52 protein-coding genes (2 of these 52 running past the window's edge) are annotated in these 57671 nt (G+C 52.4%); 22 read left to right on the forward strand and 30 right to left on the reverse strand.

The window, feature by feature from the left end:
• Together OGV94_RS11255 and OGV94_RS11260 are read left to right on the forward strand one after the other, a co-directional pair.
• Nucleotides 1-1540, forward strand: the 3' portion of a protein-coding gene (locus tag OGV94_RS11255; RefSeq protein WP_172863021.1) for a virulence factor SrfB. It extends 1442 nt beyond the left edge of the window; only the last 1540 of its 2982 coding nucleotides appear in the window; the start codon falls outside the window, past its left edge; the stop codon is at nt 1538-1540.
• Nucleotides 1537-3696, forward strand: a complete 2160-nt coding sequence (locus OGV94_RS11260) for a virulence factor SrfC family protein (RefSeq protein ID WP_047411131.1) — start codon at nt 1537-1539, stop codon at nt 3694-3696. Before OGV94_RS11255 ends, OGV94_RS11260 begins: the two co-directional genes overlap by 4 nt.
• 19 nt (nt 3697-3715) lie before the next feature.
• Here the strand turns inward: OGV94_RS11260 and OGV94_RS11265 are convergent, their stop codons facing one another.
• Nucleotides 3716-3889: a GhoT/OrtT family toxin gene (locus tag OGV94_RS11265; protein WP_016153148.1), complete on the reverse strand. Its 174-nt coding sequence runs from the start codon at nt 3887-3889 to the stop codon at nt 3716-3718.
• Nucleotides 3890-4081: 192 nt separating this feature from the next.
• Between OGV94_RS11265 and yncL the strand changes: the two genes are divergently transcribed.
• Nucleotides 4082-4177, forward strand: coding sequence for a stress response membrane protein YncL (gene yncL, locus OGV94_RS11270; protein ID WP_071524268.1), 96 nt, complete (start codon nt 4082-4084; stop codon nt 4175-4177).
• Nucleotides 4178-4296: 119 nt separating this feature from the next.
• Here the strand turns inward: yncL and OGV94_RS11275 are convergent, their stop codons facing one another.
• A complete protein-coding gene (locus OGV94_RS11275) occupies nt 4297-5076 on the reverse strand; it encodes an AraC family transcriptional regulator (RefSeq protein WP_286523350.1) in 780 nt (259 codons plus the stop codon).
• A gap of 98 nt (nt 5077-5174) precedes the next feature.
• Between OGV94_RS11275 and OGV94_RS11280 the strand changes: the two genes are divergently transcribed.
• On the forward strand, nt 5175-6299 hold the full coding sequence (locus OGV94_RS11280) for a multidrug effflux MFS transporter (RefSeq protein WP_286523352.1): 1125 nt from the start codon (nt 5175-5177) through the stop codon (nt 6297-6299).
• 195 nt (nt 6300-6494) lie between these two features.
• Here OGV94_RS11280 and patD read toward each other — a convergent pair whose 3' ends face one another.
• From patD to OGV94_RS11320, 8 genes are all read right to left on the reverse strand, one after another.
• Nucleotides 6495-7922: an aminobutyraldehyde dehydrogenase gene (gene patD / locus OGV94_RS11285; protein WP_043016261.1), complete on the reverse strand. Its 1428-nt coding sequence runs from the start codon at nt 7920-7922 to the stop codon at nt 6495-6497.
• Between the two features lie 21 nt (nt 7923-7943).
• Nucleotides 7944-8750, reverse strand: a complete 807-nt coding sequence (locus tag OGV94_RS11290; RefSeq protein ID WP_043016260.1) for an ABC transporter permease — start codon at nt 8748-8750, stop codon at nt 7944-7946.
• Nucleotides 8740-9684 (reverse strand): ABC transporter permease, encoded by a 945-nt coding sequence (locus OGV94_RS11295; protein ID WP_172863020.1) that lies wholly within the window; start codon nt 9682-9684, stop codon nt 8740-8742. Before OGV94_RS11295 ends, OGV94_RS11290 begins: the two co-directional genes overlap by 11 nt.
• Nucleotides 9685-10701 (reverse strand): ABC transporter ATP-binding protein, encoded by a 1017-nt coding sequence (locus OGV94_RS11300; protein WP_003833135.1) that lies wholly within the window; start codon nt 10699-10701, stop codon nt 9685-9687.
• Between the two features lie 16 nt (nt 10702-10717).
• On the reverse strand, nt 10718-11863 hold the full coding sequence (gene ydcS, locus OGV94_RS11305) for a putative ABC transporter substrate-binding protein YdcS (protein ID WP_043016257.1): 1146 nt from the start codon (nt 11861-11863) through the stop codon (nt 10718-10720).
• 329 nt (nt 11864-12192) lie between these two features.
• Nucleotides 12193-13602, reverse strand: coding sequence for an aminotransferase-like domain-containing protein (locus tag OGV94_RS11310; protein ID WP_075146200.1), 1410 nt, complete (start codon nt 13600-13602; stop codon nt 12193-12195).
• A gap of 92 nt (nt 13603-13694) precedes the next feature.
• A complete protein-coding gene (locus tag OGV94_RS11315; protein ID WP_123915356.1) occupies nt 13695-14111 on the reverse strand; it encodes a type II toxin-antitoxin system HicB family antitoxin in 417 nt (138 codons plus the stop codon).
• Between the two features lie 46 nt (nt 14112-14157).
• Complete coding sequence (locus OGV94_RS11320) at nt 14158-14334, reverse strand: type II toxin-antitoxin system HicA family toxin (protein WP_043016254.1); 177 nt, start codon at nt 14332-14334, stop codon at nt 14158-14160.
• Nucleotides 14335-14597: 263 nt separating this feature from the next.
• Here OGV94_RS11320 and OGV94_RS11325 point away from each other — a divergent pair, with 263 nt between their 5' ends.
• From OGV94_RS11325 to OGV94_RS11340, 4 genes are all read left to right on the forward strand, one after another.
• On the forward strand, nt 14598-16001 hold the full coding sequence (locus tag OGV94_RS11325; protein WP_199994722.1) for a cytochrome ubiquinol oxidase subunit I: 1404 nt from the start codon (nt 14598-14600) through the stop codon (nt 15999-16001).
• Entirely contained in the window at nt 16001-17011 is a 1011-nt protein-coding gene (cydB, locus tag OGV94_RS11330) for a cytochrome d ubiquinol oxidase subunit II (protein ID WP_043016252.1), read from the forward strand. The genes OGV94_RS11325 and cydB overlap by 1 nt, the downstream gene beginning before the upstream one ends.
• The gene (locus tag OGV94_RS11335) at nt 17011-17136 is read left to right on the forward strand and encodes a DUF2474 domain-containing protein (protein WP_003020230.1); all 126 of its coding nucleotides are present in this window, start codon (nt 17011-17013) and stop codon (nt 17134-17136) included. The genes cydB and OGV94_RS11335 overlap by 1 nt, the downstream gene beginning before the upstream one ends.
• A gap of 189 nt (nt 17137-17325) precedes the next feature.
• A complete protein-coding gene (locus OGV94_RS11340) occupies nt 17326-17556 on the forward strand; it encodes a DUF2554 family protein (RefSeq protein WP_043016251.1) in 231 nt (76 codons plus the stop codon).
• Here the strand turns inward: OGV94_RS11340 and OGV94_RS11345 are convergent.
• Entirely contained in the window at nt 17544-19520 is a 1977-nt protein-coding gene (locus OGV94_RS11345) for a peptidase U32 family protein (protein WP_286523357.1), read from the reverse strand. The two genes, OGV94_RS11340 and OGV94_RS11345, sit on opposite strands and share 13 nt — an antisense overlap.
• A gap of 79 nt (nt 19521-19599) precedes the next feature.
• On the reverse strand, nt 19600-20136 hold the full coding sequence (locus OGV94_RS11350) for a helix-turn-helix domain-containing protein (RefSeq protein WP_286523359.1): 537 nt from the start codon (nt 20134-20136) through the stop codon (nt 19600-19602).
• A 105-nt stretch (nt 20137-20241) separates the two neighbouring features.
• Here OGV94_RS11350 and OGV94_RS11355 point away from each other — a divergent pair, with 105 nt between their 5' ends.
• Nucleotides 20242-21408 carry a benzoate/H(+) symporter BenE family transporter gene (locus OGV94_RS11355; RefSeq protein ID WP_286523361.1) on the forward strand — a complete coding sequence of 389 codons (1167 nt, stop codon included), beginning with the start codon at nt 20242-20244 and terminating at the stop codon, nt 21406-21408.
• On the opposite strand, the gene OGV94_RS11360 is transcribed toward OGV94_RS11355, so the two are convergent.
• On the reverse strand, nt 21391-22260 hold the full coding sequence (locus OGV94_RS11360; protein ID WP_043016247.1) for a helix-turn-helix domain-containing protein: 870 nt from the start codon (nt 22258-22260) through the stop codon (nt 21391-21393). The two genes, OGV94_RS11355 and OGV94_RS11360, sit on opposite strands and share 18 nt — an antisense overlap.
• A gap of 183 nt (nt 22261-22443) precedes the next feature.
• Between OGV94_RS11360 and OGV94_RS11365 the strand changes: the two genes are divergently transcribed.
• Nucleotides 22444-23352, forward strand: coding sequence for a DMT family transporter (locus OGV94_RS11365; RefSeq protein ID WP_043016246.1), 909 nt, complete (start codon nt 22444-22446; stop codon nt 23350-23352).
• 40 nt (nt 23353-23392) lie between these two features.
• Here the strand turns inward: OGV94_RS11365 and OGV94_RS11370 are convergent, their stop codons facing one another.
• The 3 genes from OGV94_RS11370 to tehA form a co-directional block, all read right to left on the reverse strand.
• Complete coding sequence (locus OGV94_RS11370; protein WP_043016245.1) at nt 23393-24064, reverse strand: DUF3313 domain-containing protein; 672 nt, start codon at nt 24062-24064, stop codon at nt 23393-23395.
• Nucleotides 24065-24219: 155 nt separating this feature from the next.
• Nucleotides 24220-24816, reverse strand: coding sequence for a tellurite resistance methyltransferase TehB (gene tehB, locus OGV94_RS11375; protein WP_043016244.1), 597 nt, complete (start codon nt 24814-24816; stop codon nt 24220-24222).
• Entirely contained in the window at nt 24816-25817 is a 1002-nt protein-coding gene (gene tehA, locus OGV94_RS11380) for a dicarboxylate transporter/tellurite-resistance protein TehA (RefSeq protein WP_043016243.1), read from the reverse strand. Before tehA ends, tehB begins: the two co-directional genes overlap by 1 nt.
• A gap of 113 nt (nt 25818-25930) precedes the next feature.
• Here tehA and ydcK point away from each other — a divergent pair, with 113 nt between their 5' ends.
• Nucleotides 25931-26911, forward strand: a complete 981-nt coding sequence (gene ydcK, locus OGV94_RS11385) for a YdcK family protein (protein WP_181633749.1) — start codon at nt 25931-25933, stop codon at nt 26909-26911.
• Here ydcK and rimL read toward each other — a convergent pair.
• From rimL to OGV94_RS11410, 5 genes are all read right to left on the reverse strand, one after another.
• Nucleotides 26903-27448, reverse strand: a complete 546-nt coding sequence (gene rimL / locus OGV94_RS11390) for a 50S ribosomal protein L7/L12-serine acetyltransferase (protein ID WP_181633750.1) — start codon at nt 27446-27448, stop codon at nt 26903-26905. The two genes, ydcK and rimL, sit on opposite strands and share 9 nt — an antisense overlap.
• Before the next feature lie 91 nt (nt 27449-27539).
• On the reverse strand, nt 27540-27764 hold the full coding sequence (locus tag OGV94_RS11395) for an HP1242/YdcH family protein (protein ID WP_043016240.1): 225 nt from the start codon (nt 27762-27764) through the stop codon (nt 27540-27542).
• Between the two features lie 167 nt (nt 27765-27931).
• Nucleotides 27932-29587 (reverse strand): glucan biosynthesis protein D, encoded by a 1656-nt coding sequence (locus OGV94_RS11400; RefSeq protein ID WP_047411098.1) that lies wholly within the window; start codon nt 29585-29587, stop codon nt 27932-27934.
• Between the two features lie 193 nt (nt 29588-29780).
• On the reverse strand, nt 29781-31124 hold the full coding sequence (gene hglS / locus OGV94_RS11405) for a 2-oxoadipate dioxygenase/decarboxylase HglS (protein ID WP_043016238.1): 1344 nt from the start codon (nt 31122-31124) through the stop codon (nt 29781-29783).
• A gap of 120 nt (nt 31125-31244) precedes the next feature.
• Nucleotides 31245-32147, reverse strand: a complete 903-nt coding sequence (locus tag OGV94_RS11410) for a manganese-dependent inorganic pyrophosphatase (protein ID WP_043016237.1) — start codon at nt 32145-32147, stop codon at nt 31245-31247.
• Nucleotides 32148-32377: 230 nt separating this feature from the next.
• Here OGV94_RS11410 and pcaQ point away from each other — a divergent pair, with 230 nt between their 5' ends.
• Nucleotides 32378-33301 carry a pca operon transcription factor PcaQ gene (pcaQ, locus tag OGV94_RS11415; protein ID WP_043017902.1) on the forward strand — a complete coding sequence of 308 codons (924 nt, stop codon included), beginning with the start codon at nt 32378-32380 and terminating at the stop codon, nt 33299-33301.
• 40 nt (nt 33302-33341) lie between these two features.
• On the opposite strand, the gene OGV94_RS11420 is transcribed toward pcaQ, so the two are convergent.
• From OGV94_RS11420 to OGV94_RS11430, 3 genes are all read right to left on the reverse strand, one after another.
• Nucleotides 33342-35030 carry a methyl-accepting chemotaxis protein gene (locus tag OGV94_RS11420; RefSeq protein ID WP_043016236.1) on the reverse strand — a complete coding sequence of 563 codons (1689 nt, stop codon included), beginning with the start codon at nt 35028-35030 and terminating at the stop codon, nt 33342-33344.
• Between the two features lie 169 nt (nt 35031-35199).
• The gene (locus tag OGV94_RS11425; RefSeq protein ID WP_286523365.1) at nt 35200-36318 is read right to left on the reverse strand and encodes an S-(hydroxymethyl)glutathione dehydrogenase/class III alcohol dehydrogenase; all 1119 of its coding nucleotides are present in this window, start codon (nt 36316-36318) and stop codon (nt 35200-35202) included.
• Between the two features lie 32 nt (nt 36319-36350).
• On the reverse strand, nt 36351-36626 hold the full coding sequence (locus tag OGV94_RS11430; RefSeq protein WP_003833178.1) for a metal/formaldehyde-sensitive transcriptional repressor: 276 nt from the start codon (nt 36624-36626) through the stop codon (nt 36351-36353).
• A 354-nt stretch (nt 36627-36980) separates the two neighbouring features.
• Here OGV94_RS11430 and fdnG point away from each other — a divergent pair, with 354 nt between their 5' ends.
• The 3 genes from fdnG to fdnI are packed head-to-tail and all read left to right on the forward strand — an operon-like array spanning nt 36981 to nt 41577.
• Nucleotides 36981-40031, forward strand: a complete 3051-nt coding sequence (gene fdnG / locus OGV94_RS11435) for a formate dehydrogenase-N subunit alpha (RefSeq protein WP_072033335.1) — start codon at nt 36981-36983, stop codon at nt 40029-40031.
• Nucleotides 40032-40043: 12 nt separating this feature from the next.
• Nucleotides 40044-40931 (forward strand): formate dehydrogenase subunit beta, encoded by an 888-nt coding sequence (gene fdxH, locus OGV94_RS11440; protein WP_043016234.1) that lies wholly within the window; start codon nt 40044-40046, stop codon nt 40929-40931.
• Nucleotides 40924-41577, forward strand: a complete 654-nt coding sequence (gene fdnI, locus OGV94_RS11445; protein WP_043016233.1) for a formate dehydrogenase-N subunit gamma — start codon at nt 40924-40926, stop codon at nt 41575-41577. The genes fdxH and fdnI overlap by 8 nt, the downstream gene beginning before the upstream one ends.
• Nucleotides 41578-41676: 99 nt before the next feature.
• Here fdnI and OGV94_RS11450 read toward each other — a convergent pair whose 3' ends face one another.
• The 3 genes from OGV94_RS11450 to cybB form a co-directional block, all read right to left on the reverse strand.
• Complete coding sequence (locus tag OGV94_RS11450; protein WP_100194355.1) at nt 41677-42945, reverse strand: Y-family DNA polymerase; 1269 nt, start codon at nt 42943-42945, stop codon at nt 41677-41679.
• Nucleotides 42946-42947: 2 nt separating this feature from the next.
• Complete coding sequence (locus OGV94_RS11455) at nt 42948-43367, reverse strand: translesion error-prone DNA polymerase V autoproteolytic subunit (protein ID WP_043016231.1); 420 nt, start codon at nt 43365-43367, stop codon at nt 42948-42950.
• 235 nt (nt 43368-43602) lie between these two features.
• Nucleotides 43603-44133 (reverse strand): cytochrome b561, encoded by a 531-nt coding sequence (cybB, locus tag OGV94_RS11460; protein ID WP_003020322.1) that lies wholly within the window; start codon nt 44131-44133, stop codon nt 43603-43605.
• Nucleotides 44134-44322: 189 nt separating this feature from the next.
• On the opposite strand from cybB, the gene gap reads away from it, so the two are divergent.
• The 7 genes from gap (at nt 44323) to OGV94_RS11495 (ending at nt 51914) form a co-directional block, all read left to right on the forward strand.
• Nucleotides 44323-45324 carry a type I glyceraldehyde-3-phosphate dehydrogenase gene (gene gap, locus OGV94_RS11465; RefSeq protein ID WP_043016230.1) on the forward strand — a complete coding sequence of 334 codons (1002 nt, stop codon included), beginning with the start codon at nt 44323-44325 and terminating at the stop codon, nt 45322-45324.
• Between the two features lie 303 nt (nt 45325-45627).
• Nucleotides 45628-46320 carry a DUF1120 domain-containing protein gene (locus tag OGV94_RS11470; RefSeq protein ID WP_043016229.1) on the forward strand — a complete coding sequence of 231 codons (693 nt, stop codon included), beginning with the start codon at nt 45628-45630 and terminating at the stop codon, nt 46318-46320.
• A gap of 73 nt (nt 46321-46393) precedes the next feature.
• On the forward strand, nt 46394-47071 hold the full coding sequence (locus OGV94_RS11475) for a DUF1120 domain-containing protein (RefSeq protein ID WP_043016228.1): 678 nt from the start codon (nt 46394-46396) through the stop codon (nt 47069-47071).
• 102 nt (nt 47072-47173) lie between these two features.
• Nucleotides 47174-47878, forward strand: coding sequence for a fimbria/pilus chaperone family protein (locus OGV94_RS11480; RefSeq protein ID WP_075146212.1), 705 nt, complete (start codon nt 47174-47176; stop codon nt 47876-47878).
• Nucleotides 47879-47935: 57 nt separating this feature from the next.
• Nucleotides 47936-50308, forward strand: coding sequence for a fimbrial biogenesis usher protein (locus OGV94_RS11485; protein WP_250134128.1), 2373 nt, complete (start codon nt 47936-47938; stop codon nt 50306-50308).
• Nucleotides 50308-50892, forward strand: a complete 585-nt coding sequence (locus OGV94_RS11490; RefSeq protein WP_193145534.1) for a DUF1120 domain-containing protein — start codon at nt 50308-50310, stop codon at nt 50890-50892. Before OGV94_RS11485 ends, OGV94_RS11490 begins: the two co-directional genes overlap by 1 nt.
• Before the next feature lie 98 nt (nt 50893-50990).
• A complete protein-coding gene (locus tag OGV94_RS11495) occupies nt 50991-51914 on the forward strand; it encodes an alpha/beta hydrolase (RefSeq protein ID WP_080625228.1) in 924 nt (307 codons plus the stop codon).
• Nucleotides 51915-51955: 41 nt separating this feature from the next.
• Here OGV94_RS11495 and aldA read toward each other — a convergent pair whose 3' ends face one another.
• The 3 genes from aldA to hrpA all read right to left on the reverse strand — a co-directional run.
• The gene (aldA, locus tag OGV94_RS11500) at nt 51956-53395 is read right to left on the reverse strand and encodes an aldehyde dehydrogenase (RefSeq protein ID WP_043016223.1); all 1440 of its coding nucleotides are present in this window, start codon (nt 53393-53395) and stop codon (nt 51956-51958) included.
• 200 nt (nt 53396-53595) lie between these two features.
• Nucleotides 53596-54393 (reverse strand): YdcF family protein, encoded by a 798-nt coding sequence (locus tag OGV94_RS11505; RefSeq protein WP_170928007.1) that lies wholly within the window; start codon nt 54391-54393, stop codon nt 53596-53598.
• A gap of 80 nt (nt 54394-54473) precedes the next feature.
• Nucleotides 54474-57671: the 3' portion of an ATP-dependent RNA helicase HrpA gene (hrpA, locus tag OGV94_RS11510; RefSeq protein ID WP_080625229.1), read on the reverse strand. The gene runs 705 nt beyond the window's last position; the window shows 3198 of its 3903 coding nt (coding positions 706-3903); the start codon falls outside the window, past its right edge — the gene reads right to left on this strand; it ends in the stop codon at nt 54474-54476.

Genomic DNA, 57671 nt, shown 5'->3' on the forward strand with positions numbered 1-57671 from the left:
GAAAGCGATGGGCTGGCATCCGCAGGATGAAGATTTTACGACCCGTAAGCAGCAGGAAAAGAGCGTGGTTCCCGTACCGGAGATCCAGATGGAATGGGATGAGGCCAGCTGTGGGCAACTGGTGTGGCTGTATAACGAAGCTATCTCTCACTACGATGGTCACACCGAATCATTCTTTAACGCCCTGGCCCGCCCGGACCGTTTGCCGGAGCCCGGTGAGACTAAAGGCCGAGCGTTGCGCGTGGCATCGATCGACATCGGCGGCGGGACAACGGATATGGCCGTCGTCCATTATCAGCTTGATGACGGCGTTGGCGCGAACGTCAAAATTACCCCGCATCTGCTGTTCCGTGAAGGTTTTAAGGTCGCGGGCGACGACATGCTGCTGGACGTGATTCAGCGCTGCGTGTTGCCCGCGCTGCAAACCCGCTTACAACAGGCTGGCGTGACCGATGCCGCCGCATTGCTGGCCACGCTATTTGGCGATTCCGGGCGTATCGACACCCAGGCGATTCTGCGTCAACAAACGGCATTACAGCTCTTTATGCCGCTCGGTCATGCGGTGCTCTCAGCCTGGGAACAAAGCGATATTAACGATCCGGTAGCCGGGCTGCATGCCACCTTTGGCGAACTCCTGAGCCAGCAACCCACGCGCAACGTAATGAATTACATTCAGCAAGCTATCGATCATGCGTTGCCAGCAGGATCGCCAGCGTTTGATGTCCTGAGTGTACCGCTACAGGTGCAGTTCAGACAGTTACAAGAGGCGTTACTGGCGGGGCAATTTACCCTGACCTCCCCGCTACACGCGGTCTGTGAGGCCATTTCACACTATCGCTGCGATATTTTATTAGTAACAGGCAGACCCGCCTGTTTACCGGGCGTACAGGCGTTGATCCGCCATCTGCAGCCCGTTCCGGTTAATCGTATGATCTGGATGGATAACTACCGCGTACATGAGTGGTATCCGTTTAGCCAACAGGGGCGGATTGGTAACCCCAAATCCACCGCGGCAGTCGGTGCTATGTTGTGCAGCCTGGCGCTGGATTTGCGCTTGCCGCGCTTTAACTTTAAAGCTGCCGACATCGGCGCTTACTCGACCGTACGTTATCTCGGCGTGCTGGATAATACGGTCAATACCCTGCGCGATGAGAACATCTGGTATCACGATATCGATCTGGATAAACCCGGCGCGAAGTTGGATGCCCGCCTGCATTTCCCATTACGTGGCAACGTGACGTTAGGTTTCCGCCAACTGGCAAACAGCCGCTGGCCTGCCACGCCGCTGTATACGCTCAGCATAAATTCTGCCGAACTGGCAAAAACCATCGCCGGAGATGGCGTGTTGAATGTACGGCTGCAGCTACGAGGCGGTAGCAAAGAAAACGGCCCGGAATTCTTCGTGCTGAGCGATGCCTGGTTACAGGATGGCACCCCCGTTGCCGCCAATGCCTTAACGTTAAAACTGAATACGCTGGCAGACCGTCGCCATAGCGGTAGCCATTACTGGATTGATAGCGGGAGCGTGTACCTGAAATGAGTAAGATGTTAAACACCGCGCAGGCCGCCATCACATGGGTCGCTGATACCCGTCAACGTTCGGCGCGTCTTGATGATGAAGCAGATGCCCTGCTGGCGCAGCTCACCCTCGCCGCCGTGAATGAAGCTGCGTTGAAGACGACCTTTTCATCGCAAGGATGCGTTGGGTTATACGGGCATTCGCAATCGGCAAAAGCACACCTGCTCGCGGCGTTGTGCAGCAATGCCAATGGCAAAGTGAATATCGTTACCCCGGATCGCAGTTTTGATTATTTTTCGCATATTAATCCTGGCCATGCGCCAACCAATATGGCGATCCGCTTTACGCGTGATGAAAATCCGCTCGATAGTGAATGGCCGTTGCGTCTGCGATTACTCAGTGAAGCCGAACTGGTACAGCTTTTTATTACCCAGTTTTGCGCCCTCCCGGACAACCGCCAGGTTGAGAAATCGATTATTGAGGCGCGCCTGGAAAAATGGCAGACGCTGCGTCAGCGTCATCCGGTACCGGGAATTACCGCGCACGATGTTGCGGCAATTGGCCGTTTCTGGCGCTCCAGCGTGCCAGCCAACCAGCAGCAAATCGACGATGCGCTTTGGCATCAGTTTGCCACACTGCTGCCGGCACTGGATCTGACGACCCGGGCAAACGCCTGGGCGTTACTGTGGGGAGAACAACCAGAGCTCACGCAGCAGTGGCTGGCGCTGGCGCATACGCTGCAACAAACCGGGAACGCGCAGGAACTGGCGGCTCCGTTGAGCCTGCTGGTTGACCATTTTGGTTTACCTGCCGAGAGTTTCCTGACTCAGGTGGCATTGACTGGCAATGAGGCGCAGAGCGATGTGGTGGTTCATCCCATTGAAAACCATCAGTTGCTCAATGCGGTCAGTCTCTCCCAGGCGTCACTGGCGCTGCTGACGCGCGAACTGGTCCTGACGGTTGAAGACGCCGTACTGGAGAATGTCGATCTGCTCGATATCCCCCTCGCCCCGGATGCGCATTCCCATCCGCTGTGGCAGGCCAAATTAGGCTGGATGCTGGAATATTATCGCCAGCATTTGCAACCGGATGTGCTCTTAATCTGTAATGCGGTATCGACCCGTTCGCAGACGCCTGCTATCACCCGCAAGCTACTGGGCTGGGTTAACGATACTCAGCCTGTCCATGATGCCGCATTGCCGGGCGTGGTTTGGGCCATTACCCCGCAGGATGCACGCTTTAGCACCCAGCAAAATCTTGATGAGTCCGTGCAGCAATTAATGGGCAAACCCGGACTACATTGGGGCACGCTGCAGGCGCTGGATAAACATAGCTTACAACGCCTTGTCGAATGGCTGACTCAGGCAACTTCGCCACAGCAGCGTCAGGCCAGATTGACCTCCCTGCGTGAGCAGCACCAGCAGCGCGTACGCGAAACCCTGATCGGCTGGATTAATCCCGTTGAGACCGAATCTGGAGGCAATGAGTGGGTGATCCGCCAGCTACAAGCTCAGGCGGCAAAGCATGGTGAACTCCTGGATGGTTTGCTCCCGCCGATGCGTCTCTTTGAGTCGCTGCTGCGGGTTCAGCAGCCACGCGAGGAACAGGTAAGCGGGTTATTTAATGAGGAGATTGACCTGTTTGCCGAGGTGCGTGACACACCGCTCTCACCGGATAGCAAAGAGAGCGGTTATCAGGCGCACAAAATGTGGGTTAATCACGTGCGCCAGTGGTGTCGCGATGAGAATAATGCCCGTCGTTTACGTCTCGAACCGCGTACGCTAAGGCAGGTCGCCGATATCCTCGTCACCGCCAGCTATCGCCTGGAGATGCCGCAACGCTTACAGCGCATTATGCAGCGAGAAAACGTCTGCGCCGCGCAGCTTCACGCCGATATTGGTGATTTTATTACCTGGCTTGGATTTGCCAATGTCGCCGAAGAACAGCGCCCTGCCAGCAGGATCCAAAAAGGATCGGCTATTTTTAGCGCGCCGAAACAACAGCCGATGTTACGCCTGACGAAGCTGGATGAACAACCTTCGCACGGCGCAAGCCGGTACGTTTACGACTGGCTGGTCGCGTTGTATACCCGCGCCAATGAAAACGTGGGATATCAGCATCCGCAGGATGTCAGCGAAGCCGATAAAAAACGATTAGATGCCCTGTTTTCCTCCTGAAACGGCGTTAACGCCGTCATCAGAAGAGAGAAAACATTAACGCGACGGGAAAACTCATCGGCCAGGTCGCCCCGACTAATACCGCGCTGAGAAAACGAATTCGCTTTTTATCGCGGGAAAGAAACCAGGTGATGATTGCCGTGATAGCGGCCATCACCGCGTAAAAAACCAACATTTTTTGGTACAGAGACATGTAAGGCGTCCGGGCCGAAAGGTAAAATCGCGCGCAATATGCTCTTTTTCATGACCCACATCAAGTTTTATTAATTATTTTAAGGGAAACAGCGGGAAAACAAGCCGTTTTCATTATGTTCAGAATCCGTACTATTGCGGATAGTTATAACCCGTACTATACCCATAGGGGTTATAACGAAAGGTGGCACAAATGAATGTTTCCAGTAAAACTGTGGTGCTGATAAATATATTTGCTGCTGTAGGACTTTTCAGTCTGATTTCCGCAAGGTTCGGCTGGTTTGCTTGATGTGATTCTTGTTGATTAATTGCAGCGTCCGCTGGCAGAGGGGGTCTTCTCTCTGCCATTAGTGCACGATCTTCCCACTCTCCCGCCGCCGGGTAAATTATCCTTAGTATGTAATGTCCCTAATCCTTCTGCGGCATTATATTGCCCGAATAACGGCTCGGCGTTGTGCCGGTATGTTGATGGAAGAACGCGATAAAAGCGCTGTCGCTGACAAACTCCAGATATTGCGCCACCTGGCTAATAGGGCATCCATCCGCCAGCATCTCCATGGCTTTTAGCAACCTGAATTGCTGCCGCCAGTTCTGATAATTCATCCCGGTATCCCGGGTAAATATTCGACCGATTGTTCTCTCACATGCCCCAACCCGTCGGGACAATTGATTCAGTCGCGGTGGGAGTTCGCCCATACGTAATCCCTCTAGCCACACGTTCAACCGCGGATCTGAGGGAAACTGCAACGTCCAGTTTTCACTGCGGGCGGCGCGTATTTCCTCACAAAAAACGGTGATGAGGCTGGCCTGCTGCGCGGCTGGCATATCCCATGGCCAGAAAGCCATACGTTCTATCACTTCAAAAAAGAGAGGGTTAACCTCGACTATCTGCAGCGGTAACTCAGATAATGGCAATGCGGTTGAAAAGTACAAAGAACGATAAGCCATCCCCCCTCGCATTATGGCGCGATGTACCGTCCCGGCCGGGATCCAAACCGCACGCCGTGGCGGTAACAGACACAGAGACTGCTCCAGCTCGATCGTAATGCTCCCCGCAGCCGAAAAAAGTAGCTGATGACGAAGGTGGCTGTGCCGTCCTGAATCATGTAGCCCCATATCGGCGGCTATACCGATTACCGGTTTGTCAAAGCTATCCGCATCGAAAGCATCATCAGGCGCAATTTTCATTATCTGTCCGATATTTGATATTTAATGTCCTGATAATGGTAATGAGACACACCCCTTTCAGCAATAATGCCCGCCTGTTTTGTTTCTCTGGATATTGTATGAATACGCTTCGCCGCCCGCCGCTGTGGCTTCTTACGCTACTGATTATGTTCCCGCAACTGGTGGAAACCATCTACAGCCCGGCACTGCCAGGTATCGCCACTGCTTTTCACATCAGCAGTGAGCGTGCGGCTCAAACACTCTCCGTTTACTTTGCTGCCTTCGCCGTCGGTGTGGCGATGTGGGGTTGGCTGAGCGACTGCATCGGGCGACGTTGGGCTATGCTGGCAGGACTTATTTGTTATGGAACAGGCTGTGCCTTAGCCATTTTTGCCGCCGACTTCAGCGTTTTACTGCTGGCACGGATGGTCTCCGCCATCGGAGCGGCTGCCGGGTCAGTGGTGGTACAGACCATGCTAAGGGACAGTTATGAATCACCCGCGCTATCCCGCGTCTTTTCTGTGATGGGCGCCGCACTGGCATTGAGTCCGGTTTTCGGCCTGCTAAGCGGAGGTTGGCTGGTAAGCCTGTACGGTCATACTGGTGTATTTGTTGCCCTTATGCTGCTGGCGCTGCTACTGCTAATACTGACAGCGACCATACTGCCAGAAACCCGGCCCGAGCATACGCTCAACCCGAGGCTTATCGCACTGCTCTCCCGCATGAGGCGGGACAGCGATCTTTGGAAAAATGCCATCCTGGTCGCGTTGTTAAATACCATGCTGTTTAGCTATTACAGCCTGGCACCGTTTCTTTTCGGGCAATTAGGATGGAGTTCCCGAGCCTTTGGCTGGACGGGGTTGTTGCTTGCGTTTGCTTCACTGTCGGGTAGCCTGCTGAACCGGAGGTTGCTAACGGCAGGTCTTACACCGGAACAACTGGTACGTTATGCCTGTGCGCTGGCAGCGTTGTCAGGTCTCGTCGCGTGGTGGCTACAGCACTGCGCGTGGATCCTGTTGCCGGTGTTCGGCGTGGTGTTAGCCTATGGGATCGCGATTCCTAATGTGCTGAGTCAGGCGCTGCGTCACTACCGTGAACAAGCCGGTGCTGCCGGTGCGTTGTTCGGGTTGAGCTATTACCTGTTACTGGGAATGATGCTGGGGTTGGCAGGCATGGTGCAACAGTTGGGGCTGGTTCTGAGCGTCTGTGCGCTACTCGCCTGGCTTTGCAGCTTACGCCGCTGATACCCGGACGGTAAACCAGAAAGCACAAAGCCCCGACATTAAGCTGGGGCTTTGTTGTTTCAATTAGCCTGACCTCGCGGATATTTCCAACTTACCGCCGTCCGATGGCGACGAGGCCAGTGGCGCGAATAGTATAGACACACGTTTGCCAGTATTTAGCTATCCGTGCCCCCTTTACCGTTCGCGCTTAAGAAATTACTCATGCTTGATCATGACATGGCGAACAATCGTGTAATCCTCCAGTCCATAAACCGACATATCCTTGCCATAACCAGACTGTTTTTGCCCACCGTGCGGCATCTCGCTAACCAGCGTGAAGTGAGTATTGACCCAGGTGCAACCATACTGCAGGCGAGCGCTAAATCGATGCGCGCGTCCCACATCCCGGGTCCAGACGGAAGAGGCCAGGCCGTATTTCGAATCATTCGCCCACGCCAGTACCTGATCCTCATCCTCAAATACGGTTACGCTGACCACCGGGCCGAAAACTTCCCGCTGCACGATGGCATCATCCTGCTTTGCCCCGGCCAGCAGCGTCGGAGCAAAGTAGTAGCCTGCGCCATCCACTTTTTTACCACCGGTGATGACTTTGATATGCCCCAGCGCTTTGGCTTCATCGACCGCTTTCGTCACGCGATCGAGATGCGCCTGCGAGCTTACCGGTCCCAGCTCGGTCGATTCGTCATTCGGTGCGCCGATTTTCAGGCTGGCTACCGCAGCGCCAAGTTTCTCGACCAGCGCGTCATAAATGCCTTTCTGGGCATAGATTCGACAAGCCGCGGTACAATCTTGTCCAGCGTTGTAATAGCCAAAAGTTCGCACGCCGCTCACCACAGCATCCAGATCGGCATCATCAAAAATGATGACCGGAGCTTTGCCGCCCAGTTCCATATGCGTGCGCTTAATCGAAGGCGCGGTATGCTGGATAATGTGTTCACCGGTCGCAATGGAGCCTGTCAGAGAAACCATCCGGACTTTTTCATGACCGGTCAGCGGATCGCCTACCGTTTTGCCACGGCCAAACAGCACGTTGATAACGCCAGCCGGATAAATATCTTTGGCAAAATCAGCCAGCTTAAGCGCCGTCAGCGGGGTAATTTCTGACGGTTTAATCACCACACAGTTACCCGCCGCCAGTGCCGGCGCCAGCTTCCACGCCGCCATCATCAGCGGATAGTTCCACGGTGCAATAGAGGCCACCACGCCCAGCGGATCACGACGAATCATCGACGTATGCCCTTCCAGATACTCTCCGGCCGCCTGTCCTTGCAGGGTACGAGCCGCCCCGGCAAAGAAGCGGAAAACATCGACAATTGCCGGAATTTCATCGTTGAGGACGCAGTGCAACGGCTTACCACAGTTGAGTGATTCCAGCTCTGCGAAGGTTTGCGCGTTATCGGCGATTGCGTCAGCCAGTTTCAGCAGCAGTTCTGAACGCACTTTTGGCGTGGTTTGCCCCCAGGCGGCAAACGCGCTGTCGGCTGCGCGTACCGCGGCATCAACCTGCGCGGCTGACGCTTCGGCAATCTCCAGAATGAGTTCACCAGTGGCAGGGTTATAGACTGGCTGCTTTTCACCTTCACCGTTGACCAGCTCGCCATTAATCAGTAATTGATGTTGCATAGCAATTTCCCATATCGTCGTTTATTTACCGTTTCCAGCGAGAGTGTCGCCTTCACGCGTTAGCCACCAGGCCCCTAAAATTGGCAGTGTCGTCACCAGCATTACCAGCAATGCCACAACGTTGGTGACAGGCACATCTCGTGGTCGACCCAACTGATTGAGCAGCCACAAAGGAAGTGTTCTTTCATGTCCGGCGGTGAACGTTGTCACGATGATTTCATCAAACGACAAGGCAAACGCCAGCATCCCCCCCGCCAGCAGCGCCGATGCCAGGTTTGGCAGCACGACATAACGAAAGGTTTGCCAGCCATTGGCGCCAAGATCCATAGACGCTTCAACCAGACTCCATGAGGTACGGCGAAAACGCGCCACGACGTTGTTAAATACCACCACCACGCAAAACGTCGCATGGCCCACGACGATCGTAAGAAAACCGGGTTCCAGGTTGATGGTTTTAAACGCCGTCAACAGCGCCAGGCCGGTAATAATCCCCGGCAGCGCGATCGGCAACAGCAGCAACAGCGATATTGCGCTTTTACCAAAAAAGTCCCTGCGCCACAGTGCTGCAGCGGCCAGCGTCCCCAGAACGAGGGCGATAGCTGTCGACAACGCAGCGATTTTAAGTGACAACGTCACCGATTCCAGAATATCGCCACGCTGCGCTGCAACGCTAAACCACTTCAGCGTTAACCCCTGCGGTGGAAAACTAAAAGCAGCCTCCTCAGTATTAAAAGCATAGGTGGCGATGATGAGGATGGGAAAGTGCAGGAAAATAACCCCACCCCATGCCGCCAGTTTGAGTAACCAGGGTGCGCGTTCAGAGTGCATCAAAAGCTCCCAGACGCTTCACGAACGCCAGATACAGTGCGATTAATACAATCGGCACCAGAGTAAATGCCGCCGCCATCGGCATATTGCCAATCGCCCCTTGCTGCGAATACACCATGTTGCCGATGAAATAGCCCGGCGGCCCCACCAGTTGCGGCACGATAAAATCGCCCAACGTCAGAGAGAAGGTAAAAATCGAGCCTGCCGCAATACCGGGTATCGCCAGTGGGAGGACCACATAGCGGAAAGTTTGACGCGGACGTGCGCCTAAATCAGCGGAGGCCTGTAATAGCGACGGCGGGAGTCTCTCCAGCGCGGCTTGTACCGGCAGGATCATAAACGGCAGCCAGATGTAGACGAACACCAGAAAGCGCCCTAACCCTGAAGTCGACAGCGTATTGCCGCCTACGGCAGGCAGCGTCAGAAACGAGAGCAGCAGCGGCTCCAGCCCCAGATGGGTTAAAAACCATTGCGCCACGCCGTCTTTAGCCAACAGTAACGTCCATGCGTAGGCTTTAACGATGTAGCTGGCCCACATCGGCAACATCACCGCAATGTAAAAAAAGGCTTTCATTTTTCCGCTGGTATAGCGCGCCATATACCACGCCATCGGAAACGCCAGAATCGCGCTGGCAATGGTGACCGCCACCGCCATCGTCAGGGTACGCAAAATGATGTCGTAGTTGGCCGGATTAAACAGCGCCCGCAAATTCGCCAGCGTCAGGTTCGGCGTGACCGACATGGTGAAATCGTCGAAGGTATAAAAACCCTGCCACAACAGCGTCAGCAATGAGCCGAAGTAGACAATGCCAAACCACATCAGCGGTCCGAGGAGCAGCAAAAACAGTCCCAGCCCCGGATTACGCCAGAATAAACCTGAAATCCGGTTCAGACCTGTCGACTGTGGAGGCGAATGTAAGACATTCATAGCCATTCACCTCTCCTCAACCAGCGGTACCATCACGTCGCGTGACCACGACGCCATCACCTGCTGACCTGGCGACAACGTTGAGGGCAGCATTTCGCCCGTCAGATTCGCCTGGCTAACCAGCAACTTTTCACCACCGGCCAGTTTCAGTTCAAATCGTGTCGCCGCGCCCTGGTACTGCACCGCCTGGATAACTCCCGTAGCCTGGACTTCTCCCCCGGCATCATTCAAACGAATATGTTCCGGGCGCAGGGAGAACATCCCCTGTAACCCGCAAACGTTCGCTGACATCGTGGCATCAAAGACATTGGACGTCCCGACGAAACTTGCCACAAACGGTGTCCGCGGACGCATGTACAGTTCGCGCGGAGAATCCACCTGTTCGATGCGACCGTTATTAAACACCGCCACACGATCGGACATCGACAGGGCTTCCCCCTGATCGTGAGTGACAAAAATGAAGGTGATACCAAGAGATTGCTGTAATTTTTTCAGCTCCAACTGCATCTGTTCACGCAGCTTGAGATCCAATGCTCCGAGCGGTTCATCCAACAGCAGGACGCGCGGCTCATTGACCAGCGCCCGGGCAATCGCCACGCGCTGCCGCTGACCACCGGAAAGTTGCGACGGTTTGCGTTCATAAACAAAACCGAGCGCAACTTTATCCAGCGCCTCTCGCGCTTTGGCGTGACGCTGTTTTTTATCAATGCCTTTGACCATCAGCCCGTAGGCGACGTTGTCGAGAATCGACATATGCGGGAACAACGCGTAATCCTGAAATACCGTATTGACGTCCCGTTCCCAGGGCGGCAATTCGCTGGCCTGCTTACCAAAAATGGTAATTGCGCCGCCTGACAGCTGCTCAAACCCTGCAATCAGGCGCAGACAGGTGGTCTTGCCGGAGCCGGATGGCCCCAGCATAGAGAAAAACTCACCGTCATTAATCGCAATACTTACGCCATCAACTGCACGAACATCCCCGTACAGACGCGAGACGTTATGAAACTCCACTGCGTACGTCATAAAACCCCCAGCGGAATTAACGACCGCCCATAATGGCGATGTAATCCTGCGTCCAGCGACTGTAAGGAACGAATTTGCCACCTTCTGCGATCGGCGTTTTCCAGAAGGCAATTTTGTCAAAGTAACTATAGCCGTTGGTTTCACAGCCCTTTTCACCCAGCAACGGGCTGGCTTTACAGCCTTCAGGCACTACTGGCAGAGAACCAAACCAGGCCGCAACGTCGCCTTGAACTTTCGGGGTTAATGACCAGTTCATCCATTTGTAAGCACATACCGGGTGTTTCGCTTCGCTGTGCAGCATGGTGGTATCAGCCCATCCGGTAACCCCTTCTTTTGGGAAAACCGTGGCAATAGGCTGGCCTTCCCCTTTCAGAGCGTTAGCCTGATAAGGCCATGCGCTTGACGCCACCACACCTTCGTTTTTAAAGTCGCTCATTTGCACGGTGGTATCATGCCAATAGCGATGGATTAGCGCGTGCTGATCGCTCAGAACTTTGATAACCGCCTGATACTGCTGTTCGGTGAGCTGATAGGGATCGGTAATGCCCAGCTGCGGCTGAGTTGCTTTAACGAATAACGCGGCATCGGCAATATAGATCGGCCCATCGTAGGCCTGAACGCGCCCTTTATTGCTTTTCCCGTCCGCAAGTTTTTGTTCAACAAAAACCACGCTCCAGCTATCTGGCGGCGTTGGGAAGATTTTGGTGTTATACATCAGCAGGTTTGGTCCCCACTGGTATGGCGTGCCGTAAACTTTTCCGCCAACGTTGAACCACTCGCCTTTTACCACGCGTGGATCGATGCTTTTCCAGTTTGGGATCAGCGCGGTATTAATCGGCTGAACGCGTTTACCCATAATCAGACGCAATGAGGCGTCACCGGAAGCGGTAACCAGGTCGTAGCCGCCTTTTGCCATCAGGCTGACCATCTCATCAGATGTGGCCGCCGTTTTGACATTGACCGCGCAGCCAGTATCTTTCTCAAACTGCGAGACCCAATCATATTGTTTATCGGTCTGTCCACGTTCGATGTAGCCCGGCCAGGCAATAATATCCAGACGGCCTTCCGGTTTATCTAATGATGTCGGGGGTTCGGCTGCCTGTGCAGTCATCAGCGTCATACTGAGTGCGCACAGGCTACTGAGGGCAAACTGCTTGCTCATAACGTCTTACTCCTGTCTAAAAAATATTGAGCGGCAGCCTTGCCGTAAATATATGTCCTTTCCTAAAAATAGTCGGGGTGTGGTAAGCGTTCCTGTTGGCGCAAGGAAATTTAATCAGGTTGTGAGCTAACGCTCATTACGCTACTGACGCTGACCGGGGATTTTTATCTTCTGGAGAATAGACAAGGAGTTAGATGCGATGGCGGCAATAGTAATAACTATTGATTTTTTGTATGGTAGCGCCCGATATAAATAACATCAGGGCGAGGTATCCTCTATTTCTGAAATATGAACGCGCCATTCTTTTATATTAAATAGCGCGTTATGTTTTATTTCATCATCTCGCGAATTAATTTTCCCAACTGTTTTACAGCCTGTTCCTCACGTTCCCCCCAGTGCCATGCGGTATTAAAACGGAAGAAACGAGTCCAGCTCCCCGAGGTCGAGAACATTTTTCCCGGCGCAATGCTGATATGGTGCGCCAGCGCCTGGGTACTGAGCACGCCTGCATCAAGCGGCTCTGGCAGTTCCAGCCACAGGAAATAGCCGCTGTCGTTGTGGTGAATTTTGACTTCCGCTGGAAGATGACGCAGCAGCGTTTGCCAGGCTTGCTGTTTGCGCTCCGCCAGCTGTCGGCGTAAGCGACGCAGATGTGCGTCATAGCGTCGGGTAGACAGGTAATCCACCAGTGCAAGCTGCATGGGGGAACTGGTGGATAAGGTGCTCATTAGCTGGAGTCGCTGAATACGCCGGGCATGCTTCCCGGCCGCTACCCAGCCAACGCGAAATCCGGGTACCAGGCACTTCGAGAAAGACGAACAATGCAAAACGCTGTCGGCGCGATCCCAGGCTTTGGCGGGCAGTGGTTTTTCACGGCCAAAATACAGCTCGCTGTAGACATCATCCTCTATCAGCATTACATGGTATTTCTCCAGCAATGCGACCAGATGCGCCTTCTTCTCTGGGCTGAGCGTAAAACCAAGCGGATTTTGGCTATTGGTCATCAGCCAGCAAGCTTTGACCGGATACTCCTGCAACGCCTGCTCCAGCGCGGTAAGATCGATCCCCTCTTTTACGTCGGTGGCGATCGAAAGCGCCTTCAGGCGTAATCGTTCAAGGGCCTGCAACGCCCCGTAAAAACAGGGGTTTTCGACAATCACCCAGTCCCCCGGTTCAGTAACTGCCTGCAGGCTCAGGTTGAGGGCTTCCAGCGCACCGGTAGTGATGACTATTTCATCAGGTGAAATGGTCATCCCCTGTTGAGCATAGCGACGGGCAATGGCATGGCGCAGTTCAGCATTTCCCGGCGGCAGGTTTTCGATCACGCTCATGGCGGTGGCGGTTTTACTCACCTGCGCCAGCGAGCGGTTCAACTGCTGGAGGGGAAACAGACGCGGATCGGGGAATGCAGAGGCAAATGGCATCACTGACGCATCCCGGCTGGCCTGCAACATATCAAAAATATAGGTGTTGATATCCACAGCTTCATCGCGCATGACCTGCGCCTGCGGCGCGGCCAGTTCACGTTCAGGGCGCGCAGCAACGTAGTAACCCGACTGTGGTCGGGCGATAATTCGCCCCTGACTCTCCAGCAGCTGGTAGGCGTGTCCGACGGTCATAAAACTCATGCCGCTGCTGACCACCTGTTCACGCAATGATGGCAAGCGATCGCCGGGCTGCCATACGCCAGACGCAATTTGATCGCGAATTTGCTCAGCCAGTCGCTGGTATTTTTTCATTTTTTGTCCTGATTACCGGTGTCGGTGACAACCACTGTATATATCAGTTTACATAATCAAGGTATTTTATATAACTGTTATAGTTAACAGTTTTACAACATCGCTAATGACAGCTCTTTGCCTAAGGCGCGGGCAGCTATCTGCACAGCATCAATTTTTGTCGCGTGCTTTAAATCGAATAAGCGAGTGATTTCCTGCTTAGGCCTGCCGATCCTGTTTGCCAGTTCCTGTTGGGTAATATTCGATTCAAGGAAGGCATTTAACAACAGAACTTTAGACGCAACGCTCAGTGGTATTTCCACATAGTCAGCGCCAGCGACAACCGCCGAAGGCAAAGGAATCGGTTCGTTATCGTCGAAATAGAATTCAAAAGCGGTGACCAATGCGGCTTGCGCAGCCTGCAAAGCATCATGACGGGTTTCTCCCTGAGTTAATGCTTCAGGAATATCCGGAAAAGACACCACAAACCCACCTTCCACGGCGGGTACTAGATTAACGGGATAACGCATGATTTTCTCAAAATTTCTCATATAATCAGCCTTATATTGATGATGATTACTGTAAGCCTGGCTGCTTTTGGATCGCTTTTCGCAGAGCCTCTTTTATCTCATCACCAGGATGCCTGGGCATAACGCTACGCCTTCCCTGATACCTCAACTTCAGATGATTTGAGCCGTTTGTAACTTCAACTCCCTGAGATTCAAGCCAGCGTCTGAACTCACTTTGCTTCACTGCGCCTCCCTGTCGTCTATTATACACACAAAGTAAACATTTATGATTACTCTTTAATTACCTTGCTAGTAATATCGCAAAATTACTAGCGTGGGGAGGACGCTATTCAATAACGGGAACCCAGCTTCCAGATTTCTTATCAGCCGGGCCAATCTATAACAGCGCGACAACTGTTATGGTTAAAAAGAACTGTTCTGTTTCTGCCTTCGAGTGGTTCGCAGCCTTAGAATTGCGCTAAATCAATTTTTCCTGCGGAGTTAAGCATGTTCGGTCTTGACGCGTTTCACCTGGCAAGGATCCAGTTCGCGTTTACGGTATCCTTTCACATCATCTTTCCGGCCATTACCATTGGCCTCGCCAGTTATCTGGCGGTGCTCGAAGGGTTATGGCTAAAAACGAAAAATCCCGTCTGGCGCTCGCTATACCATTTCTGGTCGAAAATATTCGCCGTAAACTTTGGGATGGGCGTAGTTTCCGGGCTGGTGATGGCCTATCAGTTCGGCACCAACTGGAGCGGTTTTTCCGAGTTCGCCGGTAGCATCACCGGGCCGCTTCTGACCTATGAAGTGCTCACCGCCTTCTTCCTTGAAGCAGGTTTCCTCGGGGTAATGCTGTTTGGCTGGAACCGGGTTGGCCCGGGGCTTCACTTCTTCGCGACCTGTATGGTTGCGCTGGGTACTATTATTTCTACCTTCTGGATCCTCGCCTCCAACAGTTGGATGCAAACGCCGCAGGGTTACGAAATAGTTAACGGCCAGGTCGTTCCCGTCGACTGGTTCGCCGTTATTTTCAATCCTTCATTCCCTTATCGTTTGCTGCATATGTCCGTTGCCGCTTTCCTGAGCAGCGCGCTGTTTGTCGCAGCGTCGGGCGCATGGCATTTATTGCGCGGGAATAACACTCCGGCTATTCGCGCCATGTTCTCAATGGCGCTATGGATGACGTTAATCGTCGCCCCGCTGCAGGCTTTGATTGGCGATATGCACGGTTTGAATACCCTGAAGCATCAGCCTGCAAAAATTGCCGCGATTGAAGGACACTGGGAAAATCGCCCCGGTGAACCGACTCCTCTACTGCTGTTCGGATGGCCGGATATGGAGCAGGAGCGCACCCGCTATGGGCTGGAAATCCCGGCGCTGGGCAGTCTGATTCTGACCCATAGTCTGGATAAGCAGGTTCCGGCCCTTAAAGAGTTTCCTAAAGAAGACAGGCCCAACTCTACCATGGTGTTCTGGTCGTTTCGCATAATGGCCGGACTGGGCATGCTGATGATCCTGTTGGGCGCATTTGCTCTGTGGCTGCGCTATAAGCAACGTTTATACACCTCGCGCCCTTTCCTGCGCTTTGCCTTGTGGATGGGTCCCTCCGGTCTGATTGCCATCCTTGCTGGCTGGGTGACTACTGAAGTTGGCCGTCAGCCGTGGGTGGTTTACGGGTTGCAACGTACGGAGGATGCGGTTTCCGCCCATGGCGATTTACATATGAGCATCAGCCTGCTGTCCTTCTTTGTGGTGTACAGCTCGGTGTTTGGCGTGGGTTACAGCTACATGATCCGCCTGATCCGCAAAGGGCCGCAGGAAGATGACCCGACCGTTCCGCCCACCGGCACGCCTGCCCGGCCGCTTTCTGCTGCCGTCCTCGACTCTCAACCGGAGGCACACCGCTAATGGGTATCGATTTATCAGTTATCTGGTTTGTAATTATCGTGTTCGCCACGTTGATGTATATCGTGATGGACGGTTTTGATCTTGGGATCGGTATCTTATTCCCGGCGATTCAGGACTCTGATGACCGTGATGTGATGGTCAACAGCGTCGCCCCGGTATGGGACGGCAATGAAACCTGGCTGGTGCTGGGCGGAGCTGGATTATTCGGCGCTTTCCCCCTGGCCTATGCGGTGATTGTCGATGCGCTGACGATCCCGCTGACACTGATGCTAATCGGCCTGATTTTTCGCGGCGTCGCCTTCGAGTTTCGTTTTAAAGCCACGCCGGCGCATCGACCATTCTGGGATAAAGCTTTTCTCGGCGGTTCAATCCTCGCGACATTCACCCAGGGTGTCGTGGTGGGTGCCGTACTCAATGGATTTTCCGTCACCGGACGCAGCTACAGCGGCGGTCCTTTCGACTGGCTGACCCCGTTTACGCTGTTCTGCGGCGTTGGCCTGGTTGTAGCCTACGCTCTGCTGGGAGCGACGTGGCTGGTGATGAAAAGCGAAAATCCGTTGCAGGAAAAAATGCGCCGTGTGGCAAAAAAACTGCTGCTGGCGATGCTGGTTGTCATTGCCATTATCAGCCTGTGGACGCCGCTGGCGCACAGTGCGATTGCCGAGCGTTGGTTTAGCCTGCCCAACCTGTGGTTCCTGATGCCGGTTCCGCTGCTGGTTGCGCTTATCAGCATCTGGCTGTGGCGTTCACTGGGGCAGCATCACTGCCATACGCTGCCTTTTGCATTGACGCTGGGGTTGATTTTTCTTGGGTTCAGCGGGCTGGGGATCAGTATCTGGCCACATATCATTCCGCCGTCCATTACGCTCTGGCAGGCGGCGGCTCCGGCGCAAAGTCAGGGCTTTATGTTGGTTGGCGCACTGCTGATTATCCCGATAATCCTGGTGTACACCTTCTGGAGTTACTACGTTTTTCGCGGCAAAGTTCAACATGGTGAGGGGTATCATTGATGCAACAAACAATCTGGAAACGCCTGATGTGGCTGGTGATCCTCTGGGGCGGCAGCGTGCTGGCTCTCGCCGCCGTTGGTATGTTCTTTCGTCTCCTGATGACGGCCGCCGGATTTAAGTCCTGAATCTCTCCCTGATAACAACCGGGCAGCGTCGCGCTACCCGGTTGTGACAAATCCCAACGTTGGCTAAACAAAAATGTAAAAAACATCGAAATGACAAAACAGAGATTGTCATTATGCCGATTAAAATATTGAATAGTCACCAGGCGAAATTATCGCCAATTCCGCAGCTAACGTACCAGAGGGTGCATGATGTTTAAGAAAGGGTTAACGGTGTTATTGCTGGCCAGCGCGCTTTTTTCCGGTCAGCTTTTCGCTACTAATCAGGGACATGAGTATCTTCAGGTGCAGGATGCCGATCACTTACTACGACACACCGCCGACAGCGATGAACTGCGAGTGACAGCGGAAGAATCCGCCGCCGATCTTCGCGAACACCATTACTGGCAAAAATCACGCAAGCCCGATACTCATCTGAGCTGACCTTTAGTTTTACGCTTTGGCAACGTTTTCAGCAGTTCTTCGGGGCTGACGGAAGCCACCACGCTGCCCGGCAATGGCATCTTCAGAATGTGATGTTTCATCTTGCCGATCACGTGCATTTCGCATGGTCGGCAATCAAATTTCAGCGTCAGGACCTCATCGCCGTTAACCAGTTGCATTGGCGTAGCTTTCCAGCTTTTGATATTCCCTTTCGCCTGTTTCGGACACAGGTTAAACGCAAAACGCAAGCAATGTTTAGTGATCATCACCGGCACATCGCCCTTTTCTTCATGTGCTTCATAAGCGGCATCAATCAGTTGAACGCCATAACGGTGATAAAACTCACGCGCTTTATGGTTATAGACGTTAGCCAGGAAGCTCAGATGCGTTTGCGGATAAACCGGCGGCGGCTGTACAACCGGTTTACAGCGGCCACGCTGATAGTTTTGCAAACGTGCAGCATCCAGCATGTCGACCGCTTCACGTCGCAACTGATTCAGTTGACCGTTCGGCACAAACAGCGCTCCCGGCAGATTCACCTGAATGCTGCGGGCGTAATAAAGCGTTTGTCCAAGCTTTGCCAGACCATCCTGCAGGTTGCTCAACGCTTTTTCCGCATTGTTCGCTTCCTCGAACTGGCCATCCAGCGTATGGGTGATACTCACCCCCTCCTCACTGGTGAGCGTCAGAATCAACTGCTCCTGCCAGCCACCCAACTCAATATCGACCGCGACGCGCCTCTCGCTGGAGGTTTTGGTCAATGCCTGCTGCCAGTTATGATCGAGGTTGCGGTTCAGCGGGTGATTGGCACGTACTTTGTGCAGATCGACGGGCATTTCATTCGGCCATACCCGATAACGATTGTGCCCCGTTTTTTCTACGGTGTTGGCGCGAAATCCGACCACTTCGCGTTTGATTAACACATTCAGGCCATCCCCGTTAGCCAGCGGTTCTGTCACCTCAACATCGAGATGATCTTTTGCCACCTTCAGGACTTCGCCGACCGGCAAACCGATAAACTTTGGTGAGTCGAATGCGCCGATATCACCTTTACGAGCATTCACAAAGTAATCGGTACTGCCGCGATGGAAGGTTTTTTCCGTGGATGGCGTAAAGAAATGTTCGGTGCGCCCGGCTGAAGAACGGGCCAGATCGCCCCGCTCTTCAATGATTGCGTCCAGCATCTGACGATAATGCGCGGTAATATTCTTCACATAGCTCATGTCTTTGTAGCGCCCTTCAATTTTGAAGGAACGCACACCAGCATCAATCAATGCGCCGAGGTTGGCGGTCTGATCGTTATCTTTCATCGACAGCAGGTGTTTTTCATAGGAGACCACGCGCCCCTGATCGTCTTTCAGGGTATACGGCAAGCGACAAGCCTGAGAGCAGTCGCCGCGGTTAGCACTGCGTCCGGTTTGCGCATGTGAAATATAACACTGGCCTGAATAAGCGACGCACAGCGCCCCGTGAATGAAAAATTCAATAGTCGCATCCGTAGCCTGATGGATGGCCTTGATCTGCTCAAGGTTCAGTTCGCGCGCCAGGACAATCTGGGTGAATCCGACATCAGCAAGAAACTTCGCCTTCTCGACGCTGCGAATATCACATTGAGTGCTGGCATGCAGCTCAATGGGCGGAATATCCAGCTCCAGGATTCCCATGTCCTGCACAATCAGGGCATCAACGCCGGTTTGATACAGATCGGTAATTAACCGCTGCGCGGGCTCCAGCTCATCATCATGCAAGATCGTATTTAGCGTCACAAAGATTTTCGCCCCGTAACGATGAGCGAAAGGCACCAGTTCGGCGATATCTTTCAGGCTGTTACTGGCGTTATGGCGCGCGCCAAAACCCGGTCCGCCAATGTACACAGCGTCTGCGCCGTGTAATATGGCTTCACGCGCAATGGCGGTATCCCGGGCCGGGCTTAACAATTCAAGGTGATGAGGCTGCTGGCGCATACAGTTGTTATCATCCACAAGCGATAAAAATGGCGGCTATTGTAGTCACAAGCGCGGCTTTTCGGAATAGTTTTCCCGATTAACTACGCGGGTAATGGATCAGCGAATGAAAGTGCGCTGTTTGTTCGTGACCGTTACGGTAGCTATGCGCCCTGTCTCCGGCAAAACGCACCCCCTCGCCGGGTTTAATGGTGCGCCACTGTCCCTCAATACACATATCCAGCAGCCCATTTATCACCACCACGTGTTCTATCACGCCGGTTTCATGCGGAGTCGATTCACTGAGCGCGCCGGGTGCCAGCAGTATCGAAAAATGATCGAAGCACAACTGCGGATCCCACGGAAACAGCGGTGTGACGACCATCGCCTGCTGCTGGGGATCAAATATTGGCGCACTGTCTGACTCCGGTGGTGAAATGAAGGTCGAAAACGGGACGTTCAGTCCGGTGGCAATTTTCCACAATGTCGCCACCGTTGGGCTGGATTCGTTGCGCTCAATTTGCCCCAGCATGGCTTTCGACACGCCGGTTTCCTCCGCCAGACGCGACAGACTCCATTCCCGCTGGTGACGAAGCGTTCTGAGCGTTGTGGCCAGATAGTGGGTTAAGTTATCCATTTTTCTCCTTCCTAACTCTCCCTTCTCAGGGCTACAGCTTAACACTTGTGCGCTATAACGCACAGTGCTACAGTGATTGACCGTTATAACGCACACGGAGTCACTATGCGTGCATTTTCCATCCCTCTGCCCACCGTACTATCGGGCTTCGTGGCTGTCCTGGTCGGCTACGCCAGCTCGGCTGCCATTATCTGGCAAGCGGCTCTGGCCGCAGGTGCGACGACTGAACAAATCGCGGGCTGGATGACCGCGCTGGGAATAGCAATGGGTATCAGTACGCTGGCGCTGACGTTATGGTATCGCGCCCCTGTGCTCACAGCCTGGTCAACGCCCGGCGCTGCGCTGCTGGTGACGGGCCTGCAAGGCGTCACAATTCAGGATGCCATCGGCGTTTTTATCGTAGCTAATGCGTTGATTGTGTTGTGCGGCGTAACCGGGCTGTTTGCCCGTCTGATGAAAATAATCCCCCATTCACTGGCATCAGCCATGCTGGCTGGGATCCTGCTGCGTTTTGGTCTGCAGGCGTTTAATAGCCTCAACAGTGAGCTTATTTTGTGCGGTAGTATGCTGGTGGCGTGGCTGTTATTTAAAGTCACAGCCCCACGGTATGCAACGATCGCCGCGATGCTGGCGGGTATTGCTATCGCGCTGATGAAAGGTGACGTTGTCACTAGCGGAGTGGATCTGTCGCCGATGATGCCAGCGTTTATTGCCCCCCACTTTTCTTTGGCCCACAGTATCAGCATTGCACTACCGCTGTTTCTGGTCACTATGGCTTCGCAAAATGCTCCAGGTATTGCCACTATGAATGCGTCGGGTTATTCGTTACCCGTTTCACCACTCATTGTCTTTACCGGCCTGCTGGCCCTGTTGTTTTCACCGTTTGGCGTCTATTCCATTTGCATTGCCGCTATCACCGCCGCAATTTGCCAAAGCCCCGAAGCGCATCCTGATGCTAAACGGCGCTGGCTCGCCGCCGCCGCTGCTGGTGTTTTCTATCTTCTGGCTGGGGTGTTTGGCGGTTCGGTCACAGGAATGATGGCGGCCCTGCCGGTAAGTTGGATCCAGATGCTGGCCGGTCTTGCTTTGCTCGGGACGATTAGCGGTAGTTTATATCAGGCATTGCATAATGAAGCAGAGCGCGATGCAGCTATTGTTACGTTTCTGGTCACGGCCAGCGGCCTGACGTTACTGGGTGTTGGCTCTGCATTCTGGGGATTAGTGGTCGGCGGTATCTGCTACGCAGTGTTGACGTTATTTCGCCGCACGTAACTGCGTTGGCGTTTTACCCGTTACCTGTTTAAACCGATTACTAAAATGGCTCGCAGAACTGAATCCGCAGGCCATCGCAATGTCCGACAAACTGCGTGAAGAGTAACAGACCAGATGCTGCGCCAGCGCCATACGGCGTTGCATCACGTACTGATGCGGTGCCGTTTTCATCGACTGGCGAAACATTCTGGCAAAGTGGAATTCACTAAGCGCCGCCTCGCTTGCGAGGTCGCTCAGGGTTATTGGGTACGCCAGATGCGCGTCAATATAGGCCAGCACGTTGCGTAAGGTGGCCGGCGCCAGTCCTCCAGTGACGGTAGGCAGTCGCCATTGAACATTACTGTAATGCTGGATCAGATGCGTTAACAGCAGCGAAGAGGCAGCGCTGAGCGTGAGATGATTGGCCGGTTGCTGCCAGTCGTTACCAAGCAAAAACTGACGGTAAACCGCCGTAATCCCCGGGTCACTGCCAAATGTATGCTCGTCCAGCGTAAAGCTATAGGGGCTTTTGTCCCAGACTTTTTCACCCACCTCGCGCAGATGAGCGTCGGTACAATACAGGTGAACAAAGGAGAGATCGTCGCGGATATCCCAACTTGACTCGCTTTCTTTCGGCATCAGGCAAAAACGGTCAGGTCCCCCGCCATTCTTCCAGCCTCCCGCCGTTTTGTGGTAACTCTCGTAGCCATCCGCGATGTATAAACTGAGCGTATGGTGATCGCAATACTGAGTGATGGTATCACGCTTATTTGACCAGGCCGCCAGTTGGATCCCTGAATGTAACGCAACCGATTCATGCAGCACGGCATTATGTTTGCGTAAGTTTTCAAAGGCATCGTAGGGCTGAGGCATACCATCACATTCAAAATAAGTTAGCAGGCTTTCAGTCTATAACAGCCACATATTGTTAACAGCTGCCTTTTCGCTTTTACGCTAAAAAAGCGCAAGATTTTGCAAGTCCGCCGCAAGCCGATGAAAGCCTCCTGCCACCAGACATGACACAGTGTGAGCCTGACGACAAAAAGAGAGAGTTGTATGAACGCACTGTTGTACTGCCTGGTGGTGGTCATTTGGGGAACGACATGGATTGCGATTTATTTGCAGCAAGGCCCGGTTTCTGCGCCGGTTTCTATTTTTTGGCGCTTTGCCGTTGCCAGTTCGGTGATGATAGTTATCCTGCTGGTTAGCGGTAAATTACGCAAACTGTCTGGCCGCGATCATCTGTTTTGCCTGTTACAGGGCGGATGCGTTTTTTGCTTCAATTTCTGGTGCTTTTATACCGCTGCAGCGTGGATTAATACCGGCCTGGAGTCGGTGATTTTCTCAATGGCAGTCCTGTTCAATGCGATCAATAGCTTCATCTTTTTTGGGCAAAAACCACCGCTGCGCTTTTATATTGCAGCCGGTCTGGGACTGACGGGCATTGTTACCCTATTCTGGCAAGATTTGATCAACAGCGGGTTCAACCATTCACTGCTGCTGGGCATCGGTTTAAGCGCTTTGGGAACCTTCGGCTTCTCATTGGGTAATATGATCAGCCTGCGTCACCAGAAAAAAGGGCTGGAAGTGTTAACAACCAACAGTTGGGCCATGCTGTACGGTACGCTGCTGATCGCCGCCATTGCGCTGGTGCGCGGTGACAACTTCACGCCGCAGTGGACATTCAGCTATCTTAGCGCGCTGTTGTATCTGGCTATTTTTGGCTCAGTGATTGCCTTCGGCGCGTATTTCACACTGGTAGGTCGCATTGGCCCCAGTAAGGCGGCATACAGTACGTTGCTTTTCCCGTTGGTCGCGCTGACGCTATCAACATTGTATGAAGGATACGTCTGGCAGGTTAATGCGATTGCCGGACTCGTATTGATATTACTGGGGAACATGGTGATGTTTGCCCGACCAGAAGCGCTGATGGGTAAACTATTATATCGACGCCGGACGGCATAAAAAAACGCACCATCCAGGGATGGTGCGTTCTTCATTATTATTATGGTTTTTTATTCACGTCAAACATGGTGGCATCAGTCGCCATGTCATCAACAACTTTCTTCAACGTCTCGAACGCCATCGGCGTGCTTTCGTTGTTCAGGTCTTTGCCTTCACCCTTACGTACAACTTTAATCACTGGTTTATTGGTCGCCGCATCAATCAACTCACCCTCGAAATAGAGGTTGGTATCCATGGTACGGTGACCCGTCGCCATTTGCGTTCCTGCAACGAGCAGGGCAACCGGAACCACTTCATAGAACTGCAGCCCTTCTTTGCTGGTCGCAACACCGGTAATCGCTCCGCGGAAAATCAGGCTACGTGGTCCAGGGGTAGCCACCAGCGGTTTACGCTTGCTGATAGCGGATTTCAACTGTGTATTGGTATAGGTCAGCAGTTGATCAAGAACCTGCTGCCCTACCTGCGTAGTAGGCTTAGGAACCGGATAATACGTTACCGGGTTATAAACAATGTTGTCATATTTGGATTCGTTGTAGCTCGGATCAACCCAACGGAGTACCGTTTGTCCCGATGCTGATTTTGTTTCCTTCAGATCAGAGTAATTTTTTAAAAACCCAGAATATTTTTCCGGCTCGGTTACTTTTGACGCACAGCCGGATAATGCCAACAAGCCAGTAAGCACTGCAACTTTAAATAAAGTTTGAGTACGCATGAAACGATCCCTTTAGTTTTCGCAATGATGCCTAAAAAGGATAGCAAAACAGTTTCATTTTAGATGTACTAAAAATGGTAAGCACCGCACAATTTTATCTCTGCGCTCAGCACAAAAAATGCTGAACGCAGAAAGAGTTAACCCAGACGGGAGACTCAGGCAGTTTTACGTGCCAGCATTGTGGCAAAGCGCAGTTTAATTCGATTACCGTTTTCATCCGTACGATGAAGTTCGCCCACGTCTTCGTTATATTTCAGCAGATCCCACCCGTTGTAATAGTTGCGTAATTCTCCGGCTTTAAATGCGAACGGAAAACCAACGGTGCACGGGAAATCATCGGTATCCATCGCCGCAACGATTAAGTTATATCCACCCGGTTTCGTGCAACGTTGCATATTTTCAATAAGGCCAGGGATAGTTTTGGCTTCAAGGAACATCAGCACAACGGTAGACAGAATAAAATCATATTCGCCATCAAAGCGTAATGCGTTGAGGTCCGCAACATTCGCCTGCAGATTAGTCAGCCCTTCAGCGGCTTTGATCCTTTCAAGATTAGCGATGCTCATGGGGTTTTTATCCCATGCTGTCACGTCATAACCGTTTGCCGCAAGGTACAGGCTGTTACGACCGTTACCGCAGCCCAGATCCAACGTTTTGCCCGGTTTTACAATTTTTGCCGCTTCAACGACATCGGAATGTGTACGGGTTAAATCGTATTTCTCAGTAAAGTAGTTTTCGTCGCAAAGGGTCATTATTTATCCTCAGATTTCAGTAATGCAGTACGCTCCGTGCGGATGAGCAGTTTTCCCTGCATCAGCAATGCAAACGTACGTACCAGTAATAATGCAATGATAAAATTGGTAAAAATAAACAGTGGGATCGACAGCGTATGAAAAAATCCCGAATCGCTTCCGTGCCCCAGGTGCAGCCCTGTTGTCGCCAAAGCCGACACGCCAAACGAGAAGCTCCAGAAAGACGCATTAAATGGCTGTGACAAATACCACGGCATAAGGCGTAGCATGAACAGAAGTTGCAGCAAACCATAGCCGAACAGCATTTTAGCTAACGTATCGCCCTCGCCGCCGTTGACGCTAAGCCAGGCGCTGCAGGCGACCAGCGCAGGCGCCAGTTGAATGCCAAGTGAGGTTCGTAAAACCGCAGGCAGCTCGCCGCAGCTACGTAAACGTTGCAGAATCACTGGCTCCAGGCTGAGCCAGGAAAATACCCCTGCGCCCAAAAACACCAATCCTGCATCATTGAAACCAAGCGCTCCACAGGCCATTGCGCTGATAAAGTTATTGGCGACGGTTGGCAGATACAGACCCGGCGTGGTGGCTTCCTCTGGATGCGCACCGCGCCATAACCCTGCCGTTTGCCAGGCCGCGTATGCCAGCTGTATCACCACCCCAATGCTGAACAATCCAATTGCCAGCGGTCGATACCATGGGACAAAACCAATCGCTACCAACATCGTGGTGGCCGGAAACAGACTGACAAAGCTACTCATCACCGGGTGACGAATTTCCGCCAATACGCTATGTGGAAAACGCAGTAAACGGCTCAGAAAGGCCAGCGTCAGCAGCCCCCAAATGACCATGGCGAGAATCACTAAACCGTCGCCAATCCGGTGGCTCACTGGCCACACCTGACTGGCATAACGCCACGCGAATCCCATCCCGATGATGCCCAGTACCATGCCAAAATAACCGGCCGGAAGATTGAGGACCCGCTCACTCTGTTTGCTCTTACTCATTTTGTTTATTTTTTAAAGTATATTTGAAATGCATTTTATGGAATTTCCGCTGATTTAGCCAGTGCGGAAAACTTTGCTACGTTTAACTAAGGTGCGCCACACGGAAATGAGCTATGACCAAATATCGTCTGGGCGATGAGCCTCGTTCCTTTAGTTACCAGGATAATGGCAATAAAAAAAGCGTATTACTACGCCAAATCATTGCGCTCACTGATTTTAGTGATGTCCAGGCCGGTACACCGGGCGGCTGGATTGATGACGAATGCGTATTGTCGCAAAGCGGCGACTGCTGGATTTACGATGAAAACGCGCTCGCGTTTGCCGGGGCGACGATTACAGGAAACGCCCGCATTACCCAGTCAAGCGTAGTCAGAGATGGCGCGCAGATTAGCGATGCCGTGTGGATTGACCGGGCTGAAATCAGCCATAACGCGCAAATACGTGACAACGTCACCATTCAGGATTCGGTGGTTCGCGGTGAGTGCCTTCTCTTCGGTGATGCGCGCGTTATGTGTGGCTCTGAAATCATCGCCGCCAGGGGGCTAACCCGTGAACGCGACCAGCTTCTGCAAATTTACGAACGGGCCACCGTCAGTCATTCTCGGGTGGTTCATCAGGCGCAGATCTATGGCGATGCGCAAATCAACTATGCGTTTATCGAACATCGGGCGGAAGTTTTTGAGTTCGCCCAAGTGGAAGGTAATGAAGAGAACAATGTCTGGATTTGCGATTGTGCCAAAGTCTACGGCCATGCGCGCGTCGTCGCCGGAACCGGAGAAGACGCTATTCCTACCCTGCGCTACAGCTCACAGGTGGCGGAGCACGCGGTGGTTGAAGGTAACTGCGTGCTGAAACACCATGTGCTGGTCGGCGGTCACGCGCATTTACGCGGTGGGCCGCTCCAGCTTGATGGTCATATCCTGATTGAAGGTCACGCCTGCGTGCAGGGCGAAGTGCTGATCGAGCATCATATTGAAATAACCGACCAGGCGCACATTGAAGCGTTTGATGGCGATGCTATTCATCTGCGCGGGCCGAAGGTGATCAACGGTGAGCAGCGCATTACGCGCACGCCTATCGCAGGCTTATTCTGAGGGAGCATCAATGATACGAGCGTAGAGATTCACATCATGGTAATCGCCATTGAGGAACTCCGCTTGACGTAAACATCCTTCCAGTTGGAAGCCATTGCGCAATGCCACCTGGTTGCTCTCAACGTTCTCCACACGACATTTAATCACAAAGCGGCGGATCTCCTGACGCTGTGCAAAATGATGAATCAATGCCTGTAACGCCAGGGTCATGATGCCTTTTCCCTGCTGCTCCTTATCCAGCCAGTAGCCAATATAAGCCGCTTTGTTCAGCGGTTCTATCTGGTTAAACGAGATGACGCCCACCACAGTTTGTTGCGCAAAAATAAGGAACATTTTGGCGTAACCGCGCTGGTGCAGCATCATATTGCCCTGCACGTTCTTGCGGGTGTCTTCCTCAGAGGCAACAAACTGCGGCCAGTTTAGCGACTGCTGGAGCCAGGTTTTATTTTTAAGCACCAACTGATGCAGAGGTGTGACGTGTTGCTCTTCTACGGCACGCAGTTCTAACGTGTCATTGATGGTAATCACTTCTGACATTTTCATTCCGTTATGCTGGTTAATCTCATTAAATAAAAACAGGAAGGGCTTCCCTTTTGGAAGCCCTTTTACACAGCAAGTGCCGTTTTGCTTAGCTCTCGCTGACACTCTCTTTTTGCAATATTTTGAGCAGATCTTCCTTCAGGTGGAGTTTCTGTTTCTTAAGGCGAACAATGTCCAAACTATACCCCCGACCATCCGAACCTTCCAGTCTGGAGATCTCATGATCAAGGCTGTTGTGTTTTTCGAATAAGGACAGAAAGCGAGGGTTCTCGGTTTTCAGTCGGGAAATAAGGTCTCTGTATTCTGGAAACATACTTTCTCCCTGTTAGTGGACAATAATGTGTATAAGAAATACACACCCACAGAGTACCCATTTGGCATACAGAAAAATGCGAACAGGATCGAGTAAATAGTGTACAGAGTCGTTATGAGGAGGATTGCAGGTACGGCTCCCCATCTGGAGAGCCGTAAAGGAAGTGATTAACGCATCTCGCGGTCGTCAACGTACTGACGTTTATCCGGCGCTGGCGGGAAGTACTGATACAGCCAGGTTTCGCTGATGGCGTCGCCCTGACAACGCAGGAACATACGCATATCTACCGGATCGGTTGAGTCAGAGGTCGGATACCAGTCAAACTGAATGCGATAACCGTCGATAGGTTCCACGTAGAGGATCTCAATCTGTTTCGCTTCACCGCTGGAGAGCGTAATTACCGGTTCAATACCCTTCGGCGCAGCCGCTTTCAGGTCGCCGCCGACGAAATCAACGGCAAAACGACGCGCCCATTTTTCCGGGTAGTGCTCGCCCGGCGCCCATCCTTCCGGGAAACCGCCCATGCCAGTCCGGGTCGCCATCACGCGAGCCAACGGCGAACGCACCGGCGGCTGAGCGCTCCAGTACAGGCGATATTTGAATTCCAGCTCATCGCCGGCTTTGATCTTCTTATCCGGCTGCCAGAAGCAGACGACGTTATCCAGCGTTTCACCGGTCGTTGGGATCTCCATCAGGCCGATGGTCCCTTTGCCCCACTGGTTACGCGGTTCGACCCACAGGCTTGGACGTTTGTTATACCAGCCCATAATGTCCTGGTAATGGGAGAAGTCGCGATCGAGCTGCAGCAAGCCAAACCCTTTCGGGTTGTTATCGGTATAGGCGTTGAACTGCAGTTTTTGCGGGTTATTCAGCGGGCGGCAGATCCACTCGCCATTGCCCCGCCACATCGCCAGACGATCGGAGTCATGAATTTGCGGGTGAATAGTGTCGCACATCCGACGTTCATTATTGCCGCAGCTGAACATGCTGGTCATCGGCGCAATGCCGAGCTGCTTGATGTCTTTACGCGCGTAAATATGGTTTTGTACATCCATGATCACCTGCGTTTTCTCGCAGTGGATCACAAACTTGAATGCGCCCGTTACGCTAGGGCTGTCGAGAAGCGCATACACGGTAAAGGAGGTTGCGCCCGGTTTAACCGTTTCGAACCAGAAAGAGGTGAAATCAGGAAACTCTTCTTTGCTGTCGGTGTAGGTATCTACCGCCAGACCGCGGGCCGATAAACCGTACTGGTAGGTGTCATCCACGGCGCGGAAATAACTGGCGCCCAGGAAAGAAACGACATCGCGGCGAGCCAGTTCTGGCGCTTTAAACACGCGGAATCCGGCGAATCCGAGGTCAGTCTGCCCTTCCAGCTGTTTGGTATCCACACCCGCATCGTTGTATTTAAACAGTTCCGGACGGAAGTGAATTTCACGCGCCATATGCGTACTGCCATCAACCGAGAACATGCGTACACGGCGACGGAAGCCCATTCCCACATGGAAGAACTGTGCATCAAGCTGACGATTTTCAACGTTGTTCCACAGAGACTGCTCTGCGTCATATTGAATGCTGTTGTAGGCCTGCGGCGTCAGTTTCGCCAGCGTGTCCGGTAACGCGCGCGGTGCGCCGCCCCAGGGCTTCTGTGCTAAGTCATGGGCCATCGATTGCAGAACGGAAAAATCAAAACGTACGGTTTTTCCGTCTGCAATGTCAGACTCTGCCGCAAAGGCGGCGCGGGAAAAGAGTGATGCAATACCACTGGTTCCGCACACGGCGGCCATTGCCATTGAACCTTTAATAAATCGTCTGCGATTCATGCCTGAAAGTGAGTCCTTCTGGTCGTGTAAATGGTCCCGCGCCGGTCAAAATCAGCGGCAAGAGAGTGCACATTTCTGACCGCTCACTCTAGACAAAATTCATTAATAATCCAATTGTTGGTCGCCGATTATCTGTACAAAATCGAAAATATTTTATGTCGATGGGAACAGACCGAATCCCATGTAAATTCCATTAAAGTAAACCACACCGACGTTTACTTCGATCTTGCGCCTCCTGATACAGCGCGAACTCATCATAAACCGCGCACCCCAATGCCTGTTCAAACGCGTCGCGGCTGGAATTCCCGTGGCTGCGAGCCTGAGTTTCATTCCCCAGATTAGACTGGAAAATTCCCGCGGCGCTCACCGGTAAAAAATCTTCGTAGGTGATGGGTTGCGCAACCAGCCAGCCCCGTTCAATGAGCGGCTGCGGGTCGTCATCCGGGCGAATCGCCTGCCGATGCGCTTCGCCTGATGGCGTCAGACGATAGCGGAACCAGGCGAGTCCCTGCTGGCGCAGCAGGAATTCGCTGTCCGGGAAGGCTTTGAACACCTCCTGAAGATGTAGCTGGTGTGTCAGGTTGTCTTTTCCCGTTCCCGCGTTATTCAGCAACTCGTCGTACAACGCTCTGCCTTTCGGCGTCAGGGCCACGCCGCGCTGTTCGATCTCGCCAAAACGCGCCGTGTGAGTGCCGCGCATTTCTCCGGCAAACAACACCGGTTCTTCCAGCGCTTTGAAACTGGTCTGACGTAATAAAATCGGCACCTCGCGGCGCGGCGGCCCTTCAATCAATATTTTCGGCTCAATGCCGCATTCCGGCATCATTGACTGTACCCGGTCAATATCCAGCGTACGCGGCGTCAGGTGGTTGATATGACAACCGGGGAAACACACCACATCGGCAATCAGCCGGTGTTCGTTGTGTAATGCGTGATAGGTCGCTTCATCGACCGTGGCATGCTGATGCCAGCGAAAAGTTTCCAGCGCCTCATGCACAAACTCCTGCGCCTGCTCAGGCGTAAAACTGCCCTGCGCATCAAACTCATCCAACAGTGCATGACAACGCCGGGTGAAAATGTCTCGTTTTGCGAGGATCTCCGCGGCCTTCTGCCGCAGCGCGGCGTTTTCGATTAATTCGAGTCGTAATAACGAGGTGAATACCCGAAACGGGTTGCGCGAAAGCGACGCATCGTCGATGGGACGAAAAGCGGTGGAATGTACAGGCACGCCGGCCTGGGAGAGATCGTAATAACTCACCGGATACATGCCCATAATGGCAAACATCCGGCGCAGCGTAGAAAGTTCTTGCGCAGTACCCACCCGAATAGCGCCGTGGCGCTCAACGTTGAGTCGGGCCAGCTCATCTGCATTAGCCAGTTTTTCATGCAGCGTGGGATTATTTTCCAATACCGCCAGATTCACATCAGCGACAAGTTCCAGCAACGTGCCATATTGCGGGACTTCCTGCTGGTACATTGCTGACATTGCCTGCGAAAATTGTTCCCGAATCTCATCTGCCGTGATGGTGTTCGCCATAATGTCATGTCTCCAGTGAATATTACCTGGAGTGTAGAAAACACCGCTGACTCCGGTGGGAAGAATTTACAAAGTGTGACCCCGCGTAAACTTCCCACCTATACAGACGGCGAACAAAACCTACTGGCGTGGTTTTAAATGACTTTCCAGCCAGGGCAGCATCTGTTTTTTACGGCTGAGCATACCTTCAACTTTGCAGGGCTGCGGGATGTCTGCGAGCTCAGAACCGGCGAACCACAGGCTGGTGTCGCCCAGATTAATATCGGTGAGCATCAGTACCACCAGCGCAGCATTCTTTTCCTCTGCATAGCGCGCCATTTCCAGACGAAGATCGGCCAGCACGGCATCCACCTGTTGCAGCGCATACAGTTCAAGCTGCGCCACACAGACCGAATGTCCATGGATGGTGAAAGTTTTAATGTCTTTGTGCAGAAGTTCGCGGGCGCTCATCCCATCCACGCTGGTTTTGGCAGACAGCAGGTCGCGACTAAAAGCGTCAAGGTCCACACCGGTTTTTTGGGCCAGCTCATCCACGGCCAGGCGATCGTCGGAGGTGGTCGTTGGCGAACGAAGCGTGACAGTGTCACTAAGCGCGGCGCCCAGCAGTAAAACGGCCTCAGCGGCAGACAGCTGGTTACGCTCATCTTCCGTCATCAGTTGCCATAACAGCGTCGCGCTGCTGCCGACGGGCTTCACCCACACTTCTGGCGGCAGGCGAGTCACTAATCCACCGAGTCGGTGATGATCGATAATTCCCACCACGTTACTTTCTGCCAGCGATTCCGGCCCCTGGGCCGGCTCGGTAAAATCGACCAGCCAGACATCACTATCGGTCAGTTCGAACGTCAGCCGTTCAGGCATTTCCAGCCCCGCATGCTCAAAAATAAATTGCGTTTCGCGGTTCGGTTCGCCCAGACGCCATGCCGTCGCCTGTTGGCCACGTAAAGTAAGCCAACGCGCCGTCATGGCAGCAGTACAAATGGCATCGCTGTCGGGGTTAAGGTGCCCTATTACATGTATCATTAATCAGTGCCTTGTGAAGAGAATGGTTCAAAAGCAAACAATAACTACAGTATATCGACCTGGCCCATTCCCTTCCATGATCCCATCCCCCAGCAATGCTGTACAAAACATAAGCAAAATAAATTAGTTGTAAGTAAAACATGATAAATGTTAATAATATTTTGCTATCAGGTTATCAAAAACGAACAACTTCACTTGTCACCGATACGGCTCTGTTTTTAACATCGCTTATGGAAAAAAATGTTCTGTTCAATCAGCGCATTCGCTTGCGCCACCTTCATACTTTTGTCGCCGTTGCACAGCAGGGAACGTTGGGGCGCGCGGCTGAGACCCTTAACCTGAGCCAACCGGCCCTCTCCAAAACGCTAAATGAACTGGAGCAACTGACCGGTACCCGGCTCTTTGAGCGTGGCCGCCTCGGCGCACAGTTAACGCTGCCCGGAGAGCAGTTTCTTACCCACGCAGTAAGAGTGCTGGATGCGCTTAACACCGCCGGGCAAGCGTTAAACCAGCGTGAAGAGTCGCAGACTGATGTCGTACGGGTTGGCGCCTTACCCACCGCAGCACTGGGCATTCTGCCGGCGGTCATTGGTCCGTTTCATAAGCAGCAAATGGAAACCACGCTGCAGGTTGCCACCATGAGTAATCCCATGATCCTGGCGGGTTTAAAGTCAGGGGAAATTGACCTCGGCATTGGCCGTATGGCCGATCCGGAATTGATGGTCGGTCTGAACTACGAATTATTGTTTCTGGAATCGCTCAAACTGGTTGTCCGCCCTAACCACCCGTTGTTGCAAGAAACCATTACGCTGAGCCGGGTCATGGAGTGGCCGGTGGTGGTTTCACCAAAAGGAACCGCGCCTCGCCAGCACGCAGAGGCATTGTTGCAAAGTCAGGGCTGTAAAATGCCGCCTGGCTGTATTGAAACGCTGTCAGCATCGCTCTCCCGCCAACTGACGGTTGATTACGACTATGTATGGTTTGTCCCTTCAGGCGCGGTTAGAGAAGATTTACGCCAGGCGACGCTGGTGTCATTACCGATTCCCACCCACGGTGCGGGTGAACCCATCGGGATTCTTACCCGGGTCGATGTGCAACTCTCTCAGGCCGCGCAGATCCTTATCGCCGCAATACGTAAAACCGTACCGTTTTGATGCCAAAAATAAAGGGACCATCTGGTCCCTTTATTTATTGTTAAAACGTTTCCCAGTTATCGCCGCTGGCCGTTGCCGCCTGCGGACGAGAATGATCTGCAGTAGTGGTCACCGGAGCGCGTTTAATTGCGCTTGTCCCGGTTAACCGGAATGTGCCAACGGCTTGTGTTAAGCGTGCCGCCTGCTCTTCAAGAGAGGCTGCCGCAGCCGATGCTTCTTCAACCAGCGAGGCATTTTGCTGCGTAACCTTATCCATTTCTGATATCGCCTGGCTCACCTGTACGATACCCCGGCTCTGCTCATCAGAGGCTGCCGCAATTTCCAGCATAATGTCGGTGACGCGTTTTACTGCATCGACAATATCCGTCATCGTATTGCCCGCCGCGACGACTTCTCCGGAGCCCTGGTCAATCAGTCGGACCGATTCGCTGATCAATCCTTCAATCTCTTTTGCCGCCTGAGCGCTGCGGCTTGCCAGCGTACGTACTTCACTGGCAACGACGGCAAACCCGCGCCCCTGCTCTCCTGCCCGCGCCGCTTCGACCGCTGCGTTCAGCGCCAGAATATTGGTCTGGAAAGCAATGCTGTTAATCACGGCGGTGATTTCGGATATTTTCTTCGAACTCGTTGAGATATTGCCCATGGTTTTCACCACACCAGAGACCATCTGACCACCCCGGCTGGCCTTGCCGGAAGCATCTTCCGCCAGCTTGCTCGCATGATGCGCGTTGTCGGCGTTTTGCTTCACCGTGGCCGTCAGCTCTTCCATGCTGGCCGCCGTTTGTTCAATCGCCGCGGCCTGTTGTTCGGTACGTGAAGACAGATCAGTGTTCCCTGCCGAAATCTCACTGGTACCGCGATAAATTTCTTCCGCCCCCTGACGTACAGTGCCCACCGTTTTCCCAAGCGATCGTTGCATTGTCTGCAGATGGCGGCTCAGGCGACCAATTTCGCTGCGCCCGGTCGGTTCCTCCTGCATGGTCAAATCCCCTGCGGAAATTTGCTCAATACGCAGGGCTGCGCGCAACAGAGGATGAATGACGGTACGACGCAGAACAATGAACGTCATTACGGTCAGCGCCAGCGCAAGAACGAATGCACCCAGCATAAAAGCCATGCCGAGCTGTGTACGTTGGTGCGCCTGTTCGCTTAACTGGTTCGCCCTTGCGGTACGAATGTCGATCGCTTTTAACAACACCTTGTTGTAAGCAGAGTCCAGCGGTCTGGCCTGTTCATTTTCATGGTTGATGATCGCTTCAAACATACCGTTTTTAGCGTACTTCAACATAGGCTGTAAGCCGTCGGTATAGGCTTTGAAGCTGGCGCTCAGTTCAGCATCTAACGCTTCATCGGCAGAGGTTTTTACCGCGCGTGACATATAAGCATTGAAACCGTCCTGCGACTGCTTAATCCGTTTTTCTGCCTCGGCAATATTGGCCTTCATGTCATCCATTTCGGCAATACGGCTCGCCGCGCCGGCGTGGATCATGTTGATACGTGCGGTGCGTAAATGGTTAGAGCTGTTAGATAACCCCATCCTGACCTGAATCTCATCGGTCACGTCGCGCTGATCGCGATCGGCCTGCATAAGAAAATAGCTTGCCAGTCCGGAACTTAAGGCGAACAGCAGAAGGATGCCACCGAGAATGGAGGAAAACAGCGGAACCAGCCGGATTTGATGCAGAAAGCCCAGTTTATTCTGGGCTTGCATCGATGTAGTGTTGTCCATGACCGTCGACTCTCTTGTAGGGTTTATGCGTGAAAACACGCCCGTTAGATAGTCATCGGCAATCCGGGAAGTTTACTTACCGTGAAAAGCGCCGGATTCGTCACACTTTCACAACATAATTCTAAAAAATTCAGGAAAGTGCCAGCGGTGAAATCCGCTGGCCAATGAATCAGTTATCGCCAAAGTGGATAACGGTACGGATGGACTTACCCTGATGCATTAACTCAAACGCTTCGTTAATCTGCTCCAGCGGTAAACGGTGGGTAATAAAGGGATCCAACTGAATTTTCCCGCTCATAGCTTCTTCAACCATGCCTGGGAGCTGGGTACGGCCTTTCACGCCGCCAAACGCAGAACCGCGCCAGACGCGCCCGGTTACCAACTGGAACGGACGCGTTTTGATCTCTTGCCCTGCTCCCGCCACGCCAATGATGATGCTTTCGCCCCATCCTTTATGGCAGCATTCCAGCGCCGCGCGCATCACGTTAACGTTACCGATGCATTCAAAGCTAAAGTCCACGCCGCCGTCGGTAAGATCGACAATCACATCCTGAATCGGTTTGTCGTAATCCTTCGGGTTGATGAAATCGGTCGCGCCCATTTCACCTGCCAGCTTAAATTTTTCCGGATTGGTATCAACGGCCAGAATACGCCCGGCTTTCGCCTGCACCGCGCCCTGAATGACCGCCAGACCAATACCGCCCAGACCGAATACGGCTACGGTATCGCCTTCTTTCACTTTTGCGGTGTTATGGACCGCTCCAATACCGGTGGTCACGCCACAACCCAGCAGACACACTTTGTCCAGCGGAGCCTGCGGGTTAACCTTCGCCAGAGAGATCTCCGCGCAAACGGTGTATTCGCTGAAGGTACTGGTGCCCATATAGTGATAAATCGGCTCACCGTTGTACGAGAAGCGCGTTGTGCCATCCGGCATCAAACCTTTGCCCTGGGTCGCGCGTACGGCCTGACACAGGTTAGTTTTACCCGATTTACAGAACTTACACTCGCCACATTCAGCGGTGTACAGCGGGATCACATGATCGCCCGGTTTCAGGCTGGTGACGCCTTCTCCCACTTCAACCACAATACCGCCACCTTCGTGGCCAAGTACCGCCGGGAACACACCTTCCGGATCGTCGCCGGAGAGCGTGAAAGCGTCAGTATGACACACGCCGGTGTGGGTAATTTTAACCAGCACTTCACCTTTCTTTGGTGGTGCGACGTCGATTTCGACAATTTTTAACGGTTGGCCGGGGCCGAATGCAACTGCTGCACGTGATTTCATTTGTCTCTTCCCATTATTGCGAGGTGATGGTGTTATTTTAGATAAGCACGCAGAAGATGGCCGATTTCAGCCATACGCACGGCACGCTGGTCTGGCGTCGTTTCCCCGCTGACCAGTTCGTCTTTCAGGTGGATCTCAACCATTTCGCCCATCAGGCCATTGGATGCGCCGCGCACGGCGGCAATTTGCTGCAGGATAGCCAGGCACGGTTCGCCGGACTCCAGCGCGCGCTCAAGCGCATCAACCTGACCGCGAATACGGCGTACACGGGTGAGAATGCGCTTTTTATCTTCAGGTGAATGCGGCATACGCCCTCCTAATACTATAGGGGGGTATACTATCAGATTTGTTATTTAGCTGTAAAATATATGATTTATTAAATATCAATGAGTTAGTTTAAACGTTTAGTAACCCTCTTCCACTCTCCAGTTTTGTCATAAGTGGATTCGAAGGCATTTGATATTGTCAGGTCCTGAATACACCATTCATCGAACGTATCGGCAACCAACCTGACATGATCAATTTTTTACTAATCTATATTCCAGGCTAACAGCACTAATACTCTCTCACGTCAATAACCACTAAAAGTTAATGGTTTATAAAACAATTTAACCTTACAATAACCATCCTTTTTCATGTCTTAAGTTTAAGCAGGAGAAAAAATGGAGCTCAGCCGGAGGCAGTTCTTTCGAATCTGTGCGGGCGGTATGGCAGGAACAACTGTTGCATCTCTCGGATTCTTATCATCTTTTTCCGTTCACGCGGAAACCCGTCAATATAAACTCTTAAAAGCAAAAGAGACGCGTAATAACTGTACGTACTGCTCAGTAGGCTGCGGCATGCTGATGTACAGCCTTGGCGATACAGCCAAAAACGTCAAAGAAAGTATCTACCATATTGAGGGCGATCCGGATCATCCGGTGAGCCGTGGATCGTTGTGCCCGAAAGGCGCTGGTGTGCTGGATTATATTCATAGTGAAACGCGTCTGCAGTATCCCGAATATCGCGCACCGGGTTCGGATAAATGGCAACGTATTAGTTGGGACGATGCGATTAACCGTATTGCCCGACTCATGAAAGATGACCGCGATGCCAACTTTATTGAGAAAAACGCCCAGGGCGTTACCGTCAACCGCTGGCCCACTACAGGCATGCTATGTTCTTCAGCGGCAAGCAATGAAACCGGGATCCTCGACGGTAAATTTACTCGGGGATTAGGGATGGTCGCTATCGACTGTCAGGCACGATTATGTCATGGCCCCACCGTTGCTGCTCTTGCACCAACTTTTGGGCGTGGCGCAATGACCAACAACTGGGTCGATATCAAAAACGCCAACGTAGTGCTTATTATGGGTGGCAATGCCGCTGAGGCGCACCCGGTAGGTTTTAAATGGGTGGTCGAAGCGCAAACTAAAAACGACGCCACCGTGGTGGTGGTCGACCCGCGCTTTAACCGTAGCGCCGCAGTCGCTGATTTGTACGCACCAATTCGCGCTGGTTCCGACACCGCATTCCTGCTAGGCGTGATCCGCTATCTGCTGAAAAACGACCGAGTACAGCACGACTATGTTCGTCATTACACTAACGCCAGTCTGATTATCCGTGATGACTATCAGTTCCATGACGGCTTGTTTAGCGGCTACGACGATAAGAAACGTCAATATGATAAGTCGAGCTGGTTTTATCAGCTTGATGAGCAGGGTTACGCCCTGCGTGATGACTCGCTAAACCACCCACTTTGCGTGTTGAATCTGTTGAAAGCCCATGTCGAACGCTATACGCCCGAAATGGTTAACCGCTTGTGTGGGACCTCATTGGCAGACTTCAATCGTATCTGCGAAATTCTCGCCAGCACCAGTGTGCCTGACCGCACTGCAACTATCCTTTACGCTTTGGGTTGGACTCACCACTCCGCCGGAGCGCAAATTATTCGCGCCGCCGGTATGCTCCAATTACTGCTGGGCAACATAGGCATGGCGGGCGGTGGCGTTAACGCCCTACGTGGCCACTCCAATATTCAGGGCTATACCGATCTTGGCCTGTTATCGACGAACCTGCCGGGTTATATGCCGCTACCATCGGAAAAACAGCCAGACTACCAGACCTATATTTCTCAAATCACGCCGCCTGCGCTAGGCGTGAATGAGGTCAACTACTGGCAAAATACGCCGAAGTTCTTTGTTAGCATGATGAAAAGTTTCTGGGGCGATCGCGCAACCGCGAAAAATAACTGGGGTTACGACTGGCTGCCTAAATGGGATCGCCTGTATGACGTAATGACTCAGGCCGAATTGATGCTTGAAGGGAAAATTAATGGTTACATCGTTCAGGGATTTAATCCGCTGGCGGCGTTTCCCGATAAAAACAAATCATCCCGCTCGCTTTCAAAACTGAAATATATGGTGGTTATCGATCCCCTGGTCACTGAGTCTTCCAATTTTTGGCAGAATCATGGCGAAATGAATGATGTGAAACCGGCAGATATTCAGACCGAAGTTTTCCGTCTGCCCTCTTCCTGCTTTGCTGAGGAAAACGGCTCAATTGCTAACTCCGGGCGTTGGTTACAGTGGCACTGGGCGGCAGCAGAACCACCTGGGGAAGCCTTACATGACGGGAAGATCCTTGGCCGCCTGTTTATGCGGCTGCGCGAGCTATATCAGCAAGAAGGCGGCGCGAATCCACAGCCCTTGTTGAATATTGCCTGGAATTATAAAGATCCCTACGACCCGCACCCGGAAGAGATTGCGCGTGAAGCAAATGGCCAGGCACTTGAAGACCTTTATGATGACAAAGGCCAGCTTATTGCCAAAAAAGGCCAGCAGCTCAGCAGTTTTGCACAGCTGCGCGATGACGGTTCGACCAGCAGTTTCTGCTGGGTTTACTGCGGAAGCTGGACAGAGCAGGGTAACCAGATGGCCAATCGCGACAACAGCGATCCGTATGGTCTGGGCTGCACACCGGGCTGGGCGTGGTCCTGGCCTGCCAACCGCCGTATTCTCTACAACCGCGCTTCGGCCGATCCATCAGGAAAACCATGGGATCCAAAACGCGCCCTGCTGCACTGGGATGGCAAAAAATGGGCCGGTATGGACGTAGCCGACTACGGCCAGGCCGCACCGGGCAGCAACGTTGGTCCGTTTATCATGAACCCGGAAGGCGTAGCGCGTCTGTTCTCCATCGACAAAATGAACGACGGGCCATTCCCGGAACATTACGAACCCATTGAGTCGCCTATTGGTACCAACCCGCTACACCCGGATGTTGTATCCAGCCCGGTTGCACGTATTTACCATGACGATATCGCCAATATGGGTAAAGCGGATGCCTTCCCGTACGTCGCCACAACTTACTCTATTACCGAACTGTTCCGCCACTGGACCAAACATGCACTGCTCAACGCCATCGCTCAACCCGATCAATTCATCGAAATCGGTGAGGCGCTAGCGAGCGAAAAAGGCATTGCGGCAGGTGATACAGTGAAAGTGACGTCGAAACGCGGCTTTATCAAAGCAAAGGCGGTAGTCACTAAACGTCTACAAACGCTGATGATAGATGGTAAGCAGGTCGATACTATCGGTATCCCTTGTCACTGGGGCTTTGAAGGTGCTACGCGCAAAGGGTTCCTCGCTAATACCTTAACGCCATCGGTGGGTGATGCCAACTCGCAAACACCGGAATATAAAGCGTTTCTGGTCAACATCGAGCGAGCGTAAGGAAGGGAACTCATGACAATGCAATCACAAGATATTATTAAACGCTCGGCGACGAACAGTATCACGCCACCGCCCCAGGCGCGGGATTACCGTGCTGAAGTGGCGAAACTGATTGATGTCACCACCTGTATTGGCTGTAAAGGCTGTCAGGTGGCCTGCTCAGAGTGGAACGATATTCGCGATGAAGTAGGCTACTGCAACGGCGTCTACGACAATCCGACCGATCTCAGTGCTAAGTCCTGGACGGTAATGCGCTTTAGCGAAACCACCCAGAACGACAAGCTGGAATGGCTTATCCGCAAAGACGGCTGCATGCACTGTGCCGACCCGGGATGCCTGAAAGCCTGTCCATCCGCCGGAGCAATCATTCAGTACGCCAACGGGATTGTCGACTTTCAGTCAGAGCACTGCATTGGCTGCGGCTACTGCATTGCTGGCTGCCCGTTCAATATTCCACGGCTTAATCCTGAAGATAACCGGGTCTACAAATGTACGCTGTGCGTCGACCGGGTCAGCGTAGGTCAGGAACCTGCCTGTGTGAAAACCTGTCCGACCGGCGCCATCCAGTTTGGGACTAAAAAAGAGATGCTGAACGCGGCGGATACTCGCGTTATGCAGCTGAAAAAACGCGGCTATGCCAATGCGGGCGTCTACAACCCGCAAGGGGTCGGCGGCACTCACGTGATGTATGTGCTTCATCACGCGGACCAGCCGTCGCTGTACCACAACCTACCGGACGATCCAACGATCGCCGCGCCGGTGAATCTGTGGAAGGGGATCCTAAAACCGCTCTCCGCCGCTGGATTTATCGCCACCTTTGCCGGGTTGATTTACCACTACGTGGGCGTCGGGCCAAACAAAGAGACGGATGATGATGAAGAGGAGAACGGTCATGAGTAAACGCAAAATGATTCTGCGCACCAAATTCATCGACCGGGCCTGTCACTGGACGGTGGTGATAAGCTTCTTCCTTGTGTCGCTTTCCGGTATTGCGCTGTTCTTCCCGACGCTGCAATGGCTCACCGAAACCTTCGGTACGCCGCAAATGGGGCGAATTTTACATCCGTTTTTCGGGGTGATGATTTTCGTCGTGCTGATGTTTATGTTCGTCCGTTTCGTACATCACAATATTCCCGATAAACAGGATCTCCCCTGGATTAAAGGGATCGTTGAGGTACTTAAAGGCAATGAGCACAAAGTTGCTGATGTTGGAAAGTATAACGCAGGTCAGAAAATGATGTTCTGGAGTATCATGAGCCTGATTCTGGTATTGCTGGTTACCGGCGTTATTATCTGGCGGCCCTACTTTGCCCATTACTTCTCAATTACCATAGTTCGCTGGAGTTTGTTAATCCATGCGACAGCAGCAATTGTGCTAATCCACGCCATACTGATTCATATGTACATGGCGTTCTGGGTGAAAGGTTCAATTAAAGGCATGATCGAAGGGAAAGTGAGTCGACGTTGGGCGAAGAAACACCATCCTCGCTGGTATCGAGAGGTTGAACTTAATGAAAAAGAAACGCAGGAATTAGGGCCTAAATAAAATCAATAAGACCGCTATTATTTAGCGGTCTTATTCTCTTAATTGCCCAATGATATGCTACGGCGCTGCGTGACCTGAGTATGGAGCTGATAACAAACCCTACCCCACGCGCAATAAATCACTGTATCTCGTGGTATAACGCGGCGAAAGCATATCCCGCTTCATCGCCCACGGTTGCTGTATACCTTGCCCGGCAAAATAGAGCGTTCCTTTACCTTTTTCAGCATTAAGCGTATCCAGTACGTCCATCAGTTTATCGCTGTTACGCCGCGGCGCGTTGTCATCAAAAAGATTAAGCTGCGCAACGCCAGAGCTAAAAAAGTCTCCCAGCATGACCCCGGCTTTTTGATAACGCCGCCCCTCTCGCCATATTGCGTCCAGGCTGCGCGTGGCGGCAGCAATAATTTCCCGACTGTCCTGAGTTGGCGTCAGCAGTTTTATCGACGCGCTGTTACCGTAATAAGGTTCATTCAGGGCAAACGGACTGGTTTTGATAAACGCAGAGATAAACCGGCAATACTGGTGTTCTCTGCGCAGCTTTTCCGCCGCTCGTGAAGCATAAGTGCAAATTGCCTCTCTCATGGCGTTGTACTCGGTAAGTTTTTCACCGAACGATCTTGAGCAGATAATTTCCTGTTTAACCGGCGCAAACTCTTCCAGCGCCAGACAAGACTCACCGCGTAATTCCCGTACGGTGCGCTCGAGCACGACGTTGAAATGTTTGCGAATAAAGCGAATGTCGGTATCCGCCAGATCGAGGACCGTTTTAATGCCCATGGCGTCCAGTTTCTTACTGATACGGCGTCCAACACCCCAGACTTCATCAACCGGGAGTGCAGCCATCAGCTTACGCTGACGTTCAATATTGGAGAGATCCACGACTCCGCCGGTTTGTTCCTGCCACTTTTTGGCAGCATGGTTTGCCAGTTTGGCCAGCGTTTTGGTCTGGGCGATGCCGACCCCAACCGTGAGACGTGTTTTCTGTAAAATGGTTGCTCTGATTTCCCGACCAAAATCCGTAAGATCCCGACAGTTTCGCACGCCCGTTAAGTCACAAAAGGCTTCATCAATACTGTATATCTCCACGCGTGGAGACAACTCCTCCAGAATCGACATCACCCTGCTGCTCATATCCGCATACAGCTCGTAGTTCGAGCTAAAGCAGAACACGCCGTAGCGCCTGAACAGATCTTTCTGTTTGAAGTACGGAGCGCCCATATTAACGCCAAGAACCTTCGCTTCCGCGCTGCTGGCAATGACGCAACCATCGTTATTTGAAAGAACGACAACGGGTTTGCCCTTCAGATCGGGTCGGAATGCCGACTCACAGCTGGCATAAAATGAATTAACATCCACCAGAGCAAACATAATCACCCAGCCGCTTTAACGATAAATGTCACCACGCCAAATATATCCAGCGAGTCCTCGCTGCCGATCATGATCGGCGCGTAGGCGCTGTTCTCTGGTTTCAGCATCACCACCGGATGTAATTGCAGGCGTTTAACGGTGAACTCGCCCTCAATAGCGGCAATAACGATGTCTCCGTGAGTGGGCTTTCTGGCACTGTCGACAATCAGCAGATCGCCCTCACCAATCCCTGCTCCTGTCATGGATTCACCAGATGATTTTACAAAATAGGTTGCGCTCGGATGGCGCACCAGCAGGTCATTGAGATCGATTCGTTTCTCAACGTAGTCCTGCGCCGGAGAAGGAAAGCCACAGGGTACAACGTCTCTGAATAGCGGTAAGCATTTGATTTCGCGGTGTTGCGCAGGCTGGAAAAACAACATAATAATCTGCCTCTTATTCACTGTATTTATATACAGTAGTTTTAATAAGCGCAGCAATCAAGTGACGTGAGTGGCGAACTGAGCGTTGTTTAGCCATCTCGTCGGTAAGCTTTTATGATGTCTGGGAAAATAATTTCCGGTTTTATTTCACAGAAGAAGATGTAAAGCATTCGCAAAGAGATTCTCTGCGAACAATAATCGGCAAAAAAATGCCCCGCATTTGCGGGGCGTGACCTCAGGAGCGTTTGCGCGGCATCATGCGCAACAGCGTATTGTCCTTCCAGAAATAGTGGTGCATCAGGGCCGCGGCGGCATGCAGAGCAATAACAAAATAGCCCAGATTTGCCAGCGTCACGTGCCAGGACTTCAGCATGTCCACTAAATCAAAGTTGGCCTCTGCCGCATGCGGCATAACGATGCCGAATGCAATCCACGGGTTACCCCGGTTGTACATCATCACCAGCCCAATAATCGGCAGAACGATAAACAACAGATAGATAACCAGATGCCCCAGATGCGCCATTCCGGTCATCATCGGCTTCGGTTTTGGCACAATCGGTGGAGCCGGGTATTTCAGTCTGACCAGCAGACGCGCCACCATCAGCGTTAAAATAGTGATACCGCAGGAGACGTGCACCATGTTGAACAAGGGGCGATAGCTGCGCGGGAAAAATCCGCGAAACTCCATGGCGCTGTACGCCACGATAACCAACAAAAAGACCAGCCAGTGAATACCAATTTGCAGGCCAGAATACTTATTCCCCATAACACTTCCTGAATAAAAACAATAATGCGTCAACATAACGGGCTTTTGTTAAAAATTCATTAACTTTTGTTCACCCATTTTCAGTCGCTTACGCTTAACCGCAAAAACAGCTATTGCCCTGAATGCCTGTCTGAACTAAGCCTGGTAGGGAAAATATGTCGTACCGCCCCATCCTGACAGGAGAAAACCATGAGTAAAATTGGCATTAACGGTTTTGGTCGTATCGGTCGTCTGGTATTGCGTCGGCTACTGGAAGTCAAAAGCAGCGTGGAGGTTGTCGCCATTAATGACCTCACCTCGCCCAAAATTCTCGCCTATCTGTTAAAACACGATTCAAACTACGGGCCGTTTCCCTGGAGCGTCGACTTTACCGAAGACGCGCTGATTGTCGACGGTAAAAAGATCGCCGTTTACGCGGAAAAAGAGGCCAAAAACATTCCGTGGAAAACCACGGGCGCTGAGATAATCATCGAATGCACCGGTTTTTATACCTCAACCGAGAAATCACAGGCGCATATTGATGCAGGGGCCAAAAAAGTCCTGATATCCGCCCCTGCCGGCGATATGAAGACGATCGTCTTTAACGTCAACGACGACACTATGGAGGCGAACGATCGGATTATTTCAGTGGCGTCGTGCACCACCAACTGCCTGGCGCCGATGGCGAAAGCGCTGCACGACAGCTTCGGTATTCAGCTTGGCACCATGACCACCATTCACGCCTACACGGGGACACAGTCGCTGGTTGATGGCCCACGCGGGAAAGATCTGCGCGCCTCACGCGCGGCGGCGGAGAATATCATTCCCCATACCACCGGAGCCGCCAAAGCCATTGGTCTGGTCATTCCGGCATTGAGCGGAAAATTAAAAGGCCACGCCCAGCGTGTGCCGGTGAAAACCGGATCCGTCACCGAGCTGGTATCCGTGTTGGGTAAAAAAGTCACCGCTGAAGAGGTTAACAACGCGCTGAAAAAAGCCACGCAAAATAATGAATCATTTGGCTATACCGACGAAGAAATTGTCTCGTCAGATGTCATTGGCTCGCATTTCGGTTCGGTATTTGATGCAACGCAAACCGAAATTACCGAAGTGGGCGATCTGCAACTGGTAAAAACCGTCGCCTGGTATGATAACGAATACGGTTTTGTCACCCAACTTATTCGTACGCTGGATAAGTTTATCAAGATCTAGCTGATTAATTACATCCGGTTACTCAATTCTGCGTTGAGTAACCGTTATGTAGTCATTAGCATCATGACGGTTCACCTTTTCTCTGTCATTATTGTGTTTCGCTACATAAGTAAAAAAATCCACACCATAAATGTATTCACATACAAAATGTTAAAATATGTAAATTTGATATTTAATTTTACTTAATTGCCAGTATCGCCCTCCTCAATATATTATGAATTCGGTTTATACATTGAGTTCATACATAAACTATTAAGATATCCAGAGATTATCTCAGCGATAACATTTGTTAAGGATTAACAATTGAAAAAGACACTTCTTTTTACTGCGCTATCACTGTGCACAGCATCTGCATTTGCCGTAGATCAGACCGTATTGCAAGTCCAGGGCGTGTTAACCAACGCTGCCTGCACGCCAGAAATTGGCGGTGGAACAACTATCGACTACGGCACAATTCACTTGAGTGCGCTTTCAGCAACTAGCAATAATCAGTTGGGCGCCAAAGAAACCAACCTGGTCATTAACTGCCCGGTACCAACGCAACTGGGTTTTCAGGTTGCCGACGACCGTACTGACAGCGTGGCGGGTATTATGATTGAAAACGCGGCAACGGATGGTGGGGTAATTGGTGCCTCAGATCTCGTGTTTGGCGTAGGTAAAACGACCAACGGCGTCAATATTGGCAACTATAGCATCCGTGCGGCATCGGAAACGGTCACTGCTGACGGAGCCTCCGCAACGCTGCTCGTTCGTTACGGCCATGGGGGCGTTAATACATGGAGAAGCATGATGGCGTCGTTGAGTTACAAAACAACGTTCGCGCATAACGCATATGAATACACCGTTGGCAAGTTTGGTACCATAGAACCACTGGCATTCACCACGGTGACTATACCCCTGGTTACCACGCTAGCGATTCAAAATACAACAACGCTGGCAATTACTGACGATACCAATATGGATGGTCAGGCGACGTTTACCATGTTTTATCTGTAATTACGTTATTTAACTAATTCATCTGAGCATAAATCTTAAATAACGTCTGTATTTTAATGTTAAGGATTAACAAATGAAAAAACTGCTTCTTGCGACAGCACTTTCCCTGTGCGTGACTTCCGCTTTTGCGGCAGACCCGACTGCCGTATTGAAGGTCAAGGGTTTACTGACCAACGCAGCCTGCATGCCCACGCTGAGCAATAGCGGTGTCGTTAACTATGGCACTATTCGCCTGGGATCTCTGTCTGCATCGGATGTCAATCAGTTGGGTCAGAAAGATATTGATCTGACCATTACTTGCGCCTCCGCCACCAAAGTGTCCTGGAATATGGTCGATGACCGCGCGGACACGCGTGCGGATATCACGGTGAATGACGCTACCTTTACCGGCGGCACCTATCTCGGCAGTGCGCAGAGCTACGGCGTAGGGTTAACCGGCGGCAACGTTAAAATTGGCGCTTACACCCTGTTTGTTAAAACCAGCGGCGTCGTTGCTGATACCAACACGGTTGATACGATTTATCAGCAAAATAAAACCGGTGACTGGACGAAAAGCGCTGATGGCGCGACCCAGGGTAGCAGCGTACGTGACATCACCGTGGCAACTGCGGGTACCACCGAGCCGCTGGCGTTCCTGAGCGCAACATTCCCGCTGGTCACATCTCTGGCGATTCAGGATACCGCGACCCTCGCAATTACTGACGATACCAACCTCAATGGTCAGGTAACCATCAGCCTGCGTTATCTGTAATTTAGCCTGGCGATCGCACCAAGAGTAAACGGATCCCGTTTACTCTTTTTTCAGGCATCACGCTAAACATGGAATGTTATTTTTATCAAGGAGATACGATTTATGTTATTCAAAAACACCACGCTCAATGCTGTTCTGGCGAGTGCTTTATTGATATCGCAGGCACCGGCCTTCGCGGCTGGCATGGTCCCCGAAACCAGCCTGCTGGTGATCGACGAAGCCACCCACAGCGGAACCATAAATATCAAGAACACGGACGACCATCCGTCACTGCTGTATACCAATGTCATTGATATAAAGGACGATCAGGGGTTAAAACTTATTGTGACGCAACCTGTTGTTCGTCTTGAACCACAACAAACACAGCAACTGCGTTTTATTTTGCAAAGCAATGAACCGCTGGATGTTGAACATTATAAGCGCGTCACATTTGAAGGAATACCGCCGAAAAGCGATGATAACCGGATTAAAATTGGCATCAATATTCGCCAGGATATTCCCGTACTGATTCGCCCGGCCAGGCTTGCGGTTGTTACCGATGCGTGGAAATATCTGGAATGGAGTCAGTCTGGTAAAACAGTCACTTTATCCAATCCCAGTAAATATGTAGTCAGACTGGCGCAAAATGCCGTTTTCTTACCATCAAAAACGACGATTGACATTGGCAAAACACATATTCTGCCGGGCGAGTCCATCACCCTGTCGCTGAATAAAGACACTGGTGGTGATAAACAAGTCAAATTCTTCCCTGCCAGTCGCTATGGAGTAGAAGTTCCAAGCTTTATTGCTGAATTAAACCACAAATAATAAGAGAGTACGACTTTGTATAATAAAAGCCGTCTGGCGCTTTCTATTCAGATAATTATGGCTGGCGCATTTCCTCTGCTGCTGTTTAGTTCAGCCGACCTCTGCGCTCGCGAGGTCACTTTTGACACGGACATAATTAAAAATCGTGGCCTGAGCCAGGATCTTAATCGTTACTTCGCCAAATCCCCACGTTTTTTACCGGGAACACATTCCGTTCAGGTAAAAATAAATAATAAAACGCGCGGCACCGCTGCCGTACGTTTTGGGGAAGACGGCACACTCTGTATTGATAAAGATTTTCTGGACTTTGCCGGGCTGATGCCTGTTCCACTCAAGGCAGATGAACAATGTCATGATATTCGTGATGATTATCCCCAGGCCATTGTTAATGCCCTGCCCGGTGAAAATACGGTAGCGCTTTATCTGCCAGAAACAGCGCTGGATAATTTTGCGGCTGACAGTAAAAACTTTCAGCATGGCGGCACGGCCGGTTTACTGAACTATTCATTATTCAGCACCCGAAATGAATTTCAGGGGGGCGACAGCCGCCAGTATTCCCAGGCAAGCCTGGAAGGCGGCTTTAACGTTGCCGGCTGGGCATTACGTAGTCGCTATATTCTTGCCGATGATGACGGCACAAAAAGCACTGACAGTATTTATACTTTTGCCGAGCATGTGTTTACCGAACAAAAACAGACCCTCCAGGTCGGTGAAATCAACGCCAACTCCGATGTGCTGAGCGGTGTCTCCGTTACCGGCGTGCAGTTAATGCCCACCAACGGTCTGCTGGGAAGCCGTTCTGGGGTGAATGTCTCCGGCATTGCCAGAAGCGCCCAGGCGCGCGTTGAAGTCCGTCAGAGCGGTCAGCTGATTTACAATACGCTGGTAAACGCAGGCCCCTTCACTCTTGAAGATGTTCCCATCGCGCGTAACAACGTCGCGCTGGACGTGACCGTGTTCGAAACCGATGGCTCCAGCAGCCGTTTTATTGTTCCGGCGTCTGCCGTAAGAACGCAGCAGCTGTCGCGACCACAGGGGCTGACGGTATCTGCCGGTCGCGTCCGGGATCTTGACGGTGATTATGATAACCCGTGGGTTGTCAGCCTGTCCGACGGGTGGCGAATAATGCAAAACGCCAACTTACTCGCCTCCGGTATGCTGGCTGAAGATTACCAGGCCGCGGGTGTCCGCTCAGAATATATGCTCAATGAGAGCTTCAGCGTCTCCGCCAGCGCCGCCGCGAGCCAGGAGCAATTTGGTGAGGACAGCCACGGGTTTAAAAGCGAGCTGCAAAGCGACCTCAGGCTGACGGAAGGCGTTGGCTTATCGGTGAGTGCCGCCCATTACAACAACGGGTATCGGGAGTTGTCCGATGCGCTGAATGAAGATTATCAGCCATATGATAATATGTACTCGGGAACACTAAGCTGGGGCTCTTCCCTGGCTGGCGCTTTTAGCGCAGGTTTTAACTATAACCAGAGGGCTGGCGACGCTGAAGACAGCCGCTATTTGCTGCTCTCCTGGGGGAAAACCTTTAAATACGCTTCCGTCACCGTCAACTGGCAGAGCGCTGTCGGGAATGTCGATGACGATCAGGACAACGAATTGCTGTACGTTAACCTCAGCATTCCACTCGGTAGCGGACAAAGCATCAGCACTTACATGCGTAAAGAAGATGACCGCACAACCTACGGCGTACAAAACGCCGGTCAGTTAACGGAAAATACGAATTACTCGATCTCCGCTGATCGGGACGATGAGGACCGGACTAACAGCTTCAATGGCAATCTGAACACTAACCTGCATTATACCCAACTGGGACTTGGTGTGGGTAACAGCAGCGACCATCAGCGCAACTACAACGCTACATTATCAGGCGGCATCGTCGCGCATAAAAATGGGGTGACGTTCTCTCCCTATTCTATCCGGGATACCTTTGCCATTGCCCGGCTAAATGAGCATACAAGCGGCGTTGAAATTGAAACACCGCAAGGCACGATTTGGACTGATTTCTGGGGACAAGCCGTGGTGCCCGGCCTGACCGAATGGCGTAATTCGCGCCTGGAGATTAATGCCAACAAGCTGCCGCAAAGTATGACGCTGGCAAATGGAACCAAATACATTGCTGCTGCACATGCTTCGGTAAGTGAGGTCAGTTTCAAAGTGCTGAACAGCCGTCGCGTGATGCTGCGCGTTAAAAACCCGGACGGTACACCGCTGGCTAAGGGCCTCTCTATTGTTGATGGAAAAGAAAATTACATCGTAACCAGCGTGGATGATGGACATGTATTTCTGACGGATGCAGATCAGCTTGACGCACTGTATGCCATGGATAACAACGATCGCAAACTATGCAAGATTGATTTCACTCTGAATCCAACACGAGATGAACAGGCATTTTATGAAGAAGCCAACGGAGTGTGCCAGTGATGATTCAAACCGCCTTTAGCGCGTCAGTACGATTAACCGCTTTAACTTTGATAACATTGTTGGCGTCATCACTTGCCTATGCCGGTGAGGATGAATGTCAGATTACACTTTCAAGTAGTGAAGTTAACTACGCCCGGATCCAGCGTGAGAGCATCGTAAGTTCACAGCAAAACTGGCATAAGCTGGAAGAGCGTGAAGTAAACGTGAATATCTACTGCCCAGAGAAACAGCGCGTGGCCGTACTGTTAAACGGCTCTGCAGGTGAGAAAGGTCGTTTCAAATTTGGCGATCAGGGAGGCGTAGGCGTAAAAGTCGGTAATATGATCGTGGATGGCAAAAGCTACACGGTTGGCAAAACAACCGATCAGGTGAATTTCTCACCTGCAAGCGGTACGACAAATCCTCTTTATATTCACAATAACGAGGCCGTCATCGCCGTTGAAAATAACGAGGTGCCTCTGGGCCAGCAGGTCAGTTTTACGGTAACCTTATTTCCTGTACTGAAGGACAGCGCCTTTAGCAACATACCCGATCAAACGACGCTGGAATCGGACATAACCTGGCGTTTACTCACAAAATCATAAAGCAAATGCGTAAAGCAGTCGTGACCGCCTGTCGTATCACTGCTTTACGCCCTGCCATCTTTTATGATGTTCCTTTGCGGTTGTAAGGAACACATAGCATGAATCTGCCCCATTCAGAATTGACTCAAATGATGGCGCACGCCGTTAGCCTTTCTTCCACGTTTACCCTCTGGCCACAGGGTGAAGCCCCCGGAGCAAAAAACAGCGATGCGGTATTTACGCCTGAACCCCGACATACCGGAACGTCTGATTACGATCGCGCGGTCACCGGCATTCGCGCCCCGGAAATTACCGTTTACGCCCCTGCCAAACCTAACGGCACAGGGATCCTTGTTACTCCTGGCGGCTCTTATCGTCGCGTGGTGATGGATAAAGAAGGCAGCGCACTGGCACCGTTCTTTAACGCCCGCGGTTATACCCTGTTTGTGATGACCTACCGCATGCCGGGCGATGGGCACGAAGAAGGCGCCAATGCACCGCTGGCCGATGCCCAACGCGCCATGCGCTACATTCGCGCCAACGCCCATGAATGGAAAATTAACCCTGACCGTATCGGGGTGTTGGGCTTCTCCTCCGGTGGTCACGTAGCCGCCAGTCTGGGAACCCGGTTTGCCGAATCGGTTTATACGCCAATTGATGACGTAGACGAGCAACCTGCGCGTCCTGCCTTCATGGCGCTGGTGTACCCGGTTGTCACCCTGCGCGAAGACATCGGTCACCCAGGCTCTCGCCTTGAGCTGGTTGGCGCTACGCCCGAAAAGGAAGACCTGCAGCGCTATTCTCTTGAAGAACGAGCGGATAACACAACGCCGCCGACGTTCCTGCTACACGCCATTGACGATCCAGCGGTGAAGGTGGAAAACAGCCTGGTCTTCTTTAATGCGCTACGTGAGCTGGGGGTTTCGGTCGAAATGCATCTGTTTGAACGCGGTAAGCACGGATTTGGTATTCGCGATGCACAGGGGTTACCGCTGGCCATCTGGCCGGAAATGATGATGAACTGGATCGCCACCAAAGTGTGAGAATTGCGCCGGGTGGCGTACAGGCTCACCCGGCAAGAAACTTAGGACTGCAAATACACCACCTGCGTTTGCAGGTATTCGTTCAGACCGTGTTTACCGTCGGCCCCGCCAATCCCGGACTTGCGCCAGCCAGCGTGAAAGCCCTGCATCGCCTCGAAGTTTTCACGGTTAATATAGGTTTCGCCAAACTTCAGCCCTTTAATGGCTTTCATCGCCGTATTCAGATTCTGCGTATAGATCGATGAGGTCAGACCGTAGTCGCTGTCATTAGCCATCGTCAGCGCCTGATCCAGCGTATCAAACGCCACCACCGGCAGCACCGGACCAAACGTCTCCTCGTGCATAATCGCCATCTCCTGGCGCACGTCTAACAGCAACGTCGGCGGGTAGTAATAACCTTTGCCGGCAACGGCCTTACCGCCCAACACCACACGGGCGCCTTCCTGCACCGCCCGTGCGACTTTCTGCTCGACACGCTCCAGCGCAGCGGCATTGATCAGCGGTCCCATCGCGATGTCGTTGCGTTCCGCCGGATTGCCGAACTGTACGGCTTTCATCGCCTCGCCCAGACGATTGACGAACTGATCATAAATACCTTTCTGAACGTACACGCGCTCGGCACAGTTGCACACCTGCCCGGTGTTAATCACACGGGAGTCGACAATGGCCTTCACCGCCAGCTCGAGATCCGCATCATCCATCACAATCGCCGGAGCTTTACCGCCAAGTTCCAGACACACTTTAGTGATATTTTTCGCCGCTGCGGCCATAATTTTCTCCCCCGCGCCGACGCTACCGGTCATGCTCACCATGGCGACCTTCGGGTTTCCGGCCAGCTCCTGACCGACCGTTTCACCGCGTCCCAGCACCAGATTAAAGACGCCGCGCGGTAAGCCAATGTCATCAACAATTTTGGCAAAAGCGATGGCGTTATTCGGGGTGAATTCACTCGGTTTAATGACAATGGTATTCCCCGTCAGTAATGCGGGAGCCAGTTTGCGGGCAATCAGGAAAAATGGGAAGTTCCACGGCAGAATGCCCGTAGTCACGCCCAAAGCACGTTTAAACAGCAAGATATTCTCGCCCGGACGATCGCTTTGCAGGATCTCGCCTTCATAGCGACGCGCCCACTCCGCCATGTAATCGATATAGTCAGCGGTAAACGAGACTTCGACGTCTGCCAGTTGCTGTATTTTTCCGCCCTCCGCCACAATCAGCGCGCTGATTTCACTGGCTCGCTGGCGAATACCCGCAGAAATTTTGCGTAACCAGTTCGCCCGTTCAATGGCGGGCAGCGCTTCCCATTGCGGCTGGGCGCGTTCCGCCGCATCGATAGCTTTACGCGCATCTTCGGCGCGGCCATCGGGAATACGCGAGATCACCTCTTCCGTGGCCGGATTGACGACATCAATCCAGGCGTCATCGTGCCAGGTCACAAACTGCCCATCGATATACATAGGATGTTGTACGGGTACTGACATGCGGCTCTCCTGTGATTGAATTGTTTTTAACAAGTAAAACTATTGTTAATTAATATCAATCATGCCTGTCACATTATGGGCTGGAGTGGCTGTTCTGTGAGCGGCTTCATAAAAGCGTCTGGCAAAGTAAGAATAAAGAGAAAAACCAGGTGGGATTTCTGCCCGTTTGCAGCAAAACGCTTACAAACGGGCAGCAGGAATTACAGAGAACGGCTTTCCAGTAAGTCAGTCAGCGCGGTATCATTTTGCAACTGCTGCCAGGCTTGCTCAACGTTCTGAGGAATATCAACATGGGCAATAAAATCGCGGCCGCAAGGCCCGTAGCCGGTGGCATCATCACGCAAGCGCGGAAGCTCACCGGTAATGAGAGAAAGATAGCGATCTACCGACCACAAACCTTCTGCTGCTGGCACAAAATCCACGCCGTCTTGCCGTTGGGCCAACTCGGGGATGAATCCAGGGAAACTCAGCCAGCGCGGCGCATGCGGCTCATCGCGGGTCACGCGCTGAAACGTTGCCATCGTGCGACGTTGCATAGTGGGATCCTGCACCACAATGACGGTATGAATACTTTCTGTCGCCTGATTCAGTAATGCACAGCTAAATCGGGCATTCTCGCCGCAGTTTGTTGACTGGTCTTCCACCCAAATCTTCTCTCCCGGGATTTGCCAGAACTGATGAGCGATATCAGCAAGGATCGCCGCTTCCGCACGTCCGGTGGTACGAATGATGTTGTAACGAGGATGCTCTGCAATCGCGTCATACAGAAATCGTGTGGAGTGGCCGATACCACCGCTAATCAACAAGGGAACCTGTTGCTCTTTGGCGATCCGGCAGGCGGCGTCGATAGTCGGAATAACCGCATTCCCTGCCAGAATCACGCAATCTGACTGAACGGTGATATTCCCCGTAAAATCATTCTGCGCCAACCATCGCCCTACGGTATTTATAGCCGCGAGGGTGGTTGCGGCAAGTATCGGAAACTGACTCATACTTATAACTCCTGGCGTTTATTCTTTACCGGGTACAGAGGCCGGATGGCGGCTACGCCTTATCCGGCCTACAGTCCAGCACCGTATTACCCTGTAATCTGCTCCATCGCCTGCAAAATACGTTTATCGGAGATGGGATACGGCGTACCAAGCTGCTGGGCAAAATAGCTGACGCGTAGCTCTTCTATCATCCAGCGGATCTCTTTGACATCGTCATCTTCACGCCGCGCGGGAGGCAGTTTATTGAGCCACTGCTTCCAGGCCTGCTGCACGCTATCTACTTTCAGCATTTGCGCACGGTCACGATGTGGGTCGATAGCCAGTTTCTCCAGGCGTTTTTCGATAGCCTGCAAATAGCGCAACGTATCGCCGAGACGTTTGAAACCATTGCCGGTAACAAATCCACGGTACACCAGCCCGCCCATCTGCGCTTTGATATCCGCAAGCCCCAGCGCCATGGTCATATCCACGCGCCCTTTCAGACGTTTGTTGATATTAAATACCGCGGTCAGGATCTGCTCGACCTGCTTAGCAATATCCACCACCGTATCGTTCAGTTCAGCCCTCACTTTCTCATGCAGCGCGGTGAAGCCTTCTTCGGTCCACACCGGACCGCCGTTGGCGTCAATTAACTGATCCACACCGCAGGAGATACAGTCGTCAATCAAATCCAGCACTTTACCGTACGGGTTAAAGTACAATCCCAGCTTGGCTTTGTTGGGCAGTTTTTCATGCAAATATTTGATCGGTGATGGAATATTCAGCAACAACAGGCGGCGTAAACCACACCACATCGCCTGCTGTTGCTCCAGTGGGTTATCAAACAGTTTGATGGCGACGCTGTCACGCTCATCCACCAGCGCTGGCCACGCTTTGACCTTATAGTTACCGCGTTTTTGTTCGTAACTTTCCGGAAGCTGACCGAAGCTCCAAATGTGCAACCCGCTTTGTTCGATACCGTCATCCGCCACCGCAGACAATGTTTCCTGAACTTTACCCTTCAGCGCATCCTTCAAATCTTGCAGCGAACGCCCTTCCTGCAGCTTCTTATTTTTATCATCCACGACCCGGAAGGTGATTTTCAGGTGATCGGGCACCTGATCCCAGTGCCAGTCTTCACGGTCAACGGTAACGCCGGTCATGCGGCGCAGTTCACGCTCCAGCGCGTCCAGCAGCGGCAGTTCCAGCGGCGTGACGCGACCTAAAAACGCTTCGGCATAGTTCGGCGCAGGCACAAAGTTGCGTCGTACCGGTTTCGGCAGCGACTTAATCAGGGCGATCACCAGTTCGCGGCGTAGCCCCGGAATTTGCCATTCAAAACCGCTTTCGTCGATCTGATTGAGCAGCGGCAGCGGAATATGCACAGTCACACCGTCCGCATCAGCTCCCGGTTCGAACTGATAGCTCAGGCGAAGTTTGAGGTTACCCTGATGCCAGAAGTTCGGGTAATCCAGCTTACTGATTTTTTCCGCGCCCTCTTTGATAAGCATGCTCTTTTCAAAGTTGAGCAGATCCGGCGTTTCACGGCTGACCTTTTTCCACCAGCTGTCAAAGTGACGAGCGGAGACCACATCATGACTGATGCGCTGGTCGTAAAACTCAAATAGCGTCTCATCATCGACCAGAATGTCGCGACGGCGCGATTTGTGCTCTAACTCTTCCACCTCCGCCCGTAGCTTCAGGTTATCGCGGAAAAACGCATGGCGCGTTTGCCAGTCACCTTCCACCAGCGCATGGCGGATGAACAACTCACGCGACAGTGCGGGATCGATCTGGCTGTAGTTCACCTTACGGGCCGCCACAATCGGTAAACCATAGACGGTGACCTTTTCTGTTGCCATCACCGCGCCCTGCGCACGTTCCCAGTGAGGTTCACTGTATGAACGTTTGATCAGATGCTGGGCAACCGGTTCAACCCACTCAGGATCGATGCGTGCGGCAATACGTCCCCACAGGCGACTGGTTTCCACCAGCTCCGCTACCATCGTCCACTTCGGCGGTTTTTTAAATAGACCGGAGCCCGGAAAGATCGAGAAGCGGGCGTTACGCGCACCGGTAAACTCCTGTTTATCGGTATCTTTCATCCCGATATGCGACAGTAAACCGGTCAGCAGCGCGACGTGGATTTCCCGGTATTCAGCTGGTTCGCTGTTAACCGGGATCCCTAACTCTTTCACTACCTGACGCAGCTGGGTGTAAATATCCTGCCATTCACGCACGCGCAGGTAGTTCAGAAAATCAAGTTTGCACTGGCGACGGAACTGGTTTGACGACAGCGCTTTTTGCTGCTCGCCGAGATAGTTCCACAGGTTCACAAATGCGAGGAAATCAGACTCTTTGTCATGGAAACGGCGATGCTTCTCGTCGGAAGCCTGCTGCTTGTCCATCGGACGCTCGCGCGGATCCTGAATAGACAGCGCCGATGTAATGATCATCGCCTCACGCACACAGCCATGTTTTTGCGCTTCCAGCACCATGCGCGCCAGACGCGGATCCACCGGCAGTTGCGACAGCTGACGGCCCAACGGCGTTAACTTATAAGCGGTTGCCTGTTCGTCGGTGGTTATCGCCCCCAGCTCTTCGAGCAGGCGTACGCCGTCCTGAATATTGCGTTTATCCGGTGCCTCAACAAACGGAAACGCCGCGATATCGCCCAACCCCAACGCCGTCATCTGCAAAATAACGGACGCCAGGTTAGTACGTAGGATCTCCGGATCGGTAAACTCAGGGCGAGACAGGAAATCATCTTCGGAATACAGACGAATACAGATCCCTTCCGAAACACGACCGCAGCGGCCTTTACGCTGGTTAGCGGAAGCCTGTGACACCGGTTCTATCGGTAAGCGCTGGACTTTGGTGCGGTAACTGTAACGACTAATACGCGCAGTGCCCGGGTCAATCACATACTTGATGCCCGGTACGGTCAGCGACGTTTCCGCCACGTTGGTCGCCAGCACGATACGGCGACCGCTGTGCGACTGGAACACGCGGTTCTGCTCGCTATTGGAGAGACGCGCATACAGCGGCAGCACTTCGGTGTGGCGTAAATCCAGCTTATTCAGGGCATCGGCGGTGTCGCGGATTTCGCGCTCGCCGCTCATAAAGATCAGAATGTCGCCCTGACTTTCACGGCCTAATTCCTCTACAGCATCAAAAATAGCCTGCAGTTGGTCACGTTCGGTATCATCTGCATCTTCAACAATCGGACGATAGCGAACTTCCACCGGATACGTTCGACCGGAGACTTCGATAATCGGCGCATTATTGAAATGCTTTGAAAAACG

Source organism: Citrobacter sp. Ce006, from assembly GCF_030336535.1.
Lineage (GTDB): Bacteria > Pseudomonadota > Gammaproteobacteria > Enterobacterales > Enterobacteriaceae > Citrobacter > Citrobacter europaeus.

Coding starts and splice junctions, on each gene's coding strand:
- OGV94_RS11260 (WP_047411131.1), top strand. CDS start 1,537: ATGAGTAAGATGTTAAACACCGCGCAGGCCGCCATCACATGGGTCGCT.
- OGV94_RS11265 (WP_016153148.1), bottom strand. CDS start 3,889: ATGTCTCTGTACCAAAAAATGTTGGTTTTTTACGCGGTGATGGCCGCT.
- yncL (WP_071524268.1), top strand. CDS start 4,082: ATGAATGTTTCCAGTAAAACTGTGGTGCTGATAAATATATTTGCTGCT.
- OGV94_RS11275 (WP_286523350.1), bottom strand. CDS start 5,076: ATGAAAATTGCGCCTGATGATGCTTTCGATGCGGATAGCTTTGACAAA.
- OGV94_RS11280 (WP_286523352.1), top strand. CDS start 5,175: ATGAATACGCTTCGCCGCCCGCCGCTGTGGCTTCTTACGCTACTGATT.
- patD (WP_043016261.1), bottom strand. CDS start 7,922: ATGCAACATCAATTACTGATTAATGGCGAGCTGGTCAACGGTGAAGGT.
- OGV94_RS11290 (WP_043016260.1), bottom strand. CDS start 8,750: ATGCACTCTGAACGCGCACCCTGGTTACTCAAACTGGCGGCATGGGGT.
- OGV94_RS11295 (WP_172863020.1), bottom strand. CDS start 9,684: ATGGCTATGAATGTCTTACATTCGCCTCCACAGTCGACAGGTCTGAAC.
- OGV94_RS11300 (WP_003833135.1), bottom strand. CDS start 10,701: ATGACGTACGCAGTGGAGTTTCATAACGTCTCGCGTCTGTACGGGGAT.
- ydcS (WP_043016257.1), bottom strand. CDS start 11,863: ATGAGCAAGCAGTTTGCCCTCAGTAGCCTGTGCGCACTCAGTATGACG.
- OGV94_RS11310 (WP_075146200.1), bottom strand. CDS start 13,602: ATGAAAAAATACCAGCGACTGGCTGAGCAAATTCGCGATCAAATTGCG.
- OGV94_RS11315 (WP_123915356.1), bottom strand. CDS start 14,111: ATGCGTTATCCCGTTAATCTAGTACCCGCCGTGGAAGGTGGGTTTGTG.
- OGV94_RS11325 (WP_199994722.1), top strand. CDS start 14,598: ATGTTCGGTCTTGACGCGTTTCACCTGGCAAGGATCCAGTTCGCGTTT.
- cydB (WP_043016252.1), top strand. CDS start 16,001: ATGGGTATCGATTTATCAGTTATCTGGTTTGTAATTATCGTGTTCGCC.
- OGV94_RS11335 (WP_003020230.1), top strand. CDS start 17,011: ATGCAACAAACAATCTGGAAACGCCTGATGTGGCTGGTGATCCTCTGG.
- OGV94_RS11340 (WP_043016251.1), top strand. CDS start 17,326: ATGTTTAAGAAAGGGTTAACGGTGTTATTGCTGGCCAGCGCGCTTTTT.
- OGV94_RS11345 (WP_286523357.1), bottom strand. CDS start 19,520: ATGCGCCAGCAGCCTCATCACCTTGAATTGTTAAGCCCGGCCCGGGAT.
- OGV94_RS11350 (WP_286523359.1), bottom strand. CDS start 20,136: ATGGATAACTTAACCCACTATCTGGCCACAACGCTCAGAACGCTTCGT.
- OGV94_RS11355 (WP_286523361.1), top strand. CDS start 20,242: ATGCGTGCATTTTCCATCCCTCTGCCCACCGTACTATCGGGCTTCGTG.
- OGV94_RS11360 (WP_043016247.1), bottom strand. CDS start 22,260: ATGCCTCAGCCCTACGATGCCTTTGAAAACTTACGCAAACATAATGCC.
- OGV94_RS11365 (WP_043016246.1), top strand. CDS start 22,444: ATGAACGCACTGTTGTACTGCCTGGTGGTGGTCATTTGGGGAACGACA.
- OGV94_RS11370 (WP_043016245.1), bottom strand. CDS start 24,064: ATGCGTACTCAAACTTTATTTAAAGTTGCAGTGCTTACTGGCTTGTTG.
- tehB (WP_043016244.1), bottom strand. CDS start 24,816: ATGACCCTTTGCGACGAAAACTACTTTACTGAGAAATACGATTTAACC.
- tehA (WP_043016243.1), bottom strand. CDS start 25,817: ATGAGTAAGAGCAAACAGAGTGAGCGGGTCCTCAATCTTCCGGCCGGT.
- ydcK (WP_181633749.1), top strand. CDS start 25,931: ATGACCAAATATCGTCTGGGCGATGAGCCTCGTTCCTTTAGTTACCAG.
- rimL (WP_181633750.1), bottom strand. CDS start 27,448: ATGTCAGAAGTGATTACCATCAATGACACGTTAGAACTGCGTGCCGTA.
- OGV94_RS11395 (WP_043016240.1), bottom strand. CDS start 27,764: ATGTTTCCAGAATACAGAGACCTTATTTCCCGACTGAAAACCGAGAAC.
- OGV94_RS11400 (WP_047411098.1), bottom strand. CDS start 29,587: ATGAATCGCAGACGATTTATTAAAGGTTCAATGGCAATGGCCGCCGTG.
- hglS (WP_043016238.1), bottom strand. CDS start 31,124: ATGGCGAACACCATCACGGCAGATGAGATTCGGGAACAATTTTCGCAG.
- OGV94_RS11410 (WP_043016237.1), bottom strand. CDS start 32,147: ATGATACATGTAATAGGGCACCTTAACCCCGACAGCGATGCCATTTGT.
- pcaQ (WP_043017902.1), top strand. CDS start 32,378: ATGGAAAAAAATGTTCTGTTCAATCAGCGCATTCGCTTGCGCCACCTT.
- OGV94_RS11420 (WP_043016236.1), bottom strand. CDS start 35,030: ATGGACAACACTACATCGATGCAAGCCCAGAATAAACTGGGCTTTCTG.
- OGV94_RS11425 (WP_286523365.1), bottom strand. CDS start 36,318: ATGAAATCACGTGCAGCAGTTGCATTCGGCCCCGGCCAACCGTTAAAA.
- OGV94_RS11430 (WP_003833178.1), bottom strand. CDS start 36,626: ATGCCGCATTCACCTGAAGATAAAAAGCGCATTCTCACCCGTGTACGC.
- fdnG (WP_072033335.1), top strand. CDS start 36,981: ATGGAGCTCAGCCGGAGGCAGTTCTTTCGAATCTGTGCGGGCGGTATG.
- fdxH (WP_043016234.1), top strand. CDS start 40,044: ATGACAATGCAATCACAAGATATTATTAAACGCTCGGCGACGAACAGT.
- fdnI (WP_043016233.1), top strand. CDS start 40,924: ATGAGTAAACGCAAAATGATTCTGCGCACCAAATTCATCGACCGGGCC.
- OGV94_RS11450 (WP_100194355.1), bottom strand. CDS start 42,945: ATGTTTGCTCTGGTGGATGTTAATTCATTTTATGCCAGCTGTGAGTCG.
- OGV94_RS11455 (WP_043016231.1), bottom strand. CDS start 43,367: ATGTTGTTTTTCCAGCCTGCGCAACACCGCGAAATCAAATGCTTACCG.
- cybB (WP_003020322.1), bottom strand. CDS start 44,133: ATGGGGAATAAGTATTCTGGCCTGCAAATTGGTATTCACTGGCTGGTC.
- gap (WP_043016230.1), top strand. CDS start 44,323: ATGAGTAAAATTGGCATTAACGGTTTTGGTCGTATCGGTCGTCTGGTA.
- OGV94_RS11475 (WP_043016228.1), top strand. CDS start 46,394: ATGAAAAAACTGCTTCTTGCGACAGCACTTTCCCTGTGCGTGACTTCC.
- OGV94_RS11480 (WP_075146212.1), top strand. CDS start 47,174: ATGTTATTCAAAAACACCACGCTCAATGCTGTTCTGGCGAGTGCTTTA.
- OGV94_RS11485 (WP_250134128.1), top strand. CDS start 47,936: ATGGCTGGCGCATTTCCTCTGCTGCTGTTTAGTTCAGCCGACCTCTGC.
- OGV94_RS11490 (WP_193145534.1), top strand. CDS start 50,308: ATGATTCAAACCGCCTTTAGCGCGTCAGTACGATTAACCGCTTTAACT.
- OGV94_RS11495 (WP_080625228.1), top strand. CDS start 50,991: ATGAATCTGCCCCATTCAGAATTGACTCAAATGATGGCGCACGCCGTT.
- aldA (WP_043016223.1), bottom strand. CDS start 53,395: ATGTCAGTACCCGTACAACATCCTATGTATATCGATGGGCAGTTTGTG.